The sequence below is a fragment of the Niabella ginsenosidivorans genome, from assembly GCF_001654455.1.
Classification (GTDB): Bacteria; Bacteroidota; Bacteroidia; order Chitinophagales; family Chitinophagaceae; genus Niabella; species Niabella ginsenosidivorans.
On sequence record NZ_CP015772.1, the window covers coordinates 4,613,418 to 4,671,088 of the forward strand.

The following is a 57,671-nucleotide window of genomic DNA, read 5'->3' on the forward strand; positions in this document are numbered from 1 at the left end:
GCGGTCAGCGAATAGCGGGCAACACCAATGCGGATCGATTCACCACCATTGGAACCCAGCCGCTGCCTGCCTTTAAAATAATTGGAATCGATGCTGTGATCATTCTCCCGGCTGCGTTCATCATTGAGTTCTGCAATTAAAGTAGGCCCTGCATTCAGTTTATCAACAAAAGTATTATGATCCACACGGTTGTGCCTGCCCCAAAGACAGACCCAAACGTCTTCAGAAAGCCTTGCAGGCTGGCTGTAGTTTTCAATAACGCACTGCGTAACGCGGCAGTGGTTGGCCAGCTTATTTTCATCAAGACAAAACTCAATGACAGCCCTGCGTGGCGTATGCCCATTGCTGAAATGCAGGCCGCTGATAACAATATACTGCCCGGCAAGCCGGATGTATGAGCTTCCCGTAAGCACGGCCCCGCCCGGGTGTTGCGGCCTGATAACAATGGGATGCTCCTGTGTGCCGTTTGCTTCAATTTTTATAGCAGCATCCTGCCACTGTTTATCTGCAAGCAGGATCGTATCACCTGGTTTACACGCTTTCAGCGCCGTATTCAGTTCGCTGACATTGGCAACCGGTATGGAGCGCGCATGAAGCTGCGCTACAAATCCCGAAAAAACGATCCAAAAAAAATATTTCATATCTGCCTATTTCTGCACATAAATATCAAAAGTAACCGTAGAGCTTCCTGCAGACAACACAAATGATTTGGCCCGTAGCAAACAATTACGGAAAGTTCCATCTTCTTTGGGAATACGTACCCATAATAAATAAGCCCCGTCAGGATTTAGCTCTCCTGTGTTTGTACTGATCTTAGCGGTGTTACCGCCGGGAACACTGATGCCATTAAAAAAGTCATCTTCAGCCAGGTCAGGAATATTGTTTGCATTAAATCTCGCATAAATAGCGTCAACTGCATCGGAAGAACCCGGCACCAATATTTTGACTTTAACCGCCTTTAATAAAAGAGGATCTGCTATTGCCCATTCCGTACCGTTGCATTTATAATTTTTGGCGATGTTTTTTGCGTTACCCGGACTATAAAGCGAAAGCACATTATCCTTACTGCCATAAAGCAGCAAATCCATATCAGCATCGCTCAGCGCTTCTCCGGATGGCAGTTCACAACTGCCTAACAGTGTACCTGTTGCTGCCACAAACGCATTATTGGTTGCAAAGCCCTGCGCGTTCATGGTTACGTCCTTGTAAACAGTATAGGGTAATACAGGAATTGTAATAACCGCTTCGGCCGCGAGGTCATAATTATCGACCACCTGTACTTTCAGATTGGCAGCTTTATCCCTGTAAGTATAGTTATAGTCTACATCATATGATGTGGCATTCTTCAGATTGGTGATGCTATCCACTTTTGTAAAGCTGCCGGTAGCATCATCATAAATATAAATGGTTTGAATACCGTTTTGCGACAGTGCTTTGCCCGTAACATGAATTTGCCCGTCATTACCAGGCAACAGGCTTGCAGGAAAATTTTGCAGTTCCGGTAAAGGCGGCGTGAACGGGGTTATTTTAATGGAGTCCTGGTGATAGGAATTATCCCGGTGCTTTATCATCAGCTTAAGCCCTGTGGCTGCCGACATATCTATTTTTGAGAAAACAGCCGGTGATACACCCATAGCCACATCGTTTTCACTGCCGTCCGGCGGAAAAAAAACAGTTACCACCGAATCGGTGCTATTGCTGCGCACCAGGTATACATATACCTGGTTTACGCCTGCCGGGGACGCTATCTGCGCCGTAATGCTGTCCTGCGGCGAAAATTTTTTGGTGGCAGTATTGTACTGATACGCCACAGCCGTAACCTTATCAGCGCTTTCCCTGTCAGTTATATTTTGGTTATAGTCCTTTTTGCAGGCAGGCAGGAACATACAAAAAAAGAGTGTTGCTACAACCAGGAAGGAACAGAACATTTTCATTTTGAAAAGATTTTAGGTTAATACCCGGTATTTTGTTCAATCGGGATTTCATTATTGGTGTCTATTTCCCTTTGGGGTATCGGCAGCAGTAATTTATCCTTTGTAACATTGCCCTGTAAGGTTTCCAATGGTATTTTCGGGCTGATCCTGGAATAAAACACATCGTACTCCTCTGCAAAATGGTCTTTGATCATTTGCACCGCATCGCCCAGGCGCTGCATATCAAAGAAGCGCTGGTTCTCAAAGGCAAATTCCAGTCTCCTTTCATTCAGCAGGGCTTTGGTAAAGCCGGATGCGCTGTTGATAGCGCTGTCCCCGCCTGAAGGATATTTGTAAAATCCGGCAGAAAAATCGCCGGTGCCTGTATAATCTATAGCTCCGGCACGCTGCCTTACCTGGTTGATGATTCCAACAGCAACACCTGACGGCCCGTCAAAGCCAACCGCCTCCGCTTTCATTAAAAGCACATCGGAAAACCGGATCACGGGGAAATCGTTTTCCGCGTCATAGCTTACCGCAACCGTGGAAAGGAATTTTTTTACATACGGTTTTGTAGTGTTGTAAACTGCTACAGTAACATCTTTACGGGCATCTGATCCTGACGATGTGGAAGTTTTAAATGCCGCCTGGATGGAAGTAGTGGGAAAATTGTACCCTTTACCGTCACCGGCCACAATAGCGCTGCCACTACCGGTAGGCGCAAAAAGATTGGCAAAAGGGGACCCCAGGTTAAAGCCACCTGCTTTGTATCTTACGGCAAAAATAATTTCCCGGTTCATTTCATTGGATACAGAGAACACATCTGCATAAGACGGCAGGAGCCCATACCCGCTGTTTGTAATGATATCATCAAGCAACATGAGCGCATCGGCTTTTCTTCCTAATGTAAGATACACCTTTGCCAGCAGCGCTTTTGCCGACCATATGTTTACACGGCCCAGGTCCGTTGCCGCTATCTGGCTGTAACTGATCCGGGGCAAAATACTTTGGGCGGTATTCAGATCGGCCATAATAAAATTATAGATATCTGTGGCGCTGCTACGCCCTACCTTCTTGGACGTTTGGGGATCCTCCGGTTCGGAGATCAGGAAAACACCACCAAATAACCGTACCAGGTTAAAATAATGATAAGCCCGCACTATTAAGGCTTCACCGGCCAGTTGCTTTTTCTGATCATCATTTAACTGTGCGGTGGCCGTTCCAAAATTATCCTGGCCATTACTGAATGTAACACCAAGGCTTCCTAAAACATAGTTAACAGCCCGTATATTCTTATAGGCAGCCAGCCAGTAATCATAAACATCGCTGTGCGTGGCATTTAAGGTAAACATATCCAGGTCGTTCAGCTCTATATTGTCAACGCTGGAAGTGTTGGGCACACCCTGTAAAGAATTATCGCTTCTCAGGTCGGTAAACATCCACTCGTTATACAAAGGCCCCTGCATTCCATTATAGCAGCCTGCAAGCGCTGTATTTACCTCGTTATAATTTTTATAGAATGCTCCTGCACCTACATTGGATATGGGATCAATATCTATTATTTTATTACAGGAAAAAATAAATATTGAAAAAATGACGGATAGGGTTGTATATAAAAGCTTTTTCATCCGTGTATTTTTTTTATTGTTTTTTAATCGTATGCATTACGGTTTGTGTCCCTGTTTCAAAATCTGTTCAGAAGCTCAGGTCAATACCAAACGTATAAGTGCGCATAATGGGGAACGCGCCACGTTGGTAACCGCTGATCAGCGGCGAATTATACAAACCGCTGGTTACTCTTGCCTCCGGGTTGATGCCCCTGTAACCTTTGCCCATTATATAGAAAAGATTATCGCCGGACGCATATATTCTTAAGCCGTTTAAGCCGATATGCTTTAAGGTTTTGCTTTGAAACTTGTAGCCGATGATCAGGTTTCTTAAGGAGGCATAAGAAGCACTTTCCAAAACATAATCTGTCAGCATCCAGTTTTCCCCGTTGGTAAAATAAGGTGTTTTGCCATCGCCGGGATACATAGCGCTTACCCAGCGCTGATCAGTATTGACCAGCTTATTGAACTTTTTAGTTTCATTATAATACAGGTCGCCATTTATCAGCTTCCCACCCTGTGAGCCCTGTATCAGCATGCTGAAATCAAAATTTTTATAGGTAATGGTGTTGTTAAAACCCCATGTAAAATCAGGGAACGGATTGCCTAACGGTACGCGGTCGTTGGCATCGATCGCATTATCACCATTTATATCTACGTACTTTAAACCGCCGGCCTGAAAATACTTTGATAAGGTACTGGTAAGCCCGGCAGCCTTTGCATCAGCAATTTCCTTATCTGAAAGCCAGACCCCGTTTGTCTTATAACCAAAAAACTGGATAGCAGGCTGGCCTACAATGGCAGCATACACTTCGTTACGCTCCCCATAATTATACTGGTAAGGCTCACCACCTAATGCAAGCAATGTATTTTTATTTCGGGTGAAGTTGACGGAAGTGCTCCATGTTATATTTTTCGTTTGCACCGGCACACCGCCTAATTCAATTTCCACCCCTTTATTACGCAGCTTACCAATATTATTAATATACTGGTTAGAGCCGGTAAAGGACATGGTAGCCTGGTTGTACAGCAATCTGTCTGTAACCCTGTTATACCAGTCTAAAATTAACGTGAGGCGATTGCTGAACATACCCAGGTCGAGACCTGTGTTAAACTCGAACGTGCGCTCCCAGGTGATCAGCGGGTTGGCCAGTGTATTGGAGTTGGGCGATAAACCCAGTATTACAGACCCGGTACCGGTACCAAAAGCATAATTAGCCGGATACAGCAGATCCATATAAGAGAAACTCGGTATCCGGTTATTTCCTGTAGCGCCATAGCTGGCCCTTATCTTTAAATTATTGACGCTTTTAACAGCTTTGAAAAAAGGCTCCTGGCTAATGGCCCAGCCACCGGATATGGAAGGGAAATACCCCCATTTATGTCCGGGTGCAAAATAAGAGCTGCCGTCTGTCCGGAAACTTGCCGCAACCAGGTATTTGCTTTTATAATCATAGGTAACGCGGCCCAGGTAAGACAACAATCCTATTTTATCCTTTAAGGTATAGGTAAGCGCCGGATCGATCTGGCCAGCCTGGTTCATGGTTTTAAAATCTTCTGTAGGAAAATTACGCCCTACCATATTTGACGTATCCTTCCAGGTCTGCTGTGCCGTAAAACCCACTAACGCCGTAATATTATGATTGCCGAACCGTTTATTATAGTTTAAAGTATTTTCCCAAAGCACATCCTTGTAATTCCTGTCATTAAAAATGGCGTAATTCAGATCCCCGTCCTTTTCTGCATTGCTTTGCACAAATGTCCGGTCGTTCTGCTGCATATAATACCCTGACAGTGCAGTTTTAAAGACCAGCCGGGGAATGATCTCATAAGACAGATCCACACCGCCTAACATACGGTAGGATTCCACATATCTTTTTTCCCTGTCAGCAATAGAAAGCGGTGTATTATTGGATGTGGACCAGGGTATAACCGGGCCATTGCTGGACCACAGTGTACCATCCGGCATCCTGCCGGAATAGGGAAGTCCGTTAAAATGCCGGGCCTGGGCATAATCCCCGGGTAAAATATCGGCCCATTGGGGATTCTGTTGTACAAACTGCGCTGTATAATTGGTATGGTATAACGGAACAAATGAGTAGGTCCGGAAGTAGTCTGTATAATTAACAGTAGGCCGGTTTGTTTTAATATAGCTGGGGTTAAAATTGAAGCTCAGTTTTACTTTCTTGCTCAGATTTGCGTCCAGCCTGGCCTTCATGGTTCCCCGGGTGTTATCGCTGAATTTCATAACACCCACATCTTTCTGATATCCTGCGCTCAGGTAATACTTTACTTCTTTTTTACCACCCGATACGCTGAACTCTGCATTGGATATATTTGAGTTTTGCAGGCCCAGCTCCTGCCAGTTGGTGGGCGCACCGGTGATCTGGTTTTCCAGGATATAGGCGGCCTGCTCCTGGTCTGATATCAGGTTCCGCCTGTTTGCAGCAACTGTTGTATCATTGGCCCGCATAGCTGCTTCGCGATACAGTTTCTCAGCATACTCGCTAAAGGTCATAATAGGGTTCAGCTTATAGGGCTTCCTGGTACCGTAATACACTTTAAAATTATACCTGGGGCGGTCTGCTGCCCCGCTTTTGGTGGTAATAATAATTACGCCGTTGGCCGCACGCGACCCGTAAATGGCCGCTGCTGCCGCATCCTTTAAAACCTCTACAGAAGCCACATCCTGCGGATTCACAAAGGACAATCCATCCGGCACCGGGTAGCCGTCTACCACTACCAATGGGGATGAATTGGCACTGATGGAGCTGAAGCCCCGTATGCGCACCACAGGATCGGCGCCTACTTCTGAAGTCACATTCTGAATGGTAACGCCGGCTATTTTACCAATAAGTGCATTATCCAGCCGTGAGGTTGGGATCTCATCCAGGTTTTTATTAACCAGCTTGCTGACCGCACCGGTAATGGCAGACCGGGATTGTGTACCATAACCAATGACCACCACTTCATCCAGGTTGTTCATCTTTTGGGTAAGGGTCACCTTCACCGTGCCCGCTTCAGTAATGCCCCGGGCAAACGGCAGATACCCTATATGGTCAAATTGAAGGATTTTGCCCTTTTCCACAGTAATGCTAAAGGCACCGGTGGAATCAGTAACTGTTCCGCCTTTTGCATCTTTTATGGTTACGGAAACACCGCCCAGGGGTTCTCCTGAAGTGCTTGTTACAACGCCCTTCACTTTTACTTTGGTTTGCGCATAGCCTGAAGCAGGCAGCCATACCATAAGGGCAAAGACAAGTATATAAATAAGGCAAGATTTCAGTTTCATAATATATGTATTAGGATAAACCAGGAAATCGCAATCGCTTTTTATAAATTTGGTTTACCAAAAATTGGTTTACCAAATTTATTGACACTAAAGTTCCCGGCCAAATTTTTTTAGGCAGGTTGTGTTCACTTCAATCTCAGCAAAACGCCGGCAGCTGATCGTTTATAAAGCGGAGCCGGCTACCATCAGGAAAAGCTAACGCCCCCGTTTATGTCAATATTGGCGCCGGTAATAAAGCTGGCCTCATCAGAAGCAAGGTAAGCCACCAGGTCCGCTACTTCTTCTGCTTTTCCTTCCCGTTTTAAAGGAGTGCCATTGGCCACATTTGCCCTTACCTCGGGTTTGGTAAACGTATCATGAAAGGTAGTAGCGATCATGCCGGGCGCTACTGCATTCACTCTTACATTCTTAGGGCCGAATTCTTTTGCCAGTGCCCGGGTATAGGTCATTAAAGCTCCTTTGGAGGTGGCATAGGCGCTGGCACCCGGCCCGCCCCCATCGCGCCCTGCAAGCGAGGTAAAATTGATGATTGCTGCACCCGGTGGCATATACGGTGTTACCGCTTTCACACAAAGGAACACCGATTTCAGGTTCAGGTCCATCACCTGATCCCAAAAGGCCTCATCCATTTCGGCAGTTGTTTTCCGGGCAACCAACCCGCCGGCAACGTTCACCAGTATATGTATAGCATCTCCAAAAGCGTTCCTGGCAGCGCTGACCATATTGGCCACATCAGCCGCTTTGGTCATATCTCCACTTACAATAATGCCTTCCCCACCGGCTTCTTTTATTTGTTGCAACGTTGCTTCCCCGTTCTCTTTGCTGCCATAATAATTTACCACCACCTTTGCGCCTTCCTTTGCCAGCTTTACAGATACGGCACGGCCAATGTCCCTGGAACCACCGGTAACGATGGCTACTTTGTTTTTAAATCTCATACTTCTATTGTTTTAATTTATCCGGATTTGATGAAATAAATCTTATGGTGATCCATGAAAGCGGTACCAAAACTGCAGCCAGCACAAAAAAAGAAGTATAGCCCGTTTTGGTGATCACCGGCACTGCCCATGTGGTCATCAGCGTTCCGATAACGGCCGCTGTGCCCCCCATGCCGGCAACGGTTCCCACATTCTTACCATTGAAATAATCGCTGGGTAGTGTCTGAATATTATTGATCAGGAACTGGAATCCAAAGAGCGTGCACCCGATCAGCACCATTGCAAACATGGGCATGCTTTTTAACTGATCTAAAAAATAAACAATAGCAACCAGCGACAACAGCATGATCAGGCAGCCCAGCCCTATTGCATTTTTACGGGCCTTATGCGCTTCCACTCCTTTTTTGATCTGCCAGGAAGAATGGAAGCCGCCCAGCAAACCGCCAATGGCCGCAAATAAATAGGGCACCCATGCAAATGCGCCTATTTGCTGAATGTCGAACAGGAATTGCTCTTTCAAAAAAGTGGGCAGCCAGGTTACAAACAACCACCATACCGGGTCAATAAAAAAGCGGGCGCCGATAATGCCCCAGGTGTTCTTTATTGCCAGCAGCTCTTTCCATGTCAACACCTTTTCTTCCCTGCCTTCAGCAATATTCTTTTTTGTTTCATCAGAAAAAATATATTCTTTTTCTGATGCGGTTATATTCGGATGCGTGGCCGGCGTCGATTTATTGATCAGCAGCCAGGGCAGCAGCCAGAGAATGCCCAGTATGCCGATCAGCACGAAGGTCATTTTCCAGCCGAACGCAACATAGACCAGTGCGATAATAGGCGCGGAAATAACCGATCCCAGAGAAGCGCCGGCGCCAAAGATGCCCTGGGCAATGGCGCGTTCCTTTGCAGGAAACCATTCCGCATTGCTTTTGGTGGCCCCGGGCCAGTTGCCCGCCTCAAAAAAGCCCAGGAAAAAACGGAATACATTAAAGGACAGCAAACCGCGGGCAAATGCATGCAGCGCAATAGACAGGCTCCAGCCTACTATTGACAAGCCCATTCCCAGTCTGGTGCCGATATTATCCATGATCTTGCCCATAAAGGTCTGGCCAATGGCATAGGCGATCATGAAGAAGGTGGTAATTAAGGCCAGGGCATTTTTGCTATCGGCCGCTGCAATACCAAAATCATGATAGATATAAGGCCATAAAATATTAATAGCGCTCCGGTCAATATAATTGATGATCGTTGCAAGTGCGATCAACCCGATAATGTACCAGCGCAATCCTCTTATCTTCATGATCATTTTATTTGTGTTAGCGGAATATTGCTTACCCCCTTACCCGCATGCTGCGCAGTATTATCTGCATAAACAACAGTGCCGGTTACTTCCCCGTTACTGCTTTTCAGTCTTACATTAATGGCATAGCCCGGGGCATTTACTTCAGATATATTATTCTTAAATACATTATTATTGCCCCAGCCGGCGTAAGCGCAGTTTACCTGGTAGCCATCCAGGAAGTTGGGAGCAGACGGGTTGATGCCCTTATTATTTTCAATGCGGTAATTATTGCCTTTGATATCCATCCAGCTATCCGCACTGTTCTCGCCGCTTATGCCTGCTGCATTAAAAGTATTGCCATCAATCAGTCCGCCCGTTGTTCCCTCCTTCACATCAATACACTCAGCGGTTACGTTGGGACCAATGGTATTATTCAATACTTTATTATCATCGCAATGATCCGGTTTACCGGCTGTATATTTTTCCCAGTTATTTTTAGCGCTGCCGATATAAATGCCTTCTCCATAACCGGGCCGGTTCAGCCCTGTGTTATTGATCGTTGAATTTTGAATGATATTGTGACTGCTGAACGTTCTGAAATGCACTCCCTCCTCACCTGTCTGCGTTACCAAAATACCATCTATGATATTGTTATCAGCGCCATCTGTCATAAGCCCTTTCAACCCGTTTTTTAAAGTAAAGCCCCTCAAATGCCAGTAGCTTGCTTTTAATTGCAATACATACCCCGTGGTTATATCACCTGCATCCAGCACCGCATTCCTGCTACCGGTTAACACGATGGGATTTTTTTCGCTGCCCGGGTTTTCAATAACAAATTTTCCGGAATAAACAGCATCTTTTAAAACAATGGAATCGCCCGGTTTTGCAGCAGACAGCGCCGCTTTTAACTCAGCAGCGGTAGCAACAGTGATCACACGTACGTTTTCAGACGGAAGCACTGCTGCCATTTTATTTTTAGCGCTGCATGCAGTGCATAATATAATGAGTAAAGCGGCAATAGATCCTTTCATCTGTTCATTTTTTATTTGCAGCTTCGCTGCGATCTTTATTTGTCAGATGGAACGCCTCATCATCATTCCTGTTTAATAATCTTTTATAGGGGCGTTTCATATACCGAGCTCTTTTAAAAAATGAATGATCTCTTTATTGACCCTCCTGTTTTCCTCAGCGCTGAACTTGCCATGCAAGCCGCCGGGAACGGTGATGAATTGACTTTTAACACCTGCTTCATCCAGCTTTTTCTTTAGATCCACCGATTGCTGATAGGGAACCGTGGGGTCGGCATCGCCATGCACCATAAAAACAGGCGGGCTTGTTTTGTTTACCAGGTATAAGGGCGAAACGGACCGGATAAAATTTTCATCATTTGCTCTATTCCCCAGCCACAGACCTACCGATTTGCTTTTCCAGGCCTTTACATCGGTAATGCCATATTTATCAATGATCGCTGCAACCTTTACCGGATTTGCTGTGGAACAGTTCGTATCAAACCCGTGCTCATTGCCCAGTAAACCGGCTACCAGGGCCAGGTGGCCGCCGGCAGAGCTACCCATAATGACGATTTTGTTTATATCAATATTTAATTCTGTTGCATGATTGACCAGGTAAATAACGGCACAGCGCGCATCTTCTACAGCAGCAGGAGCTGTTGCCTGCCCGCTCAGCCGGTACTCTATATTGGCAACTGCATAGCCGTTTTTGAAGAAGGTACTGAATCCGGTCTGTGATTCCTTGGTGCCATGATTCCAGCCGCCGCCATGTATATTAATAATAACAGGGGTAACCCCTTTTTCTTTTGGAGGTAAATAAAGATCCATTTTGCCCTCCCAGCTGCCTGCCTTTGTATAAATGACATTTAGCTGTTCGGAATATCCCGGGGGGTAGACTACTTTCTTTACTGCTGCCGTATCCTGCGCTATTGAAGCAATGACCGGCAGGATGCAATAAAGGAATAACAGTACCTGTTTCATGCTTAACAATTATTTTAAAAAATCTTCCCTGTGCGGACTAAACACGTCTATTAACAGGCCGGCTTCTTTACAAACGCAACCGTGTACGATATGCGGTGGTACATAATAGCCATCGCCCTTTTTAATCGTTTTCTTTTCATCACCAATGGTCAGTTCAAAAACACCGCTTTCCACATAGGTAACCTGTGTATGAGGGTGCTGGTGCAGCGCTCCAACGGCCCCTGCTTCAAACTTTGCTTTGACCAGCATGATCTGATCATCATAACCATATACCTGCCTTTGCACGCCGTTGCCCAGATCCTCCCAGGTTATTGCATCTTCAATTTGAAAAAGATCGCTTTGTAACATTATTTCAGATTTATAAAATTATTTTTATCATTATAGTTGATCGTTACCCGGTATTCCTTCTTTCCGTTAACCCAAAACACAATGGTCTTTTTCCCTTCAGAGTTGTTTATAAGCGTTACACCCGATATGGCCGGAACCGCTCCCGTTACCGTTTCGTAAACCGGATCGGTAACCCCATGTGTTTCTGTAATGCTGACCAGGGTAGCATTGCCGCTGCTTTTACGGGAAAGCATGAAAGCCCTGCTTGTGGTAAGGTTCATTGCCGGGTCATTAGCCCCTGTGGTCACAAAGTTTACCGTCAGCGGATTTTCAGAAGTAAAATGAGTGGTATAAAAACGGTTCTTATTTAAAAAGGTTATAGAACCGGCCTCCTTATTGAGCGCAGCGGCAGCATTCAGCCATATATGCTGATAGCCGAACTTGTCGCCCATCGGTTTCAGTTCACCGGCAAACGCTTTGAACTGAAAAGAAGCATCCACCAGCTGGCCATTGTACCAGAACGGCAGATCGTATTGATGCTCCCCGTTCGATAATGCGGTAAAAACATCCAGCAGCAATGGCTTTTTTAATTCAGGGATCGTTATCAGCGCCGTTACCCGGTTCAGTACCACGCCTTCATACGCATTTTTTTCTTCAGCGCTCATCACCTGCAACCCGGGTTTCGCATTAAAATAAACCAGATCAGGATGCGTGGCCTGCGCCTGTTCCAGGCTGCCTTTAAAATCGGATACCCTGTCTACCACCAATGTGTTATGTGCCACCGTTTGCTTGGCCCATGAATTATTTTCAGGCAGGTATCCACCACCCCCTTTTGATTCTATATTTAAAAAACGTGCAGCGCCATAGTCGCTAAAGACTTCAGTACCGTTATCGTAATACAACAGGTTCAACCGGTCAAAATGACCATGTCCCATGCCCTGGGTGGTCGCTTTCAGCACCACGCATTGCTGGTCTGTATTTGGGCCGTCCCGTAAAATGCCAAGTCCGCCAGCCTTTCCGTCAGCACCATCGCTCAGCCATTCAGAAACATATTTAAACGGCGTTGCTTTTTTTTCATAGACTGCTTTTGCCACCTTTAAGCCTGCATCAGAAACAATGACCCGTCCCTGCTGTTGAGCAACATCCAGCAGGTCATTACTGTTATTAATATCACTATAGGCAATATCAACCCCGTACACCAGCTCCCAGGTTTCAGAAGTTTTATCTTTAATGGCATCATTCAGAGGGAAAATGGCGCCGTTTGTATAGGTGCATTGCAGCATGCTGTTGATGGCTTTTGCAAGCAGCTTATTCCGGTACTCAAAAACATGCAGCCGGGGCTGATGGTTCTGTATGGCTTTTGCAAAGATCAAAAACGGGAAAAGCGCATAGCGCTGGTAGTAGGGACCCTCTGCATAATAGCCATCCGGGGAAAACAGCTGATCCAGTTGCGCCCAGTAACCGCTTTTACCATCCAGCTTTGATCCTTTTAAGGCCATCTGCACATATTCAGGTTTGTTCAGTACATATCCGGTAAGGCCTACAGCAGCCAGGCACCAGGTTCCATGGTTATGAATGCTGTTAAATATATATGCACAATGCCCCGTAAAAAATTGCAGTATGGGAAGGAATAAATGCGCTTCGATCTCCTCCCGGTCTTTTGGATCAATAGCATCATACACCAGATCATACCCCTGTATGGTATAAACCTGCCATACAAAATCATTCAGGCTCTGCCAGAAAATCCTGCCGCTTTCCTTATTATTTTTACGTGCGGGGTGCAGTGGCCAGCTTTCATACTTCGCAGCGTACTGCAACAGCAGCTCTTTTACATAATCAGCATACTTTTTATTGCCCGTTAACTGATACACAATACCGCAGTTCAGGATGCCGGTATAATTTTTTTTATGCTGCTCGTGCGTAACGCCACCGCCCCCATCTTTTGGCACAGGTACGGTGACGGGCTGGGCTATTGCTGCATCTGCTGCTGCTTTTATTTCCCGGTAAGACCTTTTGAGCAACGGATACCGGTTAACTCCTGCTCTAAGAGCCGGCACCTGTTCCCCAGTGATCATGATGCCGGGATGTTTTTGCCCGGACACCGCTAAAGAAAAAAGCAGGCAGGCGAAAAAGTATATAATTTTCAAATGGCGCATTCGTTATAAAATAAGTACCGGATCAAAAAGAGTTACTGTTTTTTGGCAATAAGTTTTTTGGCCTCGAAGCCAGCTTTACTTATTTGCCAGATATCGTTCAGATGCTCTGCCATTGCTTTTTCGGCGGCTGCTACATTCCTGTCTTCAATAGCCTTTACTATTTTTTTGTGCTCCGGCACCGATGTTTTGCTCCTGTTCTTGCCGCATACGTTGTTCTCTACAATATTTTTTATAAGATCGGGGATCAGGATGAGGATCATGGATTCAATGGCCGGGTTCTTGGTGGCTTTGGCAATCTTTATATGAAGTACCATATCCTCCTCTACCGCACTGCCGCTGCGTTTTACCTTGTTCTCAAAATCAGCTGCCGCCTTCTTTATTTCCCGCAGGTCTGCATCCGTATGTCTTTCGGCTGCCAGTTTTGCGGAGGCCAGTTCCAGATAATAGCGTGCCTCGATCAAAGCATTAAAATCGTCTTTATTAAAATTGATGATATCCGTAATAATATTGTCCAGGATATTGATGCCCAGTCCGGCCACATAGGTACCGCTTTGCGGGCTTGTTTTCAGCAGGCCATAGAACTCCAGCTTTAAAATGGCTTCCCGTATATAGCTGCGCCCCACGCCAAACTGCTCTGCCAGTACGCGCTCTGCGGGCAGGCGGTCGCCCGGCTTTAGCTGGCCACCGATGATCAGCTGTTTTAACTGGCCGATAATCTTATCCACCGGCGACTCGATCTGTATTGCTTTAATATTGTTTAATATTGTAGTGTCCATATAAATATTGGTTTACCAAAAATTGGTTTACCAAATTTAGGAAGAATTCAATCAATCTCAAAAAGATTTTTGTGATTTTTAAAAAACAAAGGCACACAAGTAAATAGCCCGCTTTTTATCTGTTGAAAACATTCTGACCATTCTTTAAAGTAATTTACCCTGCCATCCGTCTTAAATTACTGATGCAGGAGCAAAAACTGTCAATATTGGCGGAGGAAAAGGATCAAAATATCATCCAGGCCGTAAAAGACTACGGTAACCGGCTTTTTGGATTTATTCGCAAAAATGTGAATACAGATGCAGATGCCGAAGATATTTTGCAGGATGTGTGGTATCAGTATGCCAATGTAAGCGCTACCCAAACCATTGAACAGGTGAGTGGCTGGCTGTTTAAAGTTGCCCGCAATAAAATCACCGACAAATACCGGAAAAAAAAAGCAGACCTGATTGATGATTACCAGTACGAAAATGAAGACGGGGAGGTACAGTTCAGGGAACTGCTCTTTACGCTGGATAACGACCCTGAGCTGGCGGATATAAAGAAGTTGTTCTGGGAAGAGTTGTTTGGCGCCCTGGATGAACTGCCGGAAAACCAGCGACAGGTATTTGTGCTGAATGAGCTGGAAGACATGACCCTGCAGGAAATTGCCGATCAATACGGAGAGAATATTAAAACGATCATCAGCCGGAAACGTTATGCCGTTCAGCATTTGCGCAACCGCCTGCAATATTTATATGATGAGCTCATTAATTATTAAATTACATTATTATGAATTATAAAAGAAGAAGGCCCCCGGCATTTGTTTTTATCTTTATTGCCGCTATTGCGCTCCTTGCAATCGGGGGGCTGGTGATGCTGCTCTGGAATGCTATACTGCCGGATCTGCTCAACACAAAAAGGATCAGTTACTGGCAGGCTGTTGGCCTGCTGGTGCTCACTAAAATTTTGCTGAGCCCGTTTCGCCCGGGAGGAGGCCCCAAAAAACATTTCGGACCGGGAGAGCGGCTGCGTGAAAAATTTAAACAAATGACCCCGGAAGAACGGCAGCAGTTCCGGAAACAATGGAGAGAACGATTCCGGAATGACTGGAGAAATCATTGCACACCGGGAAATGAAGCCGGTAATGAATAAATGCACTCTTACTAAACTACATAAAAAATGAATTATGAACACAAGCGGATACACCCGGCCAAAGTATAATGTACCGATCAATATCGAGGAAAGAGACGATTGTTACCGGTTAACCGTTTATGCAACCGGCTTTCCAAAGGATCGGATTACAACAGTGGTTACTAATGATGTCCTTACGATAAGAGGGGAGCGCGATTATGCTGAGGAGGCGCATATAGAATTTATCAAGCAGGAATTTCCTGTTAAATCCTTTGAGCGCTCCTTACACTTAAACGGTATGATAGAAACAGATTGCATTTCCAGCCGGTTTGAAGAAGGTGTATTAACGGTTTTTTTACCAAAGAAACAGGAAACAACCCTGCGGCACATCAGGAAGCAGCTTGATATTGCCATTCTGGGTTAAAGATCCCGCAGTTTAAAGAGAATCAACCATTGCCTCTTAAAACCACTTATCATTCCCCCTATTTACAGCCTTGGTAATCACTGGCCTTTTACTTTTGAAGTTCTTTTTCTTATCCTGCTAAGGCTTTCAGGCTCTATGCCCAGCAAGGAGGCGATGTACTTTAAAGGCACCCTTCTCATTATTTCCGGGTCATTCTGCAACAGTTCCAGGTAACGTATTTCAGGCGATTTTAAACGGCGCTGCGTGGTCATCTGAACCTCGTTAATAAAAAGCGCTTCAGCCATTTTTCTTCCAAGCCGTTCAAAAATCTTTGCTTTATTATAGCTCTCCTGCATTTTATCAAAATGCATCCGGAACAGCGTTGTGTCTTCCAGTGCTTCAATACAGACCATGGAAGGTTGTCTTGTAAGAAAAGCCGCGTATTCTGAGACCCACATGTTTTCCCGGAATACCCGGAAGGTCTGCTCTTTACCATCTGTTTCCCCGTAATAGCGCACCAGCCCTTTATCAATATAGTACACATAATTTACCGGCTCGCCTATACGAACGATCTTCTCATACTTTTTGAAGGTTCTTATTTCCATCAATGAAAGAAAATAGGCCAGTTCCTCCTCAGTAAAAGACAGAATGCTCCTCAGGTTCCTGATCAGGTTGTCAAACATATGGTCTGTTTTTTTACAAAACGATTATTATCAATTATCTGTCTTGCAAATATTGTTCCTTATTATTTTCTTTTGAAAGATGTTCCCATTGCGTACCGTATTCCACCAAGAAGATGTTTCAGGAATAAGGGATCTGTATAGGATTCATCCGTATGCCCCAGGGCCGTATAAAATACCCGGCCGCCTTCAAAATTATGATACCAGGCCATAGGATGGAAATGACCGTTCTTACCCCCTTCATAGCTGGCTTCATCAATAGTAATCAGTACATGCAGTTCCTTATTAATCTCTTTAAAATTGTACCATTCATCTTTTCGGGTCCATTTTTCAGGCAGGTGCTGCGTACTGCTGTGCTTTCTGTCTACCACATCCAGCACAGCCGTTTGTTGTTTGGGATGATCCAGGAACCAGGCTCCCATCATCCTGTTATACCACGGCCATTCATACTCTGCATCCGTAGCAGCATGAATGCCAACAATACCGCCCCCGTTATGTACATAATCCTGCAAGGCCTTTTGCTGATCACTATTGAACAGGGTGCCGGTGGTGCTCAGAAAAATAATAGCCGCATATTTTTCCAGGTTGGTTTTATTAAAGGCCGCAGCATCCCTGGTGCTGTCCACATCAAACCCGTTCTCTGATCCCAGTTTATAAATGGCCGGCAGGCCCTTTGCTATCGATTCATGATAAAATCCGGCTGTTTTATAAAAAACCAGCACCCGGGGAGCCGCAGCCCATATCTCCGAAGCCAGCAGTAAAACGCCTAATAACAACCCTGTTCTTTTCATATCCGGTTCTTTAATCGTTTATTCAATGGCCTAAAGATAAGTTGCCTTTCCTAAACTCTGCACGGTTGTCCACAATTGTTAGCAATTGTTAATATGGCTTCCACAGATAATTCAGGCGATAATCGTTAATTTTGCGTTTTATAACTAACTATATTTAATATTTTTTCAATATGAAAGAGATTGTGTTCTCACTACCTCAGGAAGCCTTTGGAACTGCCACCGCAGCCGTTTTGCTCGGAGATTTTAATAACTGGGACATTGATAAGGCTATCGCCCTAAAAAAAGACAAAGACGGTTTTTGGAAAGCCTCTGTAAAGTTAAAACCCGGGCATACTTATGAATACCGTTTTCTGTTAAATGACGGTCGCTGGGTGAACGACTGGGCCGCCAAAGGCTATGTGCACAAGCATCATTTTGGCATTGATAATTCAGTAATTACTGTAGAAGAAGATGTGATCGTAACAGCTCCGGAAGCCGATACAAAGGTAAAAGCTGAAACAGCAGGCAAAACCAAAAAGGCCCCTGCAAAAAAGACCAAAAAAGCGGTAACGATTATAAAGAACGATCTTACAAAAATTGAAGGCATAGGGCCCGCAATTGCCAAATTACTGGAGCAGCAGGGGATCCAGTCCTTTAAAGATCTTTCAAAAGCAACCGGTAAAAAGTTAAAAGAGATTCTGAGCGCAGCAGGCAGCAAATTTGCCCTACACGATCCTAAAAGCTGGCCCAGGCAGGCAAAACTGGCTGCCGCTGAAAAATGGGATGAGCTGAAAGCGTTGCAGGATGAGCTTTTAGGCGGAAAATAAGGAATAAGAAACATTAAATAAGAAATGAGGAAGGAGCTCTTCATATTGAAAGACTTTTCTGTTCCTTATTTGTTATTCCTTATTGCTGATTTATTAACCGCTTTCTCACAAGAAACAGGCAGATCACCATACATACCAGGAACAGCATGCCCACCAGTTGGTGCAGGATGCTTAATATGAATTTATTTTCATTCAGGTAATTCATTAAAGCAAGAATGCCCAGCGTTACCTGTACCAATACAAAGAACACAGGTACAAAGCGCATCTTATACAATGCCGTTGTTTTGGGCAGTTTTGTTAAACGGAGCGTGTAACCAATTATTAAGAGGGTGATCAAATAGGCCAGGCCCCGGTGAATGAACTGGATGGTGATCAGGTTATGAGTAATATCGCTAAGGAAACCGCCTTCATTCAACATCGATGACACGGGGATCATGCTTCCGTTGATCGTAGGCCAGGTTATAGAAGCCTTACCGGCATGCGTACCCGCCATAAAGGCGCCATAGGTCAGTTGCAACGTAATGACCACCAGCAACAGGATATTAAAATTCCTGAGGCCGGTATTGTATGCAATCCGGTTATCCGGCACGGTCAGTTTTAAGGCAAACCAGACCACATAGCACAATAACAGCAACGCGGCCAGGAAGTGAATCGCTAAACGGATATGACTTACATATACCAGGTCTGTGCCTACCCCGCTCTTTACCATGATCCAGCCGATAGCCCCCTGCAGCCCGCCCAGCAAAAACAAAATGATCATGGGCCAGAGCATACTGCGGTCAATTTTCTTTTTCAGGATAAAATAAATAAACGGAATAATAAACACGATGCCCATCAGCCGTGCCCAGTCGCGGTGCAGCCATTCCCAGAAATAAATGGATTTAAAATCCTGCAAGGTAAAATAGTTGTGTATGTATTTATACTGGGCGATCTCTTTATATTTATTAAATGCCTCCTCCCAGGCGTGCTGGTTCATGGGGGGCAATGCTCCCAGAATGGGCTGCCATTCTGTAATAGAAAGCCCCGAACCGGTTAAGCGGGTAATTCCTCCTAACAAAACCTGTATAATGATCATACCGGCCCCAATAAACAGCCAGATGGCCACCGGTTTATTCCTTTGTAACTGCATAACGCGCAAAAGTATTAAATTATATGGTTTGGGCAGAAAATGAGTGGTCAGTTATCAGAATCGAGCAACCAGCATTGAGATGAGATATCGACTATGGGCTATGGACCATCGACCCGGAGTTATTAGTTTTCAATGATCAGCATCCAGAATCAAAATCCATGAACTATGAACCATAGGCCATGAACCAAAATTCAAATAACAATCGTTTATCTTTGCAAAAATTTTTTAAAGATGTTACAATTACAGGTATTGCGGCAGGATCCGGAGGCGGTTAAGAAAAAACTGGCAGTAAAGCATTTTAAGGATCTTGCGTTAGTAGATCAGATCATAGCGCTTGACGATGAACGTAAAAAAGCACAATTGGCCTTTGATACCCTCCAATCCACTGTAAACAGCGCATCCAAAGAAATAGGCCAGCTAATGGCCAAAGGCAATAAAGAAGCTGCTGAAGCAAAAAAAGCTGCAGTAGCTGAAGCAAAAGAAAAGCTCCAGCCGATCAGCGAGCAACTGGCCAATGCAGAAAAGCTGTTGCAGGAGCAGTTGGTATTATTACCCAACCTTCCTTCTGATCAGGTACCGGCCGGAAACAGCGCTGCTGAGAATGAAGTAGTGCGTGAAGGAGGTGATCAACCGGTGTTACCGGAAAACGCCGTTCCTCATTGGGACCTGATAAAAACGTTTGACCTGGTGGATTTTGAGACCGGCGCAAAGATTACCGGCAGCGGCTTTCCTTTATACAAAGGGCAGGGCGCCCGGCTGCAACGTGCATTGGTACAATACTTTCTCAATTTTAACCTGGATGCAGGTTATACAGAATACCTGCCGCCGTTTATGGTAAATGAAGCCTCTGCATTTGGAACGGGGCAATTACCAGATAAAGAGGGGCAAATGTATTATATGCCCGCCGATAATTATTATATGATCCCGACTTCTGAAGTACCGGTAACCAATATTTACCGGGACACAATGCTGAAACAGGAACAGTTTCCTGTAAAAATGACAGCATACTCCCCCTGCTTCCGCAGGGAAGCGGGCAGCTTTGGCAAGGATGTTCGTGGCCTGAACCGGGTGCATCAATTTGAAAAAGTGGAAATTGTCCAGATCACCCACCCGGAGAAAAGCTATGAAGCGCTGAACGAGATGGTGGCGCATGTTGAGAAACTATTGCAAAGCCTGGAATTGCCTTACCGCATTTTACGCCTTTGCGGCGGCGACATGTCCTTCACTTCTGCACTGACGTATGATTTTGAAATATACAGCGCTGCCCAGGAACGCTGGCTGGAAGTAAGCTCCGTATCCAATTTTGAAGCCTACCAGACCAACCGGTTGAGGATCCGTTTTAAGGACGAGAACGGCAAAACTCAACTGGCGCACTCCTTAAACGGCAGCTCCCTGGCCCTGCCCCGTATTTTTGCCGGCATTCTTGAAAACAATCAGCAGGACGATTTCATAAGGCTGCCGGAAGTGCTGGTGCCCTATTTTGGCAAAGCGGCTATTTCAAAATAGCCGTTTTACAAGCTGGCTGTTTACAATACCGCGCATACAGTGCGGCCGCCGGTTTTATAATTTTCCTCCGGATTTTTCCAAAAAACTTTACATTAGGTTTTTGAAACTCATATCCTGATGTATAAAGCTTTTACATGCGCCGTTTGTCTTTTTTATTCCGTTGCGGGTACAGCACAGAATTATGACCCCAATAAAACCTTTGCCCCCGGCTTTTACAGCCATAACGGCAATGAGTTTCGCTCTGCCGATGGCGCACCCGGGTCAAAGTATTGGCAAAACCAGGCTAACTATGCAATAGAAGCAACATTTGATACCACAACCAATGTGCTCAGCGGCAATGAAATAATTGAATACAGTAACAATAGTCCGGATAACCTGGAATACCTTTGGCTGGAGCTGGATCAGAATGCAGATAAGGAAGATGCCCGCGCCCAATCGCTGGCAAAGCCCGGCCAGGAAGCTGCACCTGATAAGGGTTTCCGGCTTTCCCGCGTAGTAGTGGAAAACAGCGGCCAGGTGCAGGAGGCCGATTATGTGGTGCAGGATACCCGCATGCAGATCCGGCTGGGAAATCCGTTGACCGCAGGAAAATCGCTAAGGCTGAAGATTGGTTTTTCATTTAAGCTGTTATCCTCCTCCGCAGGCGACCGGGCAGGAATTCTGCAAACAAAAAACGGGAAGATCTACGAATTCGGCTACTGGTTTCCGCGCATGTGCGTATACGATGATCTGAACGGCTGGAATACCCTGCCCTTTATTGGCGGAGGGGAATTTTATTTTGAATATGGCACTATTGATTACAAGATCACTGTACCGGCCGGCATGCTGGCGGTAGGCTCCGGGCAATTATTAAACGGGCAGGAGGTATTGAGCGACAGAGTGCTGGCTAACCTTTCAAAAGCCCGCCGGTCAGACAAAACGGTTATGATCCATCCGGCAGAGGCGGTAACACGGTCTTCAGTAACCAAAAAGACCAGCGGAACCGTAACCTGGCATTTTGCCATGAATAATACGCGTGATGCAGCTTTTGCCCTTTCCAGGGCTTTTATCTGGGATGGCGCAAAAATAAACCTCCCTTCCGGCAAAACAGCTTTTGCACAGTCCGTTTACCCGGAAGAAAGCATCCGGGATAAAAGCGAATGGCACCGTGCCACTGAATATGTAAAAGCCTCTGTTGAAGATTTTTCAAAAAGATGGTTTGAATATCCTTACCCCGAAGCCACCAACGTGGCCGGGCCCATAGGCGGTATGGAATTCCCGGCACTGGCATTTGATTATTATAAAGAAGGCGGCAAAGGATTATGGGCGCTGGTTTCCCATGAAATTGGTCATACCTGGTATCCCATGATTGTAGGTTCTGATGAACGCCGTTATCCGTTTATGGATGAGGGTTTTAACACCTTCATTGATATTTATGCACAGGAATATTTTAATAACGGTGAGTTCGCTCCCAAGCGCGATGGAGAGTATGCGCCCAAAGGCGGTAACCCGGCCGATGAGATCATACCGGTCATAAAAGCCACTAAGGGCGGCCCCACACTTTTAACTGCACCGGATGCTATGGATTATAAATATGTGCATCCGCTGGCTTATTTTAAAACCGCTTTTGGACTGGTACTGTTGCGGGAGGTCATTTTGGGCCAGGACCGTTTTGACTATGCCTTTCGTACCTATACAAAAAACTGGGCATTTAAACATCCATCCCCTGTGGATTTTTTCAGGTCGATGGAAAATGCCGCCGGAGAGGATCTGAGCTGGTTCTGGCGGGAATGGTTTTATAACAACTGGGAGCTGGATCAGGCAGTGGCCGGGGTAAAATATGTGGAGGGAGATCCCCAAAAGGGTGCGCTCATCACTATTGAAAACAAAGAACAAATGGTACTACCGTTGCCAATGGAAATAACCGAAACCAACGGGCATACGCAAACAATACAGGTACCCGTAGAAATATGGCAGCAAGGTGCTCAGCGAACCATCCGGGTCAGGACCACATCCCCGGTTACTTCTGTCATTATTGATCCCCGGCACCAGCTGCCGGACAGCCACCGCGAAAATAATGTATGGAAGAAATAATATCGTCAAAAAATAAAAGGAACCAGGCGCCAGGTATGTTTCATATACGCAATATACTGTTGCCCGAAATGTTTCATCAGTAGTTTTTCTTCAATCCGGATACGGTTATAAAACGCCAGCCCTACCGCTGTAATGACCACTACAAGGGCTACTCCGTTGTTCAGCGAAATCCCAAACCCCATAAAAGACAGTAAGGAAGCCGCATAGGCTGGGTGCCGGATATATTTATAAAAACCATCCGTTTTTAATGCATGATTTTGCCTTATGGTAACATTTGTGGTAAAAAATCTTCCTAAAGATGCAATAACCCAAAAACGCAGCAGCATGCCCAGGAGCAGTAATCCCAAGCCTACATATGCAGGCGTATTGGTTGCAGAAAGAGGCGCTGCAACATGTGACGAGATATACACGGCAGCCATAATAGCTGCTATAATCACTATCCAGATGACCGCTAAGGAATATTTATCCTCATTTTGCTGATCTGCGGAACGGGCCCGGTATACCCTGCTGATAATAACTTCCGAAAGACCCCAGAGTATATAAATAATCTTCATGCGTTTTATTTTCCCCGGCACGCGCCACGGTGAAGAGACCCAAAAGCTCTTTGATTGTCATACCGCCTCAAATAAAAAGGATTTCTTTAAAATGACAAAAAACGACTGTCATAGTGAGGCACTCATAAAAGCGTTGCCTTTATGCTTATTGAAACAACAATTTTTTAATCGTCATCCCGGGCTTCTCCCGCAATAGCGGGAGAAGCCCGGGATCCCTACAGCACTTATCATTAACAGTCTCACCTACATCACCTGCAACCGGGCATTTATCTTAAAAAACGTTGCGGCTTCGTTTTTCAGTATCCCGTTGATAACTATAGGGGCTGCTTCCGGCTGCTGATAATCAACAGCGGCCTCCAGCACAGGCGTTTTTGCAGGGTCTACCATCGACAGGAATTTACACTGCGCTGCTTCATTCAGGAGCAGTGTTTTGCCGGTTGCTTTTTCCGTTAACTCCTTTATGATCTGTATCATGCAAACCCCGGGCAACACCGGCTGGCCCGGAAAATGCCCTTCAAATATCTTATGGCCTGTATTCAGCATTATGGTGGCGCTTATCTTGCCTGCCTGCTCCTCAAACCGGCTAATGGTATACAATCTGTCATTCAGCATCATCATCAATTTTTTTCAGGTCAATCGTAAAATTAAAATTACGGTGACGAATGGTTATAAATTCCGGTATACCCTCTTTTAACTCGCCGCGTGTGGCCTCCAGCACTTTCTTCCGGGTATTGCCCCGCTCCATTCTTAATAAGCGGCTGCATTGCGCATCCGTTATATAATAAAAAACATCCTCCCCCTCAGTAAAAGCATAATAGGTTTCATTATCCTTTTTAAAGACCTTTGCTGCACCTGTGTTCAGGCGATTCATTAAAATAAGCTCAAAATCCTTCCTTAAGGTTCTTTTTACGGCTTCCTTATCCATTTTTGAAATAATGGAATGCACGGTAAAGCTGCCGCGCCCATCAAATTCAAAATCAAAAAAAGTATACCCTGCCTCGTTGGTAAAAACAATACGGGTAGCGCTATCCGGCATTTGCTTAATAAGCAATATACCGCTTAAATGGTGGCCTGTTACATCTGCCGATGTCTGGTACAGCGCACGCCGGATAGCAGGCTTGAATTGGTCAATACAGTGCACATCACCACCTGTTTCCTGCAATTGCCTATAGGCAACAGGGGCACAGCTGCCCAGTAAAAAAAATAAACTAATGAATGGTAAACAATGCATCCGGTAACCCTGTGTTTATTTTCTGGTTGGAATAATTGATGATGGTATTATCTCCCCTCGGATCCGTCATCTGCACCTGGTTCACCACAAAGCTGCCCTTGCTCATGACCACTTTTACCTGTTTAAAAAGCGTTTTCATTTCCTTTGTAACCGGCGTCATATCTGCCATATAGCTATTGCTGCTCTCCAGCAGCTTTACAGAAAAATCGGGATTATCAAAAACAGTCCCTTTAATGCAATCCATCATTAAGTGGTTCACCTGCTGAAACAGTTTACCGGAGCCGGCAGCCATTTTACTGGTCTTTTGCCCATCCTTAATGCTCATCTTATTTCCGTTAAGGATCATCAGATACTGGTAAGGGCTTGTATATTCCATTCTTACCTGGTTGTTTTTCCGGAAATAGAACTTTCCTTTTGAAGTTATTTTTTCTGCAAGCATGCTCAGGCTTTTTACCTGTGTAAAATCGCTGGAAATGCTGTTTATTTTTTGGGAAGCCGCTGCAAACTGGCTTTTCACCGCCGTAACATTGGCCACCGGTTTGTATTGGGCGGTAACGGAAGCAGAAATTCCGGTCAGTAGAAAAATAAAAAATAGTTTACGCATAGGGATGCAAATTTATCAATTTATCAAGGGGCACAATGGTATACCCCTGCTCTTTAACATATTGTAAAAACCGGGGCAGCATATGAACAGTGTTATGCATCGTATCGTGAAACAAAAAGACAGCGCCCGGCTTTAATTCCCGTTGTACTTTCTGTAAAAGCTGTGCTTCATCCTTTATCATGGTATCCAGTGAGCGCACATTCCAGCCGATGGCCGTATAACCCATTGCCTGTACTGCCTTCCGTACATTTGGGTTGGTAACACCATAAGGCGGACGGAACCATTTCATATACTTTCCTGTTAAACGATGCACCAGGTCCTGCATTTGTTGCATTTCAGCCTGCATTTTTTTTGCGGTATGCATATCGAACCAGAAATCATGATAATAGGAATGGTTTCCCACAATATGCCCTTCTGCAATGATCTGCTGCAACAGGGCTTCACGCTCCGCAACCCGGTAACCGATACAGAAAAATGTTGCAGGTACATGGTGTGCCTTTAAAACAGCCAGCACCTCCGGCGTGTATTTTTCTAAGGGACCGTCGTCAAAACTGATGGCTATTTCTTTTTTATCAGCGGTTCCGTTACATACCACCGGCATATAAAACTGTGAGCCAATATAGAAACTTCCGTAAAATAACAGCAGGGTGTAGGAAACCAGCAGGATAAAATACCCGTACCAGGGCCATCCCTGCTGCAGCTGAAAACCGGTAAACGCTGCAAGCAACACAACAAAAACTGCAGTAGTATTTCTGAAATTTAACATGCAGACAATAAATAAAGCGATGGGTATTGCAGCTTGTAATTATTGTAGATCAGAATGCGGCGGGGAGCTAAAGCTGTTGATTTCCCGGGCACTTTTCCGCTGTTCAGTATCTTTGAAGCCAGCCAGAGCGCAAATGAAGATGAGGTAGGATATTCCCCGCAATACTGCTTATAGGTAATACAATTTTTACCTGCAAAAAGGGCACCAGCCAGCTTATTATAGTGTTCATCCGCCTGCTCATCACCGTTATTGCCCAGTATCACCAGGTCGATATCGCTGATAGAAACATTATTTCCTTCCAGGAACCGCTTAATAAGAACCACACTTTCCGTCTCCGGTTTATAAAACGTTTGTATTGCATCCAGTTTTGCCCAGGAGTTTTCTTTACTTTTTGTGAGCAGGAAAAAAGCAGCGCCCTCACCTGCCATGGTTCCTTTTGTGCCGCTGTTGATGAGCGTTTCCGTATTTCCATCTTTTTTATAAAGGCCAAATCGCTTTAAAATGGCATGGCTTTTTTCAGTTATTTCATCTACCCCACCTACCAGCACTTTTTCTGCGTCATCATCCTGAATAAGGCTGATGGCGTCCAGCAAAGCCGTTTCAAAGGAAGAGCCCCGATGCACATACGTATTATTATAGTTATGGCATTGCAGCATCAGCGCTATCTGCGCTCCAACCGTGTTATGGGTAGACTGTATAAAGGCCGTTGGAGACAGCAGTTCTTCTTTAAACTCTACCATCCGTGTAAGAAACTGTTCTGTATCTGCCAGGCAGCCATAAGCAGTTCCGCTGATAATGGCATCCGGCATGGCTACTCCGGAAGTCTGTACGCATTCCATAGCCGCTGCTGCGCCCATTTTTATGATACGGCTCATCCGGCGTATGAGTTTTTGATCAATGTATTTTGTATAGTCCGGTTCCTTACATATCAATTGCGCTCCGCTGTATTGTTCAGGATTTTCAATCAAAAGTTCAAAAGATAATTGCGGGGAAACAGCATATGCGGAACGGATAAAAATGCTGTTACAGGCTCCTTCCGGAAAGGAGCTTTGAAATTCGTTCATATTGAGTATTGCTTCACTCATCAAATGCTGTCAGGTCAGTTCTTATCCGGGTCTTGTTTATATATTAAAGCTTTACTAAATACCAGCGAGCTGCAATTGCCGCCAAATCCAAAGGAATTAGACAGTACATGCCGGATTTCCTTTTTTTCAGGTGCTGTTGCTACCGTGAAAGGCAGGTCTTTCATAGGCGTTTGTAACCGCAGATTGGGAAACACCAGGTCTTCCCTTATAGCCAGTGTGGCATACACTGCTTCAATAGCGCCGCTTGCACCCAGCGTATGCCCAGTAAATGATTTGGTAGAGCTCATGGCGGGATAAGGCTCTTTAAATAAGGATGCGATTGCCGCCCCTTCAGCACTGTCATTATTGCTGGTGCCGGTTCCGTGCAGATTGATATAATCGATCGCGGAAGGCTCTAATCCTGCTTTTTTCAATGCCCCTTTCATTGCCAGTAAATTCCCTTTTCCTTCCGGGGATGAGGCTGTTTGGTGATGCGCATCATTGGCATTGGCCCAACCGCTAATGGTGCAAACGGGCTTTTCTTTCAGCTTGGCCGCCACTTTATCCGATACCAGAACCAGATAGGCTGCGCCCTCACCCAAATTTAACCCGTGCCGGTTCTCATCAAAAGGCTGGCAATATTCCTGGTCCAGGATCATCAGCGTATTGAACCCGTTTAGTGTAAACCGCGTCAGGGCGTCGGTTCCCCCGGCTACCACCACATCCAGCTTGCCCTGCCGGATCATCCGTGCGCCCAGGAAAATACTGTTGGCAGATGAAGAACAAGCCGTACTGATCGTAGTTACAAAATCTTTTATGCCCAGGGCGTCTGCCACCACTTCTGTTACCGCACCGCACTCATGGTTGACCACCATTTTCAAATTGCCGCTGCCCGTATCCTGCAGAAAATCCGGGAAAAAATCTTCGGTCTTATCCATACCCCCTACAGAATTGGCTGAAATAAATCCTGTACGCCAGTTAGAAAGATCAATGGCTGCATCTGCTATTGCTTCCCTTGCAGCTACAGCGCTCAGCAAAGCCGTACGGCTGATACAGGGTGGCAGTTGTGCCAGCTGTGCCAGCTCTTCATCAGAAAGTTTCACTTCAGCAACGGGTAATGTATTTTTATGGATCGATTGTAACCGCTGCATGGCCTGTATGCCTGCCGTACCTGACTTCAGCGCCTCAAGGTTTTCCGCCACATTGTTGCCAATGGATGAAATAACACCTGTACCTGCTATATAAACCGGATGATTCATTATCTTTTAAACAAACCTTTCAGTCTTCAGCCTGACTATGAACCATGAACTATTGATCATGGACTATCAGCTATTTACCTGGTGATCTAAAATATAATCGGCCATCGTGCTTACAGACCGGAATACATCCTGGCCCTCTTCTGCATTTTTTAATTTTATATTGTATTCCTGCTGTAAAAGAACGATCAGCTCCAATGCATCAATTGAGTCCAGCCCTAATCCTTCTACAAACAAAGGATCATGGTCCCCGATGTCCTCCGGCTTTTTATCATTCAGCTTCAGTTGTTTGATAATCTGCTCTTTCAGCCGGTGCATCAGCTCTTGCTTATTTTCCATAATTCTTATTATAAATAGATTTCAAATTTTCAGCCGTAAAGGTACTACCCGTTTCTGAAGTATCCGACTCCACTAAAAACAAACAGGCATCTAATTGATCGTCAAATACATCTAACCATCCACACATACAGGTCTTTAATAAATTACGGGTCATCAGGTCGGTCACATACCAGTGCAGCCACTCTGCGTCAAATGCTTCTGATACAAAAAAGGCATTTTCCCCTTTGAACTGATAACGGATGCTTAGCTCTCCAATAACAATATTGGGCAGGGTATAAACAAATAAAGCTGGGCTCGGATATTCCTGTGAAGCCTCCCAATACTGCGCGTCTGCTTCAATGCTGGCATTGCGGTTGCTGAGCACAATGCCCGCTTCATCCGGCTGGCGCGCCGCAGGATCAAAACTGTCCTTTAGTAAAACAGCCGCCGCCACAGTGCCCATTTTACTCAATGTATCCATTTTATAAAACCGTGGGTAATTAACCGCAAGCCGCTCATAGGCTTCATTTAAAAAAAGCACGCCCTTTTCAGCTGATCTGAAAATAACCACATCATCTTTTATGATCCTCCCGTTGCGCAGAAGGATTGCGGCCTTTATATAGATACCCGTTTTTTTCAAAATCTGTCCTTAGCTTTTATCCTTAAAGCCGTTATTAATATATTCAATGCTATCCCGGAGCCGGATCGTTTTGGCCAGTTTTCTCAAAGCCGTATCATGCTCTTTTACATACGGATTATCGGTGTCCCAAACATAGCCCGCCAGAACAGAACAGATCATTTTCTTAATTTCCGGGTTTTGATCGTTTGCAAAGAAAATAGTATGCAATGTGGTATCATACCAACCCATTACATAGCTTCTGAAGGTGTTCACTCCCTGCATCATCACCTCGGTATATTCTTTTTCCCAATTGATTGTTTCGCCCTTTAACTGGCGTACCACCAGTTTGCCCGCTATCTGGCTGGAAACCGTTGCCAGCGTTACGCCCGATGAAAATACCGGGTCCAGGAACTCCGTTACGTTGCCGGTAAGCACAAAGCCATTCCCGAAAAATTTTTCTGTGGTAGCAGACCAGGACTGTAATAACTTTGGCTCCCATATAAAGGCAACTCCTTTCATCCGTTCAGCAATATAAGGCTCATCTGCAATCAGCCCCCGCATTATTTCTTCCGGTGTACCGGAATATTTTTCAAAAAATGCGGGGTCACCCACAAAACCTACGGAGGTGATACCCGTTGCAAAAGGAATGACCCACACCCAAACATCAGGTTTATGAACAATAACGGTGATACGATCCGGCTCATCATCCATCTGCCGGTTCACATCATTTATATGCACAAAAACGGCCTTACGTGGCGGAAGGTTGGATGGCTTATCCAGGCCAAACAGGCGCGGGATCACTCTTCCATACCCACTTCCGTCGATAATGAATTTTGCTTCAAGCTGTTTTTCATTTCCATCAGCATCTGTAATAGTAGTAACGGATGATCCATCCTCGTTAAATTTTATGGCGGTAACAGTGGTTTCATAATCAACCGGAACACCTTGTGCCGCCAACCCGTCGGCCAGGGCCTTGTCAAAATCTGCACGGGTTACCTGATAAGCATGGTCCCAGCCATCCGTAAACTGGTCGGAAAAGGAATAATCGCAAATCACCCCGTCCCGTACAAACTTTGCCCCTGTTTTTCTCTGGAAGCCCATCTGCAGCACACTTTCCAGCAGCCCGGCTTCTTCCAGCGCTTCCATACAACGTGGCAGCAGGCTTTCACCGATTACAAAACGTGGAAATTTCATTTTTTCTACAACCCGTACTTTATAGCCCGCTTTGTTTACAATAGCACCAGCTACAGTTCCGGCCGGACCAGCCCCTATTACCAACACATCTGTTTTTTCAGTTTGCATTTTTTGAAAATTTAGTTATTTGTTTTAAACCCGATACGAACCCGCCCCCGCTGCTCTTTTTCCCCTTTATCTTTCGTCAGCAAATAATTTAAAGCCTCATATACGTCTTTAAACTGTTTATTGTATTTACGCTTTATTTTCTTTAATTTGTCTGTTAAGTCTTTATGTGATAACGCATATTGCCGGAGTACTACAAACGCCCGCATGATGGCAATGTTCACTTCAGTCGCGACATTACTTTTTAAAACTTCAGAAAACATTGCAACTCTCTGTTCGGTAAAAGCCATTGGCCTAGCACCGCCGAATTTGCTTTTAGACGGTATCACATTTTGTGATACCATCTTTTTCATTTCTATTTCTGTAAGTTCAAACATAAAATCAGCAGGGAACCGCCCTATATTTCTTTTTACAGCTTGTTTAAGAACATGTGTTTCTACGTCATACAGCGCAGCTAAATCAAAGTTCAGCATTACTCTCTGAGATCTTATCTCATAAATCCTGTTTTGTACATTTTGTATTTCCATGGCAGCAATGTTTTATGCTATAAAATTAGCTTTTCTTTTTGCATTTCAGCAGCGTATGGCTCAGGCCAATGCCATCAATCTGCTCAACAATCTCAAAACCCGCTTCCTCAACACATTTCTTAAACACCCGCGAATCATACATCTGGCTGTTGCCATTAGCAATCGCCGTAAAATAAATGGACAACTGCTGCAAACAGAAAGCTGCTGTTTCAAATCGCTGAATATCCCAGAATGCTTCCAGGATAAAGATCCAGCCGTTTTCATCAATACAGTTATGACAGCGTTTTAAAATGGAAACAATTTCTTCCTCTGAGAAACAGTCCAGGAACTGGCTCATCCAAACCGCATCAAAACCTGTTGGGAACGGTATGGATTCATCCAGTATATTGGCCGGGTAAAAATCCACCTTGTCACTCAGGCCCAGCTCTTCTATCCGTTGCTTTGCCATGGCGGCCTGGCCAGGCAGATCCATGATCGTTACATGAATGTCATCTCCATAAGTGGCAGATGCGGAAGCCCATTTTCCGGTATTGCCTCCGATATCCAGCAGTTTTTTAATATTCTCCGCATAGACCTGTTTAATGACCTCAGGAAAAGCGATGTCTGAGAAAAAATGGTCATAACCAAACCAGCTCTTTTGAATATGAGGCGGCAGCTGCGAAAGGCCTTCATAAACAGTAGACCAGTTGCCCAGCTCGCGCAGTCCTGCAGGTTTTCCTGTTTCAATAGCCTCTTCCAGATGAAAGATGCCTTTGTAGCACACATCATGAACAAAGTTCATATTCACATTTGTAAGCGGATCATGCAAAATAAAATACCCGATCTTTGTTAAAGCAAATTTTTCATCTTCCGTATATTTTACCAGATGCATACCCAGCCCGGCTTCCAGCAGCACACGTACCGCATATTCGGAAAGCCCTACTTTTGCACAAATATCCTTTAACGCCATTCCTTCACTGCGGGCTTCCTCTACTGCGCTCAGAATACCCTTGTCCCTTAATATACGCGCTACCTGAAAAACAATAGGTCCGTGCGCAATGATCTGTGCCATGTGCTTTGCGTTCTGCGCTGAATAATGTTCTTGTTTGTAAAAGTCAAGCATTTATTTCTTCTTTAATTCTTATTAACCGGGGCGTCTGAACGGTAGTTGTCTTTATCCTTTTGTAATACAACCGCGGCGTTGCATCCTCCAAATCCTGATGTTGATTTTACACAGGTACTGAGAGGTCGTTTCACCAGCTCAGTGCAAACTGTTAAAGGCATCACTGTTCCCGGTTTTTCAAACCCCATAGTGGGAATGATTGTATTATTGAGTAAGGATTCAATGCAAATTACAGCTTCCAGCAAACCTGCCGCACCCAGTGTATGCCCGTAATACCCCTTCAGGCTGTTTACAGGGGCCGATTGTAACCCCGCCAAATGAATGGCCCTGCTTTCCATATCATCATTATAAACCGTTGCCGTGCCATGTGCAGAAACAAAGTCAATAGCATCCGCAGTAATTCCGGCTTCATTTATTGCCTGGTCTATTGCCATAGAAAGTTCCGCTCCCGTTCTGGACGGACCTGAAATATGATTGGCATCATTGCTTACGCCGCCACCGCCAATAATAACAGCATTTCCGGACGCCGGTGACCTTACAGACAGCACAACGGTTGCTGCGGCCTCGCCCAGGTTAATTCCTTTACGGTCGGCATCAAAAGGTTTGCACAGTTCGTCACTTACAGCATGGAAAGACTGAAATCCGGACAAGATAAACCGGGTGATCACATCAGCGCCTGCAACAACAATGGTTTTATATTTGCCGGCATCTAATAACCGCTTGGCAGTGATCATGGCCAGGGTTCCGGAAATACAGGCATGACAAACAATAACCGGCTTGTTTCTGAAACCAAAATAGCCAGCCAGCTTTTCTGCTGAAGCAGTTAATCCGGCCGCTTCCTTTACTGTTCCGGTTGTTCCGCCTGTTTCCAGCTTACTGACATTGCCCTTTGTGGAAGAAAGGATCAGGGCTGTATCTGCAGCTCCAACATCAATACCCGCTATCTTTACAGCATCTTCAATGGATGCTTTCAGCAGGTATTCAAAAGGCGTGAACTGCTGATCAATATTTTCAAAAAAGTTTTCAGGGAACAATGCCGCGCAAAACGGCACATCGCTTTTTATATTGTTCGGGTATATTTTAACAGCAGAAAGCCCTTTACAAAGGGCATCAAAATTTTCCCTGGCAGTTGGCCCAAGAGGAGAAAAAATATTCTGCGATAAAACATGCGCCTTTGCCATTATGCCTCCAGGTGTTTTTTCTTCCACGCCTCAAAAAAAGGCGGATTATTTAAAAGCAGGGTCTGGTGCTCTTTTTCCAGGAACACCTGTGTAGTGCTGCCTGTAGCTACCAGCTGCCTTGTTTTTCCGTGATATAACTTATAATTAAAAATGATCTTTGCTGCTTCACAGGGCTGATAAATGGTTTCCACAAGCACTGTGTCTCCAAACTTCAGCGACTGTTTGTAATTGCACTCTGTATGCACTATGGGCACTACAACACCTTCAGCAAAAAAATCGAGATACCCTAATCCATATTCCTTTCCAAAGGATTCCCGTCCATCTTCAAAATACCGGATATAATGGCCGTGCCAAACAATGCCCAAAGGGTCTGCCTCATTAAACCGGATTAAAACTTCTGTTGTATTTTTAAGCTGCTCCTTCATTATTCCGATTTCCAGGAATTGTACTTTTTGTTCCTGATCTGCTCGATCACATTTTTGATACCAGTGGCCCAATAGTTGCGAAAGCTAAAACCCATGCCCACTTTGCCGGTTATTTTATCCGTCAGCAATACTTTTTTTGACCGGATATCAAACCAGGTTACCCAAACAGCAATAGCTTTATCGGGCTTGCTCATCCCGCCCACTATAAATAAAAGCCCGATACCCTCTTTATTGCCGGCATTGAACCCCTTTATAAGGGTAGTAATATCTGATTCAGAAAGTCTGTTAAAATCTTCCGGGTTGGAGGAAAGCAGCTTATCAGGGTCTGCCTTTTCGTTACGCTCATTTACAAAGGTCAGATCCGTTTTCAGGTCACTTCTCCTAACGGCCCCGGCTACATCATACTTGCCGGATTCATTGATCAGGAGGTCATTTATACCGGCAAACTGGCGGCTCACAATATCCTGCGCGTTGGCCTTTGAATCGCCGATAAGTACAGTTTTTGTAAAATCGATCCCATAAAAATAAACCGGAATATCCTTGTTACTGATTCTTTCTTTAATGGTTTGTGCTTTTGCAGTAAAAACGAATGCAACGGCTGCAATAAGAAATAAAATTTTGGTTGTGATCTTTTTCATGATTTTTTATTATTTAAAAGGCTTATTCTGCAATAAATATCCGCATTTCACAGGAGGCAATGATGGTATCTGCAACAGCAACTGTACCATTAACAATTGTGGCATTAAAAATCTGGTTTTTTACAGAAATGGTTGTATTTAATACTTCGCCCACTGCCGGCAAGCGGTCTATTCTTAATTGCTGAACGGCCCCAATAAAACCTATGGGTACCGGTCTGTTTTCCTGGCTACAAATATAACCGATACGTGCCGCCGCCGTCTGTGCAATATTTTCTATGAGGCCCGGCTCTTTAAAAACTCCTTCCGATATAAACAGGTGATCGTCCGGTATTTGAAACCGGGTGGAGGCCCCATCTGCATCACAATGTTCCAGTGTTTGCACCATAACAAAGGGAGGCCTTTGGGGAATATAGGGTAAAATATCTGTTGCTATACTCATCGTCAATAAAAAGACAGGCGCCTGTTAAGCGCCAACGCGCTAAAATTACAGAAACTTTAGCTTGCAACGGGTGGTTTTTGTTTAGGAAGGGTTAATTCTTTTGTCCTTCTCCCAAAATGGGTAGTAATTATACCATTGATCAGGATATTGCTGCACTTTCAGGGTCACCTGCTCTATAAAATCGGCCAGTATGGCCTCAGGGTTGTCTTTTTGAGGGCGATCTTTGTAAATGGCTCCGGGAGTTGCAAAAAAATGATAATGAGTGGCGCTTTCCTTTAAAGCAAAAACAAAGGACACCGGCACTGCCAGCTTTGCTGCAATGGTAAACGGGCCGGCAGGAAATGCTGCCGGGGCGCCTAAAAAATCAGCAGATAACGTTTTATTCCCGGGCAGGAACCGGTCGGAGTGCATACAAACCAGCTCATTGTTGTTCAACGCTTCCATGATCTCGTAAATATGAGAAATGGCATCTTTTATAATAATAATGTGGGCATTCCGTTCACCGGTTACACTGTTGAGGTATTCTTTTATTTGCTGCTGCTCCCCATCATACATTACAATATGGATCTTTGTGTTCAGCCGCTTTAGTAAATGACCGGCAATTTCCCAGTTGCCGATGTGCGCGCTCAGCAATAGCCCCCCTTTACCACCGGCTACCATTTCCTTTAAATACGCTTCACCGTCAAAGTTAAAAGTGAATTTATTTTTGATGCCGGCCATCAATACAATGCGGTCGATCAGCGCCTGGCCAAACCAGTAATAATTACAGTAGCGCAGGCGGATGGCTTTAAGACCCGAAAAATGCAGCCGTTGCCTGAGGTAATAGCGGATGGCCCTGTTGGCCCGGGCACTAAAGAGGAAATAATAAAAAGCCACGAAGCGCAGCAGCAGGTAGGCCGGCCCTGTTCCACCCATTTTTAACAACATGATGAAAATGCGGTAACCTGTGGTATTGGCTTTGGAGCTTCCGTCCCAGTCTGACATTGCAATTGATTCCATTTAAGAACATTCAAATATAGGAAGCCGCTACATTTGCGGGCGTGGTAACAAGGCTGGGGTTTGTGCTACAGCCGGCTCAATAATAAAAAAATAAAAATAAGGGGCTAAGCAGCTTCTTTTTTCCGGATCTGTGCCTGAATATAGTTATAAAAATCGCTGAAGGTTACCAGTGGCGCAAAATCGCCGGGCTGTACCTTAAAATGAAAGTTGTTTTCTAGGGCTACCACCAGGTCAATATAATCCAGGCTGTCTAAATCCAATACTTCCTTTAAATCAGCCTCGGGCTTAATTAAGTCAGGATTGGCCTCAAACTCTTCTACCAGAAATTCATTGGTAGTACTTATTATTTTTTCCATACTTAGCATTAGATCAAATTACCACTTTTTAACGATGAGAGTGGAGTTGGTGCCCCCAAACCCAAAAGAATTGGACAAAAATACATCTATATTTTTATTAGTAGTAGTTTTTACAATATTTAACGCTGCAGAATCGGCATCCGGTTGCTCAAAATTAATATTAGGGGCTATAAAATGATGCTGCATCATTAAACAGGAATACACAATCTCACTGGCGCCCGCCATCCAGCACTCATGACCGGTCATTGATTTTGTGGAGCTTACAGGTGTATGACATTGCCCAAACACTTCGGTGAGCGCCTTTGCCTCACTGGCATCCCCCGCAGGGGTACTGGTAGCATGGGCATTGATATAATCAATGGCGGATGGCTCCAGGCCAGCATCATTTAATGCCATTTTCAGCGATTTTGCGGGGCCCGCAACAGTAGGATTAGAAATATGCTCCCCGTTGGAGGAAAACCCGTACCCGATCACCTCCCCAATAATGGGCACCCCCCGCTTTTGGGCAGATTCCAGGCTTTCCAGGATCACCGTTGCTGCGCCACCGCTGGGAATGAGCCCGTCCCGGTCTTTATCAAACGGCCTGGATGCTTTTTCCGGTGCGTCTTCCCTTACGGAAAAAGCGCCCAGCGCATCAAAAGTGCCCATGGATAAATGGTTGATCTCCTGTGCTCCCCCGGCTACCACGCAATGTTGCAAGCCCATTTTTATTAAAATATAGGCCAGCCCGATGGCATGAGACCCGCTGGCACAGGCGGCGCTTACGGTAAGATTGATACCTTTCAGCTTAAAAATAGTGGCGAGGTTCATGGTTACCGTAGAGTTCAGCGTCTGAAATACGGCTGCGGAACCTACCAGCATGGTATCTTTTTTTTCCCGGATAAGATCGGTTGATTCGACCACCGCTTTGGCCGAGCTGTCGTTCCCATAGAGAATGCCAGGTTCCAGCCGGGCAATATCCGCCTCTGTAAGTTTGGCCTCTTTCAGTGCTTCTATAGTGGCCATATAGGCATATTCCCCCTCTTCCGGCAGCATAATACGCGATCTTCTGTCTAATAATCCTTTCAGCGAAGGCCGTTCCACAAAACCGGTGAGGGCGGAGCGGTAGCCAAAATCCTTTCGCACCGGATCAAAAATGATCCCGGATCTACCTTCATATAACGCATTTTTTACTTCCTCCAGGTTTTTACCGATGCAGGAGTAAATGCCCAGGCCTGTTATCACCACTCTGTTCATTGCTGCAAATTTAACGGGAAAACGGGTTTATATGGCGGCACAAAAAAAAGCGAATGCATAACATTTTTTCAGTTAGTGAGACACGATCCGATGATCCAGACCAGGGCATCGTGGCCTATACTTGCCTTGCCGGCAGACAGATCTGCACGCGCCATTCCAATCACAAAAATGTTATGCACCTCAAAAAAGGAGCCGCTCCGGTTAACAGAGCGGCTCCTTTTTCACCAAAAGATACCTTATTTTACTGTAAATGTTGCCACATAATCACCCCACAGCAAGGAAACTTTACCGTTTTCCCCAACCAGATACGTAAGCGTTTCTGTAAATTTAGCGGCCTTGGCGGCTTTTACTGTTACCCTTAATGCATCATCTGCCTCAGCATATTCTGTGCCCCACTGATCCCATTTCTTGCTGAAAATAAATGTCCAGTCGCCATTATTGGTTAACACGTGCAGCCCGTATTTGCCTGCAGGGAGCGGTTTTCCCTCTATAGTAACATCTTTGTCAATCTCAAACAGGGTTGTTTTATTGGCCCCGGCACGCCATACCTGCCCGTCTTTGGGCTCCAGGTCTTTGCCAATAGTACGCCCTTTCACTGAAGGCTGGCTGTAATCAATGGTAATTGTTACACCCGATGCTGTTTTTTTGGTAACTGATGCAGGTGGGCTGGCTGGTTTTTTTGCTGCATCCTGGGCAGATGCTCCCATAACAAAAGCAATAGCAATAAAAATAAATAAAAACTTTTTCATATGTAACTTTTTTATAAAAAGCGCAAAATGCTTGCCAAGAACTACCTTGTACGCCATAATTGCAAAACTAAATTTCCGGAAGCCGGTAAACCGGTTATTAAGAAGCTGTGCTGCCGGGATGCTTATAACCACCACAGGGGAATATGGCGAAGCTTCGGGTTAAAGGCAGCATCCGAAAAAAGAAAAACCGGTTCTGGCAAACAGAACCCCATTGCCCTGTCTATGATCCGTGAACGCGTAGCGCTGATCAATCAAACTACAAATAAAAAACTGGCCAGGCCTTTTTATGCGCATGATTATTATTGTTTTTGGCGCTTATGAACTCCCTTCGGTCGGTTTTCAGTCTTTTGTGGCCACAAAATATTGAAAAGAAAACAGATAAGTTGAAGGTCTGTCATTGTATCAATAACTCCACAGCTCAATAAAAACAACAATAACAATTATTGCACGAGCCCTGGTTAATAAGAGGAAAAATTTGTGTGTATAGCGTAGCTACCGGAGGGGCACCACAAATAAAAAATTAAAGGATGATGATACTTTTTTAAAATCTAACTGATAAGAGCCGGTACAGAAAAAATTTCCGGATCATTACTTTATGCAGCTTTTGTTAAAAACAAGCTCAGCATCTTTAATCCTCTTTTAACTTTTAGTAATATAATTCCCGTTAAACTTTTTCCTTTGAAAGGATTCCAATAAACAGATCCTGATTTTTAACCATTAAAAAATCATTTTATGAAAACTTCTTTTAAATCCTTCCTTTTCGCATTACTCACCGCCCTGTTTATAACAACGCTGGGATCCTGCACTGTAAGAGCTTATTCAACAGGAAGGCACCGGGTTTGGGTACCAGGCCACTGGGTAACCGGTTATTATGGCCACAGCCATTGGGTGAGAGGGCATTATGAATACAGGTAGTTGGGTACAGAGACCGGTTTGCTAATAAAATCGGCCCGGTGGGTATGGATCCACTCCTGCTGCGTTTTTGCGCCGCTTTGATTTGCGCATTCGCATAGCTGATCATTATGATCAGCAGCTCCGCCGGGAGCGCCACATCCCTGCAGCAGGTGATAAACAGCAAAACACAGCTGTCAGGCAGCTTATATTTCTCATAGCATTACTTAACTGGTGATTTATAAATAAAGCTACCTGTAATAAGTAATATCACCCAAACTTTTTTCCGGTATTGCTATTTTAGTTTTTCCAACTCTTCCTTTACAAAGGCCATTAACCCTTTAATATGAGCCGGTGAAAAATCAAATTTCAGGCCTGCGGTTTCAAACAACTGAGGCAGGGTACGGGTGCCGCCCAGGCGTAATGCATCCATATAGTGCATCAGTGCCTGTTCCTTATCTTTTTTATACTGCTGCCAGAGGCCAATGGCGCCCAGTTGTGCAATGCCATATTCTATATAATAGAACGGCACTTCAAATACATGCAGTTGCCGCTGCCAGCTATAATCCCGGTAATGCTCCAGCCCGCTTGTATTAAGCGTTTCCGGCGTAAATTCCTGTAAAATGGATTGCCAGGTTACCAGCCGTTCTGCATGGCTGTGTCCCGGGTTTTCGTAGATCCAGTGCTGGAATTTATCAATCGTGGCAATCCAGGGGAAAATGGTGAGCACCCGCTCCAGTTGTTGCTGATGGGCCCGTTTCAGTTCTTCGGGGGTTTTAAAAAATTCGGTCCAGTATTCCATACTGAACAATTCCATGCTCATACTGGCCACTTCTGCAATTTCTGTAGGATATTCTTTAAATGCAGTTAACCGCAGCGGATGCGCCAGAAAGGAATGAATCGCATGCCCTCCTTCATGTACCATGGTAGTTACATCATCCATAGTGCCCGCAGCATTCATAAAAATAAAAGGAGCCCCGGTTTCGGCCAGCGGGCAGTTATATCCTCCGGGAGCTTTGCCCTTGCGGCTTTCCAGGTCCAGCCGCCCCATTTCATTCATTTTTTTCAGGCAGTCTCCAAAAAACGGCTTCAGATCAGTAAAACAACGAATGGCTTTTTCAACCAGCTCATTTCCGGTTTTAAAAGGATGAAGTGGCTCTATACCTGCCGGCTGCGCATCAACATCCCAGGGCCTTAGTGTGTCCAATCCGAGTTTTGCTTTTTTTTGCCGGTAGATCTCATCTACTAACGGCAACACGTGTTGTTTTACAGCCTCGTGAAATTGAAAACAGTCCTCTTTTGTATAGTCAAAACGGCCCAGCTCAGCAAAACGATAATCCCTGTAATTTTTATACCCTGCATTCAGAGCTACCTGATGTCTTTTTTTTAACAAAGTATCAAATAAGTCGTTCAACGCATCTTTATCCTGCAAACGTCGCTCATTGATTTTCCGGTACACTTCTTCACGCAGCGCCCTGTCCGGATTTTCTAAAAACTTTGCGGCCTGCTGCAACGTAAACTCCTGCCCGTTTACGGTTACTGTCATTTTTCCTGCAATCATTCCAAATTGCTGGGCTGCTACAGCCAGTTCGGCCTGGAGGGGTATGTTTTCCTTACGAAACAGGTCGATATTCTTTTTCACATTACGCAGATAGGTAAAAAATTCTGGCGCAGTGAGCTCTTTTGAAAGCGGGCTTTCGATCAGCTTACGGTTCAGCAAATCAGCATAGGGCTGCATTTTGGGCTGGATCTCTGTCATAAAAAAGTTAAAGGATTCAGCTAAAGCCGTGTCTGTTGTATCTCTTGTCATATTGATCTGGCGCCAGCAGGCTTCCTCACTAACTACCGCCTCCAGTTCACTGATATCCCTGAGCCATTGATCCAGGTCCTCTTTTGTGGAAAGAGTTCTGCCTGTAAGCGCTTCAAAATAAGGCTCCAGTGTGGTCCAGTCTGTTATTCTAAACTCTTTTGGCAGAAATTGCCGTTCCTGCGGTTGAATATTTGCGTCCAAATTCATATTTGTTTTATTTTTCATTAGTTACTGATTGTCAGCCCTATTGTACTTCCTGATGTTGTTTACAACAGTGGCAATATAATTATAAAAAATAAATCGCTATAAAAAGGAGGCGCTTAAAAAGGGAAATACTCTATTGTGGTTTAAACAATTATTGAGCTGCATCTGTCTGATACTGAACACAAAACCTATCAAACGCCTGTTAAGGTACTGCCGGGAGCCCAAACAAAAAGAGGCCGCCCGCAAAAGTAAGGGGCGGCCTCTTTATTCAACATCCTTACTGTTATTCTGCTTTTCCGCCTTCAGAAGCGGTTGTCTTTTTAGGAGCTGCTTTCTTTACTGCTGTTTTTTTAGCCGGAGCTTTTTCTTTTTTCTCCGCTTTCTCTTCTGCTGCTCCTGTCTTTTCGGCCTTGCTTTTTGCAGCCGGTTTCTTTGCAGGCTCCGTTTTGGCCTCCTTTACTTCTTCTTCAACCGGTTCATCTTCCGTTTCCGGCTGACTGGTCAGCTTGATCTCAACATTATTTTTTTGTAAAATATCAAACCACTTTACCATTTTTTTCATATCAGATGTGTATACCCTCTCAAAATCCATATCCGGATATACTTTCTCAAAATAAGCTTTGATGGCCTTATCATCTTTTGTATCAGGAAGCGCAGTTCCGGCTGCCTTCATGGCATTAAAAACATCAACAAGATTTACATTATCTCTTACTGTATAAATTTCAATGCTTTCCAGGTGTGAAAACTGATGAATGCGCGAAGAAGCAAATTTGGTGGTTTTGTCAATTAAAGACCGCACAATAGCACCATCGTTTTTACTGCTTATTAATTCAAACAAGCCGGGCAATCCACTAACTGCAACTAATTTATTATACTCCATGTTCAATTTTTAAAAGGTGCAAGATAAATGACTTTTCTTAAAATGCCTCAAAAAGGCTTTTTAGCAGCAAATAGGCTTGTTGTACCGGGATATTACAAAAAAATAATATTATTAAAAATACTTTATAATCCGCAGCACTTTTTTTTCCGAAAGTTTGCGACTGATTCAGCGTCTAACACACAAACCCTACTTATGAAGCAAATTGTACTTTTACTGGCACTTGTGCTGGCGGGATTTTTATCGCATGCTCAATCAATCCGTGGTACCCTTATGGACCCGGTTGAAGGAGTTACTGTGGGCGGGGCTACGGTAGTGCTGGAGAATGCAGCTGATTCCAGCGTGAAAGCTTCTACCATATCTGATAAAGAAGGAAAATTCGCATTTACCAACCTTTCTTTAGGGGCTTATACCTTAAAAGCCACCTCTATTGGTTTTGAGCAACTGGAAAACAGGGTTGTTTTAGCTGATTCAATGCCCGATCTGGACTTAGGGGATGTTTACATTCCCAAAAAGACCACTACGCTTGCCGGTGTGGTGGTAGTGGCAACAGCCCCACCCGTAACCCAAAAGGGAGATACTACCCAGTTCAGCGCCAGCCAGTACAAAACAAATCCTGACGCTACTGTTGAAGACCTGATCAAAAAAATGCCGGGTATTTCAGTTGACAGGAACGGGAATATTACAGGACATGGAGAACAGGTGAAAAAAGTAACGGTTGATGGAAAAGATTTCTTTGGAGATGATGCCACTGCTGCTATTAAGAACCTGCCTGCAGATGTGGTAGATAAGATCCAGCTATATGACCGGATGAGCGACCAGGCGCAACTGACGGGGTTTGATGACGGCAATTCAGTAAAAGCGATAAATATTGTTACCCGGAACGGGATGAAAGAGGCCCAGTTCGGAAAGATCTTTGGCGGCCTGGGTACCAGAAATACCTATAATGCCGGAGGCAATATGAATATTTTTGACGGGGACAGGCGGATATCCGTAATTGGTAATTTCAATAATATCAATGCAAAAAATTTCAGCGACCAGGATGTACTGGGCGTTTTAGGCGGCGGCCGGGGGCCCGGCGGTGGCGGCAGAGGAGGCGGAGGTGGAGGCATTAACTTAAACCAGCCCTCCGGAATTAATAAGGTAAATACATTCGGGATAAATTATAACGACAAATGGGGTAAAAAAGTAAATTTCAGCGCCAGCTATTTCTTTAATAATGCCAATAATGTTACCGAATCCAACAGTATAAAACAAACGCCTTTGGGTACAGATACAACCTGGTATACCTATAATAACAGCAACTCCTCATCCAATAATAATAACCACCGGATCAATATGCGCATGGAATACCAGATCGATTCCAGCAACAGCCTGTATATAATCCCGTCCATCGGTATCCAGAATTATAATGGAAGCAACTATGATCTTACCCGATCGCTGTACAATACAGGCGATTCTGTAAATTACCAGGATGCGCACAGTACCTCGCACAGGGATGGCTATAATATCGGGAACAACCTGATGTTCCGGCACTCCTTTGGAAAAAGAGGAAGAACAATATCTGCCTCCTTGCAAACAACTTATACCGAAAATAAGGGGTACAGTTATAATAACCAGTACACCATCGATTACCTCGCAGACTCTATCACCAATGCGAACCGGTATATTGACAATCCTACCAAAGGATCCAATATAAGCGGCAGGCTTTCCTATACCGAACCCGTTGGCCAGAAAGGTATGCTGGAATTTAATTACACTACCGGCGTGCAGAAAAATGAGGCGGATCAAAAAACCTATGACTATGACGGCTCTGCCTATACTGATTTTAACCCGGGTTTATCCAATACATTTAAAAACAGGATCATTACCAACAACGGCGGCGTAAATTACCGGTTGGGCAGGGGAAGGGATAACCAGCTTTCCTTAGGCGTAAATGTGCAACATTCAAAGCTGGTAAGCGACCGCGTTTATCCCGTTACGGGTTCTATGGGCCAGTCCTTCACTTCCGTTTTGCCCAATTTACGCTGGATGAAGAAAATCGGCAGGTACAGCAACATCCGGTTATTTTACAGGGCAAATACCGATTTCCCCTCAATAAACCAGCTCCAGGATATTGTGGATAGCACCAATAAACTATATATCAGCTCCGGTAACCCCAACCTGAAACAATCCTATACCAATTTCGGTGCGCTCAGGTATATGTATACCAATACCCGAACCAGCAAAAGCTTTATTGCCAATATCCGGTTTCAGAGCGCAGATAACTATATCGTCCAGTCTACCGTTCTGGAAAATGGCATCACGTATAGCAAACCCATCAACCTGAACGGATACAAGAACCTGAGCTCTTTTTTCGTATACTCAATGCCACTAAAGTTCATTAAAACCAACCTGAACCTTAATGCCGGCTATAATTATGCAACAACACCGGGTTCCTTTAATAACCATACAGGAAAAACGGTCACCAATAATTACAGCGGTGGCATTGCCCTAACAAGCAATATCAGTGAATATGTTGATTTTAACCTGTCTTACAACCTGAACTATTATGATTCCAGGAGCGACCTGAACAGCAAAATGTCGAATGCAAAAACCAATTATATTAACCAGACCCCGGCATTGCAGCTGAATTTATTATCAAAAAATGGCTGGTTTATTGAAACAGACGTCACTTCACAGATCTATAGCGGACTTTCCCAGGGCTACAACCAGCAATTCTGGCTATGGAATGCCGGAGCGGGTAAAAAATTCCTGAAAAACCATGCTGCAGAGCTGCGGTTATCAGCCTTTGATATTTTAAAGCAAAATCAAAGTATTTCCAGAACCATTGGCACAGCTGATAACTCCATTACGGATGCCAACACCCGTGTATTGCAGCAATATTTTATGCTTACATTTACTTATAAGCTAAAAAATATTGGCAAGCCAAAGGCTTCATATAATGAAGAAAGAAGGCACTGGCGGGGTGGACCTCCCGGAGAGGGTAGAATGCCGGGTGGTGGCGGACCTCCCGGCGGCGGACCAATGTTTTAATGCCTGCTCTCCCATTTTTTTAGTAATATCGTACCCACAATAACTGGTGTTACATTGCTTAACGAAGATCAATTGGTACGTGCATTAAAGGAGGGCAGCGAAACTGCATTTAAGCATGTTGTGGATACCTACCAGAATATGGTCTACAATACCTGTTTATCTATTGTAAAAAGTGAGGAAGATGCAGAAGACATTGCCCAAGAAGTATTTGTGCAGGTGTACCAGTCTATTGCATCTTTTAAAGGAGAATCCAAACTTTCTACCTGGATTTACCGCATTGCTACTACCAAATCACTGGACTTTGAGCGGAAAAAAAAACGCAAGAAGCGTTTTGGTTTTGTACGGAGTATTTTCGGGGAAGAAAGCGAAGTAGTCATCAATCCTCCCGATTTTCATCACCCGGGTGTGGTGCTGGACAAAAAGGAAAATGCAGCCCTTCTGTTTCAGGCAATAGATCAACTACCTGATAATCAGAGAACTGCTTTTTTGTTGAATAAAGTAGAAGGACTCAGTTATCAGGAAGTAGCCGAAGTTTTGCAAACATCTGTTTCCTCTATTGAATCCTTGCTGCACCGGGCAAAGAACAATCTTAGGAAACTTCTGGAAAAAGATTATAAGCCGGAATCTTAAAAGAATTTCAGAAAAAAAACGTCAAATGAATAAATGATGATTTATTTTAGATGGCACGTGTGATCAGACAATTGAAAAACAAGGTTTACACATGGAACGTAATAACAATATAGAGCATATACTAAGCAGCCTTGATGGTATTCGCAGGGCGGAAGCCCGGCCTTTCATGTATACCCGTGTGATGGCACGCCTGAAAAATGAAGAATCTAATTTATGGGCAAAAGTAGGCTCATTTATTGCAAAGCCTGTTATAGCAGCCTGCTGTCTTATTGCTGTTATTGGCACCAACGTCTATTTTATCATCAATACCCCTGACAGCAAACAGGAAGAGCCGGCCATTACGTCCAGTTCTACAGCTGAAATACTTCAGAATGAAAACTTTATCCTGGCTTCCAATTCCAGTTACGATTTAAACAGATAAAAAGGAATGAACAGCAGTACGCGGAACAGAACGCTGATTTTTATAATTCTTTTACTACTGGTTACAAATATTGCGTTGCTCGCGTATACCTGTGCTTTTTCAAAAAGGCATCCGGGCGAAAAGATGAAGGATGGCTTTACCAATGCCCTGAAAAATGAGGTAGGGTTTTCAGATAACCAGATACAGCAGTTTACAGCATTAAAAGAAAAACACTGGGCCGAAGCCAGGGCCGATATGGACCGTATCCGCAATATAAGACAGGAGCTGTTTGATCTTACAAAAACCGCAAATGTTCCGGACAGCCTGGTTATGCAATATGCAGATTCCATTGCCGCTTTACAGAAAAGCGTTGAGATCAATACCTTCCATCATTTTAAAGCAGCCCGTCAGATCTGCACTCCCGAACAGCAGCCAAAATACGATTCCCTGATGAAAAAGATCATTAAACAGGGACGCCCCGGACGCCCGGGTGGCCCTCCTCCTAAATAAAATCAGTATCTTGCAACGTTCTTACCTGCTAAACACCTCTTATAACAGATCGTTTAAGTATTTATTATAATTTAGTAACATGAGAGTCCGATTAATGCTGATAATGAGCCTGTTTGTTATTTTGAGCAGCTTCATAAGTGCGCATGGGCAAAAAAGCGTCAGTGAAAAGGTCAGCAATGCCCTGGCAAAGTTTGATGCTGTCATTAAACCCGATAAAGCAAAACGGAGCAGTATTGAAACCATTTTTACCGATTTTTATACCGCCCATGAAAAATTGCGCAGCAATATACAGGGCGCTGCATCTGATAACCGTCAACCCCTGCAACAGGATTATCAAAGTATCCGTAAACAAAATGAAAGCCTTTTTGCGGATCGCGACAATCGTTTAAAAAAGGTTCTGAGCACAGAGGAGTTTAAAAAATGGAAGGATGAAATAGAGCCATCCCTGCGAAAAAAATGACCGCAGTTCCTACTCAACAGCAAATACATATAACTCGTCTGTGTATGGAAGTTTTGGATGCTCCTGTATAATAGCCAGTTGCCGACCGTTGCCGGACCAGGCTGCTGCATACACTTCTTTTTGAGGCAGCGGGAGCCGGGTTTGGGAAAAATCACTGATCCTCAGCACAAAACATGAAAGGCTGCTGTCTACATATGCCATAAATTTCCCGTCGGGGCTCAGGTACGCCTTTGTAAAGTCAAAATTAACCGGTTTTTTAGATACCGTTCTGCCATTCTCAAACTGCACGATATAACTGGTATCTTCCGTCATCAGATGTTGATCATCCAGGTAAATTACTTTTTTCCCCGGCAGTAAAGCAAATTTATAATCAAGGTTATTAAATTGCCTGATCCCGAAGTCCTGTAATGTATCTTTACCACGCATCAGCAAATGAGCATACTCACCTGCAATACCAGATGCCGAGTCCTGCGGACTGTACAGTATATAGGAATAATCCTTCCCCGTTCCGTATACACCGCCGATCAGATCGTACAACCGGTACCGGATTTTGGCCCCTCTGAGCAGTTCCTCTTTTTTTGTTAAAAGGTTCAGCCGGTGCAGGGCGATACCTCCTGCAAAAGGCCCGTTTACTGCATCACCGGTTTTATACAGAATATGTACAGAATCGGTAAACACCGGATCCAGCAGAAAGTCTTTTGCCAGGGGAGCGGCTGCTACCATGGCTTTCTTACCTTTAATATTCAGCACTTTTAGATCATTGCTCCTTAACGCATCTGCCGTAATTTTTGCTCCTGCTATGGCGTTTACCTGGTGCGCGTATACCAGGCGATTGCCATTAGGAGAAAAATGCGGCGACCAGCCGTAGTCGATTAACAGCAAATGCCGGTTATCTAGGTTCAGCAAGGATACAACGGGGTCTCCGTAACGACCGGAATCCCGGTTCTTATTCAGCAGGCTCTCAGTAGCCCTGTCTTCTTTAAAACCGGTTTTCAGGGTGGCCGAATCAGCCGGGTTGATCCGCTTTACAAAAGCAAGTTCATCTCCTTCAGGGCTTAACACCACACTTTGAATAATATGGCTGTTCTGAAACCAATTTAATTGCAATTGTACCCTGGGCTGCTGAGCCCGGGACCACAGGGTAAGGAAAACAAGAAAAACAGAAAAGGCGAACTTCATTCACAAAAGCATTTAACAACCTACAGGTATATGCGGGTTAAGTTAAGCTTTTTATTGCCGGAACCTGTTTTTTTCAACCGGGTTTTTATTGAAAAAAAGGGGATTCTCCAGTATTTTAACAATTGTTTGCAGCACCCCGTTATTATTGTTATCCAGCTCAGTAATAAAAGAAGCCGCGTTCAGAATGCCTGGATGAGCATTTTTCATAGCAAAGCTGTACTTTGCGGTTTGCATCATTTCAAGATCATTCATATAATCACCAAAAACCATTGTTTCATTAAATCCAATGCCCAGGCGCTGCTGCAGCAACCGGACGGCGGTTCCTTTGTTTGCGTCACAGGCGGTAAAGTCAAGCCACCGCTCTCCCGCAACTGCTACTTTATACTCGTTTTCAAATTTTTTAAAATGAGGATAGCTGTTTGTTTCCGCATTTTGCAGATCGCATAAGGAAACTTTCAGCACCGGTTCTGAAACCCTGGTAAGATCATCAACCATCTGGTAAGACTGGTAATATTGAAGCGCCTGTTCTAAAAGTGCTTCATTATGATCTTCCATATACGCTTTTCCCATCCCGCAAAGCACGGGGTAAACATCTGCCAGACCGCGGGAAGCTTTAACAAGCGTAGCTACGATTTGCGGATCCAGCATTTTGATCAAAAGCGCCTCTTCATTATAGCTAACATAGCTGCCGTTATCTGACAGAAAATAGGTATGCTTCTTTATGGGCTGAAAAAGCCGCGTCAGATTATGATGTGGCCGGCCACTGGCTATGCAAAATACAATCCCAAGTTCCCTCAATGTTTTTTCAAACTCCCAGAAGTCGGGAGGCAGCTCTTTATTATCATTCAATAACGATCCATCTAAATCTGTCACAATCAATTTTATCATAAATAACTACACGGGTTCTATTATAAAAGGCCAAAAATATCAAACCCACAGCAAATCACTTAAAAACAGCGAAGATTTGACCTGGATCAATTTTTTAACCCTGCAAAATGATGGGTTTATCGAAAAATGCGGATGGTTCATCTAAAAAGCATTCAAGGGCCTGCTACTTAATAATAACATTGTGCCTCAAAGATCATGTCAGTACCAATAAACCATAGATTGCAACATCGAATTTTTGAAGTAGATGGATTGAAAGGATTAGCCATTTTTGCCATCCTCATCTATCATTTTGTTACGCAATTTAACCTGCAGGTAGTTCCAGACGTATCGGCCCCTGCTCTTTTAAAGTCGGATGCATGGGTTGCCAAAATTTCATCGTCTTTATTGTTTGGTAAAATTTATCCAGTTTTTTCCCTGCTTTTTGGGTTTACTTTCTTTTTACAAACAAAAAGGCAAAAAGAAAAGGGTACTTATACTACGCAAAAAGCAATCCGAAGAGCCTGTCTGCTTTTTGCATTCGGCGCTTTAAACAGTTTATTTTTTCCTGATGGGGATATACTGGTTATGTATGCAATTATGGGGTTATTACTGATCCCTTTAAGCCGGTTAAGCACCCGTGCACTGGCTATAATTGCCGTTATATTATTTTTACAGCCTTTCCAGTTGTACTACATTTTCAAAACTGCTGCAGATCCTCATTATGTATTTCCCCCTGTTTATTCAGATGTTCTGAAGAAGGAAATTATTACCACCTTACAGGAAGGGTCACTGGGGAAAATCTTACTTACCAATATCACCAAAGGCCCGCTGGCAAGCATGGTATGGTCTTTTGAAAGCGGAAGGCTTACACAAATGCCGGGAATGTTCCTTTGCGGCGTTATTGCAGGCAGAATGTCCGTCTTTGATACCACGAAATACAATAAAAAATTCTGGTTAAGTGTATTGTTCTTCTCTTTTTTATTGTTTTTTATTATCTATACGCAAAAACACTACTTTATAACGCGGGATTCAACAGAAGCGTTCAAAAACTGTGTTTCCCTTACCTTTTCCCTTTGGCTTAATTTATTCTTTTCATTCGGCCTGGTTGCTTTATTTATTATACTCTTTAATACTACGTTCCAAAAAACGCTTTTTCCTTTTACTTATCTGGGAAAGATGAGTTTAACCAATTATATAGTACAGTCCATTATTGGATCCCTATTCTTTTTCCCATTCGGGCTCAACCTTGCCAGTAAAATAGGTGTTACCGGCAGTTTTTTATTAAGTATTCCTATTGGGTTATTCCTGATCATCTTTTCAAAATGCTGGCTGCAGAAGCATGCTCATGGGCCGCTTGAATACATATGGTCAAAGCTCAGCGCTATTCAAAACATAAAACTCAATTACACACATAAAAATTAACGTCAATTATGAAAAAAGTCCTACTACTTCTTCTTACCATTGCTCTTGCAAAAATATCCTACAACCAGGATGTTGTTTATACGGTAAACAACTGGAACAGCACCCAGATAACTCAGTATACGGGGATTAACCCTTCTACCGGCACCTATACCGGCAGCACTACCAAATTCGGCGACGTTTCATCATCCGCTATGGGTATGAACACCGCCGGGTACCTTTATTATATTCCTGTAAGCACCAATACAGGCGACTTTGAAGTATATTCCACGGCAACCCCATCTGCCGGAAATCCCTATCCATCTGCTACAGAAGTACTTTCCGCGGATATGAATGGTTCATCTGACGAAGAGATTTACTTCAGAAGGCTTGGCATAAGAGCAGACGGATGGGCCTACATGGTTTTATCAGGGGCCACCGGAAACATCTACATGGCACGTTTCAAGACCTATCCTGACGGATCAGCCAGTGATTTTGAAAACCTGGGAACGATTACTCTGGACGATGGCAGCGCAGGCAGCGAATTTAACAATGGGGATCTTGTTTTTGATGAAACCGGTAATATGTTCATAATGGTGAACCAGGACACTGGTGGCGGTACAACAAAACTTTATATGATCACTCCTGCCGCTCTTAATGCAGCAACAGGCCCTGCTTCTGTTACACAGGCAGCCTTTAAGTGGAACGTAAAAGATGCGGATGGCGACAATTTTGGCCAGGCAGTTACAGGCCTTGCCATGTCTTCAACAGGAGGTTTCTATCTTTCCGCACAGGGCGGGGCAGGAAGCTCGGACGCAGGCCTGTTCTATCTTGATCCAACTACAGCTAATGCCACTACTAAAGAGGTAAACGTAACAAAGCTCATTTCTACAGAACCGGGCATGGCCGATGTTGCTACTAATTATTATGCTTCTACCATTCTGCCGGTTAGCTTTGGTTCCATAAGCGCAAGCATCACAGGCAATCAGTTACAGGTAAACTGGACAACAGAAACAGAAACCAACAATGACCATTTTGAAATATGGGTTTCTCAGGATGGGAAAACATTTGCAAAGGCAGGAGAAGTTGCCTCCAAAGCCTCTAACGGAACTTCAACGCAAAGCATTGCTTATTCCTATAGCACACCGGCTGGCAAAGCAGTTTCTTTACTGGGGCTTTCCATCTTTGCATTAGGCCTGATGACCCTGTTCTTTACCAAAAAGAACAAAGCGCTGCTGGTGTTCATTGCCTTTGCCGGGCTGGGGGTTACTTCCTGCAGTAAACATTCAGAACAAATAGACACAACCGGCAACGGTAAATTGTTTGTGAAAATTATTCAGGTAGACAAAGATGGCAAACAATCTTCCTCTAAAGTAGTTACAGCTTACAAGGCTGACTAGAATAAAGCAAAATTATAGCCAAAAGGGCCGCTCCTGTTATTGGGCGGCTTCTTTGTTTTTATCAGACCTGTGTATCCTGCAATGACTGTCATTATTTCACATGCTGAGCGCATCCTTTTTTAATAACAGAGAACATATAAAGAGCATGTATCAAAGGTTTTTGAAGACTCCGGGAATCGCGCAGTTTATACTGTATTCCATCACCCTATCAAATAAAAAAAGAGGCTGTCTGTAAAACAACCTCTTTAAATTAACTATTGCACTTGCAGCTTACCAACCCAATATCCATGCAAACATCAGCGGCGCTACAATAGTGGCATCACTTTCTACAATAAATTTAGGTGTATCAATATCCAATTTTCCCCAGGTGATCTTTTCATTGGGAACCGCGCCGGAGTAAGAGCCGTAGGACGTAGTGCTGTCGCTGATCTGGCAAAAATAGCTCCAGAACGGGACATCGTGCCATTCCAGGTCCTGATACATCATCGGTACTACGCAAATAGGAAAATCACCAGCAATGCCTCCGGCAATCTGGAAAAAGCCAACGCCTTTCCCGCCACTGTTGTTCCGGTACCAATCAGCCAGCCAGGTCATATATTCAATACCGCTTTTAACCGTATTTGCCTTTAACTCACCTTTGATTACATAGCTTGCAAAAATGTTACCGGTAGTGCTGTCTTCCCAGCCCGGCACTACAATCGGGATGTTTTTTTGCGCCGCGGCAACAATCCAGCTGTTTTTCGGGTCTATTTCATAATACTGTTCCAGGTCCCCGCTCAGCACCGTTTTATATAAGAATTCATGCGGAAAATAACGCGCTCCCTTTGCTTCAGCCTCTTTCCATTGCCGGTACAAATGTTGCTGCAAACGACGGAACGCTTCTTCTTCAGGAATACAGGTATCCGTAACCCGGTTATAATGATTTTCCAGCAAATCCCATTCTTCTTTAGGGGTCAGGTCCCGGTAATTGGGAACACGTTTGTAGTGTGAGTGCGCCACAAGGTTCATTACGTCCTCTTCCAGGTTGGCTCCTGTGCAGGAAATGATCTGCACTTTATCCTGACGGATCATTTCGGCCAGGGAAATGCCCAGCTCGGCTGTACTCATTGCCCCTGCCAGCGTAATCATCATTTTGCCACCGGCATTCATGTGGGCCTCATACGCTTTTGCAGCATCAATCAATGCAGCAGCGTTAAAATGTCTGTAGTGATGCTCAATAAACTGAGAAACAGGTCCTTTACTCATATCTTTTTGAATTTATCCGTTTCCGCCAGTCGGCGGAACACAGTGCGAGTGGCAAAAATACAGCAATCGGGCGCAAATCACCTTTCAATCAGGGAAAGCTTTATAAAATAATGACCTCCCGGATAAAAATACATCCTTCTTCCCAACCGGCTTTGTCTGATATCCGGAGCACGCCCGGCTAATAATGATTCCTCCCCAGTGGTTGGAGGAGGCATTGAGGATGCAGTAAAAAATGTACCTTTACCGGCTAAATTGTAAGATACTGTGGCAGATAAGATCCTTTTATTACCCGATAATATTGCTAACCAGATTGCCGCTGGTGAAGTGATTCAGCGCCCTGCCAGTGCCGTAAAGGAATTACTGGAAAATGCGGTGGATGCGGGCGCAACCTCTATACAGTTAATTGTAGTGGATGCAGGAAAGACTCTGCTGCAGGTAGTGGATAATGGCAGCGGGATGAGTGAAACAGATGCCCGTATGAGCTTTGAACGGCACGCTACTTCCAAGATCAGGAATATTGATGATCTTTTTCATATCCGCACCATGGGTTTCCGGGGAGAAGCATTGGCTTCCATTGCGGCTGTAGCCCAGGTAGAGCTCAAAACAAAAAGAACGGGAGATGAAACAGGAACTTTTATCGAAATAGCTAACAGCTCCGTTATCAGGCAGGAGCCCATCGCGGTGGCTGAAGGTACCAGCATTGCCATGAAAAACCTGTTCTTCAACGTTCCTGCCCGGCGCAATTTCCTGAAAAGTAATGCTGCTGAAATGCGCCATATTGTGGAGGAATTTACCCGGGTGGCCATGGCTTACCCGCATATCAAGTTCACGCTTACAAGCAATGGTCAGCAATTACTGCACCTGGAATCCGGGAGCTTAAAACAGCGTGTAATACAGCTGCTCGGCAACCCGTACAACACAAAGATGGTATCCGTTACAGACAATACGGATTATATGAATATTCATGGCTTTACAGGAAAGCCCGAAACGGCTAAAAAAACGAGGGGTGACCAATATTTTTTTGTAAACAACCGTTTCATTAAAAGCGCTTACCTGAACCATGCCGTAATGAGTGCCTACCAGCAGCTGATCCCTGCCGACAGCTTCCCTATGTATGTACTGTTCATTGATCTTGATCCTGAGCAGGTAGATGTAAACGTGCACCCTACCAAACAGGAAATAAAATTTGAAGATGAGAAGATCGTATACGCTTTTGTGCAGGCAGCTATAAAGCATGCCCTGGCCCAGTTCAGCATTACGCCAACCCTGGACTTTGACCTGGACGCTTCTATTCAGAAGTTACCTTCCATTAACCAGCCTTTTACGACAGAACAAAAGGAGCATGTTTCCGGGGGTATCTTATACCAGGGATTTACGCAAAAGAACCAGGCGCATTTTATTGAAAAGCCTTCTTCACAGGAATTAAAAAGCTGGAAAGCCTTTTATGAGCCTGTTAAACAGGAAGAAGCGCTGTTTGATTATGAGAAAAAAGCGCGTCAGCAGCATTTTGCCATACAGTCCAAAAAAAATCAGTTTGAAATAGACGATACTACCGAACTGGCGCAGGTGCTGAACACTTATATTATACTACCTGCTGAAAACCGTTTTTTACTGATCCACCAGCAGGCCGCCCATGAACGGGTATTGTACCAGCAGATGAAACAGGCTACCACCGGGGTACCGGTCACTATTCAAAAAAGCCTGTTCCCCGTTACTTTAGAACTGACACCTGCGGATGCGGTGCTGCTGAATGAACTGTTACCGGATCTTTTGCTGCTGGGCTACCAGATTGAACCCTTTGGTAAAAACAGTTTTGTAGTACAGGGCACCCCTGCCGACCTGGAAGATACGGATGAAAAACACCTGATTGATTTTACACTGGAACAGTACAAACATTTTAACAGTGATATCCGGGTTTCCAACCGGGAGAAGCTGATCCGTTCACTGGCAAGGCAACGCTCTGTAAAAAAGGATACCCGTTTAACAGAGCGCGAAATGCGGCAACTGGTTACCGATCTTTTTCAATGCGAACCCTTCAATACAGCGCCCGATGGCAGTCCTACTTACCTGGAATTTAAGCAGGACCAGATTGAGAAGATGTTTGGGCGGTAGTCTTCTTGCCCAATTGCATACGGAAAATGTATCCGATAGTGTTGAAAATCGCCCATTAAAGGATTAACCATAAAAATAATTTCCACTGTTTCACTATTTCTATTGGTCAATAACATCAACAGTGACAATTTCCTTTTAGAAATCCTTATTTATAAGTTGTCGCTAATTACAGGAACTCCAAATTGTAAACATCGTCTGTTGAGAGACACCACAGGCATCTGTATAAGTTACTTTTATTACTGCCCCGCCACCACTTATATCAACCCATGTACTCAGAGAAATAGGGCTGTTAATATATACAGTTGTATTAGGGTCTTTATACCCAACCGGCCACTGCCAATTTCCTGTACCAGCAAATGATATTGCTGCTATCTTTTTTTCATTACACCTTTTTGACAAAAAAAGTCCTCCGTATATTCCGGAGGACTGCAATCACTATTTAAAGCCAGTATTCTAGTAGCCGCCATTCTGAGTCAGAATACCAGGAGCCCTGTCCAGTTCTTGTTGTGGAATAGGGAAAATGGTATCACGTGCATTAAAATTAATTGTGGCTGATGCCGCAACATATTGCTTTTCAAAAGTCATATAACTTTCCAGCACAGTTTTGGCAGTACCCCAGCGCACTAAATCAAAGAAGCGCTGCCCTTCCAATGCCAGCTCCAGTCTTCTTTCAAACCGAACAGCATTACGTGCATAATCAGCATTGGGAAATGAGGGATAAGTTTTCACATTATATCTCGCTACCGCCTTATTGTTAACTCGCAGGCCAGGAAGATTTGCAGCGCGCTTACGAACTGCATTTACCCAATCCAATGCATCCTTGAGGTTACCTGTTTCAATGGCACATTCTGCTGCCATCAGGTAAACATCTGCCAGACGTATAATATTTACATCCAGTGCGGTTATATATTCTCCACCTGAAACTGTGTTACCAGCGAATTCGGCTTTATCGATTTGCTGTTTTTTTGAAACAAACGGTCCGCCAAATGCGGGGTCCCGTATCCAGGCATCTCCAGGAAAAATTCCCCAATCCCTGTAAGGTACTCCTCTTCTTCCTACTGTATAATCTACCCGTGGATCAAAAGCTATCGTTGTATCTACCTTATAGTTGGTCTTTGCAGAATCTCCTTTCTTATCAACCAGGCCCTGATCTGATTTATAAGTGTTATTCCTATAGGAGCCATCGAGGTAAGGCAATCCGTCAGCATTTACTTTGAACGCATTCACTAAATCAACAGAAGGCTGATAAAACCCGCAACAGCTAACCGGGGCTGTTCCATAGCCACCTGCAAGCATATCGCCCACATTTGCGTTATCCCCGCTACCATCCGGATTGATGATGTTTTCGTCTACAAAAAGCCCTTCGGGGCCGCCTTCTCCGGCTATGGAAAAGTTGTTTCTGAAATCCATAGTGGTTAAATCCGGTTTATGAGCTATCACATCCTTAAATAAGGTTAAAGCCTCAGCATATTTTTTTTGATATAAATATACTTTACCCAGGTAAGCCTCTGCAGCCAGTTTATCAACCCGTCCTCGGTCTCCCAATGGTTTTGTATAATCCAGTGCCTGTACTGCAAATTGCAGGTCAGCTTCAATCTTCGGATAAAGATTTTCTCCATTTTTTACCTTAGTGGCATCTGTTGTACTAATGGTTTCATCAATATAGGGTACATTTCCAAATACTCTTCTTAAATAAAAATAGTAATGCGCCCGCAACATCCTGGCTTCGGCCTCAATTTGTTTGGCCCGGTCATCACTAAATTTATCGGAGGAGCTTCCTTCCTGCACTGCTTTCAGTAAATTGATTGTAGCATTGCAACGCAAAACTCCTTCAAAATAGTTGGTCCACATTGCCGGCAACTGATCATTAGCGCTATTGGGTTTATGAAGCTCAATGTCATTCATGGTACTTTGGTCCGTGTTAGAGCTTCCTTTATGCGCATTGTCTCCTGCTACTTCGCCAAACAACCACTGACTGGGCGCAGAGGAATAATTACCCCATGTTCCGCTTATGTTTCCATTCATCAAACCATAAGCACCTATAAGAGCAGCTTCCACCCCTTTTGTGGTTAGTAACTGGTCCTGGGAAATGGTGGCCTGGGGCTTTGTTTCCAAAAAGCTTTTTCCGCAGGACGCTACCGTTAAACCCAAAACAAATAGTATATATATTTTCTTCATAACTAATTTAATTTATTTGTTACAACAATTTAGAAAGTAACGTTTAGGCCCAATAAAAACTGACGGGAAGCAGGATATGTACCCAAGTCAACGCCGGGTGCTGTGAACGTACTTGAAAATTGGGTAATTTCTGGATCCAGACCGGAATATTTTGTAATTGTAAACAGGTTCGTTCCGCTAATATAAACCCGTAAAGCGCTGATCTTATCTTTTAAATTCCCGTTCATTTTAAAGTTGTACCCTATCTGTAAATTTTTCATCCTGAAATAGCTGCCTGGTTGAATATAATAACTATTCGCTGCCAGTTCATACGCTGAAGGGTTCCTGTAAGGA

Annotated in this window: 57 protein-coding genes (2 of these 57 cut by a window edge); 16 read left to right on the forward strand and 41 right to left on the reverse strand. The window is 44.4% G+C overall.

What is annotated here, in order from left to right; genetic code table 11:
• The 11 genes from A8C56_RS19495 to A8C56_RS19545 form a co-directional block, all read right to left on the reverse strand.
• On the reverse strand, nucleotides 1-641 hold the 5' portion of the coding sequence (locus A8C56_RS19495) for a chondroitinase-B domain-containing protein (protein ID WP_067759792.1). It extends 1,693 nt beyond the left edge of the window; 641 of the gene's 2,334 nt are visible here — the first part of the coding sequence; the start codon lies at nucleotides 639-641; its stop codon lies off the left edge, out of view.
• Nucleotides 642-647: 6 nt separating this feature from the next.
• Complete coding sequence (locus A8C56_RS19500; RefSeq protein ID WP_157098039.1) at nucleotides 648-1,934, reverse strand: hypothetical protein; 1,287 nt, start codon at nucleotides 1,932-1,934, stop codon at nucleotides 648-650.
• Nucleotides 1,935-1,951: 17 nt separating this feature from the next.
• Nucleotides 1,952-3,541 (reverse strand): RagB/SusD family nutrient uptake outer membrane protein, encoded by a 1,590-nt coding sequence (locus tag A8C56_RS19505; protein ID WP_067759797.1) that lies wholly within the window; start codon nucleotides 3,539-3,541, stop codon nucleotides 1,952-1,954.
• Between the two features lie 67 nt (nucleotides 3,542-3,608).
• Nucleotides 3,609-6,812, reverse strand: a complete 3,204-nt coding sequence (locus A8C56_RS19510) for a SusC/RagA family TonB-linked outer membrane protein (protein WP_067759800.1) — start codon at nucleotides 6,810-6,812, stop codon at nucleotides 3,609-3,611.
• Nucleotides 6,813-6,997: 185 nt separating this feature from the next.
• Nucleotides 6,998-7,750 (reverse strand): SDR family NAD(P)-dependent oxidoreductase, encoded by a 753-nt coding sequence (locus tag A8C56_RS19515; protein WP_067759802.1) that lies wholly within the window; start codon nucleotides 7,748-7,750, stop codon nucleotides 6,998-7,000.
• A gap of 4 nt (nucleotides 7,751-7,754) precedes the next feature.
• Nucleotides 7,755-9,047, reverse strand: coding sequence for an MFS transporter (locus A8C56_RS19520; RefSeq protein ID WP_067762292.1), 1,293 nt, complete (start codon nucleotides 9,045-9,047; stop codon nucleotides 7,755-7,757).
• 2 nt (nucleotides 9,048-9,049) lie between these two features.
• A complete protein-coding gene (locus A8C56_RS19525; RefSeq protein WP_067759805.1) occupies nucleotides 9,050-10,060 on the reverse strand; it encodes a chondroitinase-B domain-containing protein in 1,011 nt (336 codons plus the stop codon).
• A gap of 96 nt (nucleotides 10,061-10,156) precedes the next feature.
• Nucleotides 10,157-11,020, reverse strand: coding sequence for an alpha/beta hydrolase (locus tag A8C56_RS19530; protein WP_067759807.1), 864 nt, complete (start codon nucleotides 11,018-11,020; stop codon nucleotides 10,157-10,159).
• A gap of 9 nt (nucleotides 11,021-11,029) precedes the next feature.
• Nucleotides 11,030-11,368 (reverse strand): cupin domain-containing protein, encoded by a 339-nt coding sequence (locus A8C56_RS19535; RefSeq protein WP_067759809.1) that lies wholly within the window; start codon nucleotides 11,366-11,368, stop codon nucleotides 11,030-11,032.
• Complete coding sequence (locus A8C56_RS19540) at nucleotides 11,368-13,422, reverse strand: heparinase II/III domain-containing protein (RefSeq protein ID WP_218917206.1); 2,055 nt, start codon at nucleotides 13,420-13,422, stop codon at nucleotides 11,368-11,370. Before A8C56_RS19540 ends, A8C56_RS19535 begins: the two co-directional genes overlap by 1 nt.
• A 113-nt stretch (nucleotides 13,423-13,535) precedes the next feature.
• Entirely contained in the window at nucleotides 13,536-14,279 is a 744-nt protein-coding gene (locus A8C56_RS19545; RefSeq protein WP_067759814.1) for a FadR/GntR family transcriptional regulator, read from the reverse strand.
• A 182-nt stretch (nucleotides 14,280-14,461) separates the two neighbouring features.
• Between A8C56_RS19545 and A8C56_RS19550 the strand changes: the two genes are divergently transcribed.
• The 3 genes from A8C56_RS19550 to A8C56_RS19560 are packed head-to-tail and all read left to right on the forward strand — an operon-like array spanning nucleotide 14,462 to nucleotide 15,814.
• Nucleotides 14,462-15,037, forward strand: coding sequence for an RNA polymerase sigma factor (locus tag A8C56_RS19550; RefSeq protein WP_067759817.1), 576 nt, complete (start codon nucleotides 14,462-14,464; stop codon nucleotides 15,035-15,037).
• A gap of 11 nt (nucleotides 15,038-15,048) precedes the next feature.
• Complete coding sequence (locus A8C56_RS19555) at nucleotides 15,049-15,411, forward strand: hypothetical protein (RefSeq protein WP_067759820.1); 363 nt, start codon at nucleotides 15,049-15,051, stop codon at nucleotides 15,409-15,411.
• Nucleotides 15,412-15,445: 34 nt separating this feature from the next.
• On the forward strand, nucleotides 15,446-15,814 hold the full coding sequence (locus tag A8C56_RS19560; RefSeq protein WP_067759822.1) for an Hsp20/alpha crystallin family protein: 369 nt from the start codon (nucleotides 15,446-15,448) through the stop codon (nucleotides 15,812-15,814).
• A 77-nt stretch (nucleotides 15,815-15,891) separates the two neighbouring features.
• Here A8C56_RS19560 and A8C56_RS19565 read toward each other — a convergent pair whose 3' ends face one another.
• Together A8C56_RS19565 and A8C56_RS19570 are read right to left on the reverse strand one after the other, a co-directional pair.
• Entirely contained in the window at nucleotides 15,892-16,476 is a 585-nt protein-coding gene (locus tag A8C56_RS19565) for a Crp/Fnr family transcriptional regulator (RefSeq protein ID WP_067759824.1), read from the reverse strand.
• A 62-nt stretch (nucleotides 16,477-16,538) separates the two neighbouring features.
• A complete protein-coding gene (locus tag A8C56_RS19570; protein ID WP_067759827.1) occupies nucleotides 16,539-17,264 on the reverse strand; it encodes a ThuA domain-containing protein in 726 nt (241 codons plus the stop codon).
• 170 nt (nucleotides 17,265-17,434) lie between these two features.
• On the opposite strand from A8C56_RS19570, the gene A8C56_RS19575 reads away from it, so the two are divergent.
• On the forward strand, nucleotides 17,435-18,070 hold the full coding sequence (locus A8C56_RS19575) for a helix-hairpin-helix domain-containing protein (RefSeq protein WP_067759830.1): 636 nt from the start codon (nucleotides 17,435-17,437) through the stop codon (nucleotides 18,068-18,070).
• A gap of 79 nt (nucleotides 18,071-18,149) precedes the next feature.
• Here A8C56_RS19575 and A8C56_RS19580 read toward each other — a convergent pair whose 3' ends face one another.
• The gene (locus A8C56_RS19580; RefSeq protein WP_067759833.1) at nucleotides 18,150-19,199 is read right to left on the reverse strand and encodes a COX15/CtaA family protein; all 1,050 of its coding nucleotides are present in this window, start codon (nucleotides 19,197-19,199) and stop codon (nucleotides 18,150-18,152) included.
• A gap of 231 nt (nucleotides 19,200-19,430) precedes the next feature.
• Between A8C56_RS19580 and serS the strand changes: the two genes are divergently transcribed.
• A complete protein-coding gene (serS, locus tag A8C56_RS19585; protein WP_067759836.1) occupies nucleotides 19,431-20,705 on the forward strand; it encodes a serine--tRNA ligase in 1,275 nt (424 codons plus the stop codon).
• A gap of 117 nt (nucleotides 20,706-20,822) precedes the next feature.
• Complete coding sequence (locus A8C56_RS19590) at nucleotides 20,823-22,778, forward strand: M1 family metallopeptidase (RefSeq protein ID WP_067759839.1); 1,956 nt, start codon at nucleotides 20,823-20,825, stop codon at nucleotides 22,776-22,778.
• A 5-nt stretch (nucleotides 22,779-22,783) separates the two neighbouring features.
• Here the strand turns inward: A8C56_RS19590 and A8C56_RS19595 are convergent, their stop codons facing one another.
• From A8C56_RS19595 to A8C56_RS19695, 20 genes are all read right to left on the reverse strand, one after another.
• Nucleotides 22,784-23,332 carry a methyltransferase family protein gene (locus A8C56_RS19595; RefSeq protein WP_084490293.1) on the reverse strand — a complete coding sequence of 183 codons (549 nt, stop codon included), beginning with the start codon at nucleotides 23,330-23,332 and terminating at the stop codon, nucleotides 22,784-22,786.
• A 243-nt stretch (nucleotides 23,333-23,575) separates the two neighbouring features.
• The gene (locus A8C56_RS19605) at nucleotides 23,576-23,950 is read right to left on the reverse strand and encodes a hotdog family protein (protein WP_245645594.1); all 375 of its coding nucleotides are present in this window, start codon (nucleotides 23,948-23,950) and stop codon (nucleotides 23,576-23,578) included.
• The gene (locus A8C56_RS19610; RefSeq protein WP_067759843.1) at nucleotides 23,934-24,563 is read right to left on the reverse strand and encodes a hypothetical protein; all 630 of its coding nucleotides are present in this window, start codon (nucleotides 24,561-24,563) and stop codon (nucleotides 23,934-23,936) included. The genes A8C56_RS19605 and A8C56_RS19610 overlap by 17 nt, the downstream gene beginning before the upstream one ends.
• A complete protein-coding gene (locus tag A8C56_RS19615) occupies nucleotides 24,541-25,167 on the reverse strand; it encodes a LolA family protein (protein ID WP_067759846.1) in 627 nt (208 codons plus the stop codon). Before A8C56_RS19615 ends, A8C56_RS19610 begins: the two co-directional genes overlap by 23 nt.
• Nucleotides 25,160-25,933 (reverse strand): polysaccharide deacetylase family protein, encoded by a 774-nt coding sequence (locus A8C56_RS19620; RefSeq protein WP_084490294.1) that lies wholly within the window; start codon nucleotides 25,931-25,933, stop codon nucleotides 25,160-25,162. The genes A8C56_RS19615 and A8C56_RS19620 overlap by 8 nt, the downstream gene beginning before the upstream one ends.
• Complete coding sequence (locus tag A8C56_RS19625) at nucleotides 25,927-27,018, reverse strand: beta-ketoacyl synthase N-terminal-like domain-containing protein (protein ID WP_245645596.1); 1,092 nt, start codon at nucleotides 27,016-27,018, stop codon at nucleotides 25,927-25,929. Before A8C56_RS19625 ends, A8C56_RS19620 begins: the two co-directional genes overlap by 7 nt.
• A 14-nt stretch (nucleotides 27,019-27,032) precedes the next feature.
• A complete protein-coding gene (locus A8C56_RS19630; protein ID WP_067759849.1) occupies nucleotides 27,033-28,256 on the reverse strand; it encodes a beta-ketoacyl-[acyl-carrier-protein] synthase family protein in 1,224 nt (407 codons plus the stop codon).
• Between the two features lie 66 nt (nucleotides 28,257-28,322).
• Complete coding sequence (locus A8C56_RS19635; protein ID WP_067759853.1) at nucleotides 28,323-28,592, reverse strand: phosphopantetheine-binding protein; 270 nt, start codon at nucleotides 28,590-28,592, stop codon at nucleotides 28,323-28,325.
• Nucleotides 28,582-29,211 (reverse strand): hypothetical protein, encoded by a 630-nt coding sequence (locus tag A8C56_RS19640; RefSeq protein WP_084490295.1) that lies wholly within the window; start codon nucleotides 29,209-29,211, stop codon nucleotides 28,582-28,584. Before A8C56_RS19640 ends, A8C56_RS19635 begins: the two co-directional genes overlap by 11 nt.
• A gap of 9 nt (nucleotides 29,212-29,220) precedes the next feature.
• Nucleotides 29,221-30,492, reverse strand: a complete 1,272-nt coding sequence (locus A8C56_RS19645) for an NAD(P)/FAD-dependent oxidoreductase (protein ID WP_067759856.1) — start codon at nucleotides 30,490-30,492, stop codon at nucleotides 29,221-29,223.
• A gap of 11 nt (nucleotides 30,493-30,503) precedes the next feature.
• Nucleotides 30,504-31,016 (reverse strand): ORF6N domain-containing protein, encoded by a 513-nt coding sequence (locus A8C56_RS19650; RefSeq protein WP_067759859.1) that lies wholly within the window; start codon nucleotides 31,014-31,016, stop codon nucleotides 30,504-30,506.
• A gap of 25 nt (nucleotides 31,017-31,041) precedes the next feature.
• A complete protein-coding gene (locus A8C56_RS19655) occupies nucleotides 31,042-32,118 on the reverse strand; it encodes a methyltransferase (RefSeq protein WP_067759862.1) in 1,077 nt (358 codons plus the stop codon).
• An 11-nt stretch (nucleotides 32,119-32,129) separates the two neighbouring features.
• A complete protein-coding gene (locus A8C56_RS19660) occupies nucleotides 32,130-33,299 on the reverse strand; it encodes a beta-ketoacyl-[acyl-carrier-protein] synthase family protein (RefSeq protein WP_067759865.1) in 1,170 nt (389 codons plus the stop codon).
• Nucleotides 33,299-33,724, reverse strand: a complete 426-nt coding sequence (locus A8C56_RS19665; RefSeq protein ID WP_067759868.1) for an acyl-CoA thioesterase — start codon at nucleotides 33,722-33,724, stop codon at nucleotides 33,299-33,301. Before A8C56_RS19665 ends, A8C56_RS19660 begins: the two co-directional genes overlap by 1 nt.
• Entirely contained in the window at nucleotides 33,724-34,362 is a 639-nt protein-coding gene (locus A8C56_RS19670; RefSeq protein ID WP_067759870.1) for a hypothetical protein, read from the reverse strand. Before A8C56_RS19670 ends, A8C56_RS19665 begins: the two co-directional genes overlap by 1 nt.
• Nucleotides 34,363-34,384: 22 nt before the next feature.
• On the reverse strand, nucleotides 34,385-34,801 hold the full coding sequence (locus A8C56_RS19675; RefSeq protein WP_067759872.1) for a 3-hydroxyacyl-ACP dehydratase: 417 nt from the start codon (nucleotides 34,799-34,801) through the stop codon (nucleotides 34,385-34,387).
• A gap of 81 nt (nucleotides 34,802-34,882) precedes the next feature.
• Nucleotides 34,883-35,800 (reverse strand): LpxL/LpxP family acyltransferase, encoded by a 918-nt coding sequence (locus A8C56_RS19680; RefSeq protein WP_245645598.1) that lies wholly within the window; start codon nucleotides 35,798-35,800, stop codon nucleotides 34,883-34,885.
• Nucleotides 35,801-35,904: 104 nt separating this feature from the next.
• Nucleotides 35,905-36,156: a phosphopantetheine-binding protein gene (locus A8C56_RS19685; RefSeq protein ID WP_084490296.1), complete on the reverse strand. Its 252-nt coding sequence runs from the start codon at nucleotides 36,154-36,156 to the stop codon at nucleotides 35,905-35,907.
• A gap of 18 nt (nucleotides 36,157-36,174) precedes the next feature.
• Nucleotides 36,175-37,392: a beta-ketoacyl-[acyl-carrier-protein] synthase family protein gene (locus A8C56_RS19690; protein WP_067759877.1), complete on the reverse strand. Its 1,218-nt coding sequence runs from the start codon at nucleotides 37,390-37,392 to the stop codon at nucleotides 36,175-36,177.
• A gap of 236 nt (nucleotides 37,393-37,628) precedes the next feature.
• Complete coding sequence (locus A8C56_RS19695) at nucleotides 37,629-38,141, reverse strand: DUF2911 domain-containing protein (RefSeq protein WP_067762306.1); 513 nt, start codon at nucleotides 38,139-38,141, stop codon at nucleotides 37,629-37,631.
• Nucleotides 38,142-38,168: 27 nt separating this feature from the next.
• Between A8C56_RS19695 and A8C56_RS19700 the strand changes: the two genes are divergently transcribed.
• Both A8C56_RS19700 and A8C56_RS23980 read left to right on the forward strand, forming a co-directional pair.
• On the forward strand, nucleotides 38,169-38,462 hold the full coding sequence (locus tag A8C56_RS19700; RefSeq protein WP_067759880.1) for a hypothetical protein: 294 nt from the start codon (nucleotides 38,169-38,171) through the stop codon (nucleotides 38,460-38,462).
• Nucleotides 38,463-38,873: 411 nt separating this feature from the next.
• Nucleotides 38,874-39,056, forward strand: coding sequence for a hypothetical protein (locus A8C56_RS23980; RefSeq protein WP_071609350.1), 183 nt, complete (start codon nucleotides 38,874-38,876; stop codon nucleotides 39,054-39,056).
• Between the two features lie 271 nt (nucleotides 39,057-39,327).
• Here the strand turns inward: A8C56_RS23980 and A8C56_RS19710 are convergent, their stop codons facing one another.
• Entirely contained in the window at nucleotides 39,328-41,049 is a 1,722-nt protein-coding gene (locus tag A8C56_RS19710) for a M3 family oligoendopeptidase (RefSeq protein ID WP_067762308.1), read from the reverse strand.
• A 280-nt stretch (nucleotides 41,050-41,329) separates the two neighbouring features.
• Complete coding sequence (locus A8C56_RS19715) at nucleotides 41,330-41,926, reverse strand: DUF5606 family protein (RefSeq protein ID WP_067759885.1); 597 nt, start codon at nucleotides 41,924-41,926, stop codon at nucleotides 41,330-41,332.
• Between the two features lie 192 nt (nucleotides 41,927-42,118).
• Here A8C56_RS19715 and A8C56_RS19720 point away from each other — a divergent pair, with 192 nt between their 5' ends.
• The 5 genes from A8C56_RS19720 to A8C56_RS19740 all read left to right on the forward strand — a co-directional run bounded on the left by A8C56_RS19720 (nucleotide 42,119) and on the right by A8C56_RS19740 (nucleotide 46,959).
• On the forward strand, nucleotides 42,119-44,959 hold the full coding sequence (locus A8C56_RS19720) for a TonB-dependent receptor (protein WP_071609378.1): 2,841 nt from the start codon (nucleotides 42,119-42,121) through the stop codon (nucleotides 44,957-44,959).
• A 54-nt stretch (nucleotides 44,960-45,013) separates the two neighbouring features.
• The gene (locus A8C56_RS19725) at nucleotides 45,014-45,589 is read left to right on the forward strand and encodes an RNA polymerase sigma factor (protein WP_067759887.1); all 576 of its coding nucleotides are present in this window, start codon (nucleotides 45,014-45,016) and stop codon (nucleotides 45,587-45,589) included.
• 91 nt (nucleotides 45,590-45,680) lie between these two features.
• Complete coding sequence (locus tag A8C56_RS19730) at nucleotides 45,681-46,010, forward strand: hypothetical protein (protein WP_067759890.1); 330 nt, start codon at nucleotides 45,681-45,683, stop codon at nucleotides 46,008-46,010.
• 6 nt (nucleotides 46,011-46,016) lie between these two features.
• Nucleotides 46,017-46,499: a Spy/CpxP family protein refolding chaperone gene (locus tag A8C56_RS19735; protein ID WP_067759892.1), complete on the forward strand. Its 483-nt coding sequence runs from the start codon at nucleotides 46,017-46,019 to the stop codon at nucleotides 46,497-46,499.
• A 79-nt stretch (nucleotides 46,500-46,578) separates the two neighbouring features.
• Nucleotides 46,579-46,959, forward strand: a complete 381-nt coding sequence (locus A8C56_RS19740; RefSeq protein WP_067759895.1) for a hypothetical protein — start codon at nucleotides 46,579-46,581, stop codon at nucleotides 46,957-46,959.
• Nucleotides 46,960-46,968: 9 nt separating this feature from the next.
• Here the strand turns inward: A8C56_RS19740 and A8C56_RS19745 are convergent, their stop codons facing one another.
• Nucleotides 46,969-48,138, reverse strand: coding sequence for a TolB-like translocation protein (locus A8C56_RS19745; protein WP_067759897.1), 1,170 nt, complete (start codon nucleotides 48,136-48,138; stop codon nucleotides 46,969-46,971).
• A 51-nt stretch (nucleotides 48,139-48,189) separates the two neighbouring features.
• Entirely contained in the window at nucleotides 48,190-49,011 is an 822-nt protein-coding gene (locus A8C56_RS19750; protein ID WP_245645600.1) for an HAD family hydrolase, read from the reverse strand.
• A gap of 234 nt (nucleotides 49,012-49,245) precedes the next feature.
• Here A8C56_RS19750 and A8C56_RS19755 point away from each other — a divergent pair, with 234 nt between their 5' ends.
• A complete protein-coding gene (locus A8C56_RS19755; protein WP_067759902.1) occupies nucleotides 49,246-50,427 on the forward strand; it encodes a DUF418 domain-containing protein in 1,182 nt (393 codons plus the stop codon).
• An 8-nt stretch (nucleotides 50,428-50,435) separates the two neighbouring features.
• Entirely contained in the window at nucleotides 50,436-51,803 is a 1,368-nt protein-coding gene (locus A8C56_RS19760; RefSeq protein ID WP_067759905.1) for an SdiA-regulated/phytase-like domain-containing protein, read from the forward strand.
• A gap of 270 nt (nucleotides 51,804-52,073) precedes the next feature.
• On the opposite strand, the gene A8C56_RS19765 is transcribed toward A8C56_RS19760, so the two are convergent.
• Nucleotides 52,074-53,048, reverse strand: coding sequence for a deoxyhypusine synthase family protein (locus A8C56_RS19765; protein WP_067759908.1), 975 nt, complete (start codon nucleotides 53,046-53,048; stop codon nucleotides 52,074-52,076).
• A 264-nt stretch (nucleotides 53,049-53,312) separates the two neighbouring features.
• On the opposite strand from A8C56_RS19765, the gene mutL reads away from it, so the two are divergent.
• The gene (gene mutL / locus A8C56_RS19770; RefSeq protein WP_067759911.1) at nucleotides 53,313-55,160 is read left to right on the forward strand and encodes a DNA mismatch repair endonuclease MutL; all 1,848 of its coding nucleotides are present in this window, start codon (nucleotides 53,313-53,315) and stop codon (nucleotides 55,158-55,160) included.
• A gap of 453 nt (nucleotides 55,161-55,613) precedes the next feature.
• On the opposite strand, the gene A8C56_RS19775 is transcribed toward mutL, so the two are convergent.
• Both A8C56_RS19775 and A8C56_RS19780 read right to left on the reverse strand, forming a co-directional pair.
• Nucleotides 55,614-57,338: a RagB/SusD family nutrient uptake outer membrane protein gene (locus A8C56_RS19775; RefSeq protein WP_067759914.1), complete on the reverse strand. Its 1,725-nt coding sequence runs from the start codon at nucleotides 57,336-57,338 to the stop codon at nucleotides 55,614-55,616.
• A 29-nt stretch (nucleotides 57,339-57,367) separates the two neighbouring features.
• A protein-coding gene (locus A8C56_RS19780) for a SusC/RagA family TonB-linked outer membrane protein (protein ID WP_067759916.1) crosses the window boundary here: on the reverse strand, nucleotides 57,368-57,671 show its 3' end. It continues 2,942 nt past the right edge of the window; only the last 304 of its 3,246 coding nucleotides appear in the window; the start codon falls outside the window, past its right edge — the gene reads right to left on this strand; it ends in the stop codon at nucleotides 57,368-57,370.

Coding starts and splice junctions, on each gene's coding strand:
- A8C56_RS19500 (WP_157098039.1), bottom strand. CDS start 1,934: ATGAAAATGTTCTGTTCCTTCCTGGTTGTAGCAACACTCTTTTTTTGT.
- A8C56_RS19505 (WP_067759797.1), bottom strand. CDS start 3,541: ATGAAAAAGCTTTTATATACAACCCTATCCGTCATTTTTTCAATATTT.
- A8C56_RS19510 (WP_067759800.1), bottom strand. CDS start 6,812: ATGAAACTGAAATCTTGCCTTATTTATATACTTGTCTTTGCCCTTATG.
- A8C56_RS19515 (WP_067759802.1), bottom strand. CDS start 7,750: ATGAGATTTAAAAACAAAGTAGCCATCGTTACCGGTGGTTCCAGGGAC.
- A8C56_RS19520 (WP_067762292.1), bottom strand. CDS start 9,047: ATGAAGATAAGAGGATTGCGCTGGTACATTATCGGGTTGATCGCACTT.
- A8C56_RS19525 (WP_067759805.1), bottom strand. CDS start 10,060: ATGAAAGGATCTATTGCCGCTTTACTCATTATATTATGCACTGCATGC.
- A8C56_RS19530 (WP_067759807.1), bottom strand. CDS start 11,020: ATGAAACAGGTACTGTTATTCCTTTATTGCATCCTGCCGGTCATTGCT.
- A8C56_RS19535 (WP_067759809.1), bottom strand. CDS start 11,368: ATGTTACAAAGCGATCTTTTTCAAATTGAAGATGCAATAACCTGGGAG.
- A8C56_RS19540 (WP_218917206.1), bottom strand. CDS start 13,422: ATGATCACTGGGGAACAGGTGCCGGCTCTTAGAGCAGGAGTTAACCGG.
- A8C56_RS19545 (WP_067759814.1), bottom strand. CDS start 14,279: ATGGACACTACAATATTAAACAATATTAAAGCAATACAGATCGAGTCG.
- A8C56_RS19550 (WP_067759817.1), top strand. CDS start 14,462: ATGCAGGAGCAAAAACTGTCAATATTGGCGGAGGAAAAGGATCAAAAT.
- A8C56_RS19555 (WP_067759820.1), top strand. CDS start 15,049: ATGAATTATAAAAGAAGAAGGCCCCCGGCATTTGTTTTTATCTTTATT.
- A8C56_RS19560 (WP_067759822.1), top strand. CDS start 15,446: ATGAACACAAGCGGATACACCCGGCCAAAGTATAATGTACCGATCAAT.
- A8C56_RS19565 (WP_067759824.1), bottom strand. CDS start 16,476: ATGTTTGACAACCTGATCAGGAACCTGAGGAGCATTCTGTCTTTTACT.
- A8C56_RS19570 (WP_067759827.1), bottom strand. CDS start 17,264: ATGAAAAGAACAGGGTTGTTATTAGGCGTTTTACTGCTGGCTTCGGAG.
- A8C56_RS19575 (WP_067759830.1), top strand. CDS start 17,435: ATGAAAGAGATTGTGTTCTCACTACCTCAGGAAGCCTTTGGAACTGCC.
- A8C56_RS19580 (WP_067759833.1), bottom strand. CDS start 19,199: ATGCAGTTACAAAGGAATAAACCGGTGGCCATCTGGCTGTTTATTGGG.
- serS (WP_067759836.1), top strand. CDS start 19,431: ATGTTACAATTACAGGTATTGCGGCAGGATCCGGAGGCGGTTAAGAAA.
- A8C56_RS19590 (WP_067759839.1), top strand. CDS start 20,823: ATGTATAAAGCTTTTACATGCGCCGTTTGTCTTTTTTATTCCGTTGCG.
- A8C56_RS19595 (WP_084490293.1), bottom strand. CDS start 23,332: ATGAAGATTATTTATATACTCTGGGGTCTTTCGGAAGTTATTATCAGC.
- A8C56_RS19605 (WP_245645594.1), bottom strand. CDS start 23,950: ATGATGATGCTGAATGACAGATTGTATACCATTAGCCGGTTTGAGGAG.
- A8C56_RS19610 (WP_067759843.1), bottom strand. CDS start 24,563: ATGCATTGTTTACCATTCATTAGTTTATTTTTTTTACTGGGCAGCTGT.
- A8C56_RS19615 (WP_067759846.1), bottom strand. CDS start 25,167: ATGCGTAAACTATTTTTTATTTTTCTACTGACCGGAATTTCTGCTTCC.
- A8C56_RS19620 (WP_084490294.1), bottom strand. CDS start 25,933: ATGTTAAATTTCAGAAATACTACTGCAGTTTTTGTTGTGTTGCTTGCA.
- A8C56_RS19625 (WP_245645596.1), bottom strand. CDS start 27,018: ATGAGTGAAGCAATACTCAATATGAACGAATTTCAAAGCTCCTTTCCG.
- A8C56_RS19630 (WP_067759849.1), bottom strand. CDS start 28,256: ATGAATCATCCGGTTTATATAGCAGGTACAGGTGTTATTTCATCCATT.
- A8C56_RS19635 (WP_067759853.1), bottom strand. CDS start 28,592: ATGGAAAATAAGCAAGAGCTGATGCACCGGCTGAAAGAGCAGATTATC.
- A8C56_RS19645 (WP_067759856.1), bottom strand. CDS start 30,492: ATGCAAACTGAAAAAACAGATGTGTTGGTAATAGGGGCTGGTCCGGCC.
- A8C56_RS19650 (WP_067759859.1), bottom strand. CDS start 31,016: ATGGAAATACAAAATGTACAAAACAGGATTTATGAGATAAGATCTCAG.
- A8C56_RS19655 (WP_067759862.1), bottom strand. CDS start 32,118: ATGCTTGACTTTTACAAACAAGAACATTATTCAGCGCAGAACGCAAAG.
- A8C56_RS19660 (WP_067759865.1), bottom strand. CDS start 33,299: ATGGCAAAGGCGCATGTTTTATCGCAGAATATTTTTTCTCCTCTTGGG.
- A8C56_RS19665 (WP_067759868.1), bottom strand. CDS start 33,724: ATGAAGGAGCAGCTTAAAAATACAACAGAAGTTTTAATCCGGTTTAAT.
- A8C56_RS19670 (WP_067759870.1), bottom strand. CDS start 34,362: ATGAAAAAGATCACAACCAAAATTTTATTTCTTATTGCAGCCGTTGCA.
- A8C56_RS19675 (WP_067759872.1), bottom strand. CDS start 34,801: ATGAGTATAGCAACAGATATTTTACCCTATATTCCCCAAAGGCCTCCC.
- A8C56_RS19680 (WP_245645598.1), bottom strand. CDS start 35,800: ATGGAATCAATTGCAATGTCAGACTGGGACGGAAGCTCCAAAGCCAAT.
- A8C56_RS19685 (WP_084490296.1), bottom strand. CDS start 36,156: ATGGAAAAAATAATAAGTACTACCAATGAATTTCTGGTAGAAGAGTTT.
- A8C56_RS19690 (WP_067759877.1), bottom strand. CDS start 37,392: ATGAACAGAGTGGTGATAACAGGCCTGGGCATTTACTCCTGCATCGGT.
- A8C56_RS19695 (WP_067762306.1), bottom strand. CDS start 38,141: ATGAAAAAGTTTTTATTTATTTTTATTGCTATTGCTTTTGTTATGGGA.
- A8C56_RS19700 (WP_067759880.1), top strand. CDS start 38,169: ATGCTTGCCAAGAACTACCTTGTACGCCATAATTGCAAAACTAAATTT.
- A8C56_RS23980 (WP_071609350.1), top strand. CDS start 38,874: ATGAAAACTTCTTTTAAATCCTTCCTTTTCGCATTACTCACCGCCCTG.
- A8C56_RS19710 (WP_067762308.1), bottom strand. CDS start 41,049: ATGAATTTGGACGCAAATATTCAACCGCAGGAACGGCAATTTCTGCCA.
- A8C56_RS19715 (WP_067759885.1), bottom strand. CDS start 41,926: ATGGAGTATAATAAATTAGTTGCAGTTAGTGGATTGCCCGGCTTGTTT.
- A8C56_RS19720 (WP_071609378.1), top strand. CDS start 42,119: ATGAAGCAAATTGTACTTTTACTGGCACTTGTGCTGGCGGGATTTTTA.
- A8C56_RS19730 (WP_067759890.1), top strand. CDS start 45,681: ATGGAACGTAATAACAATATAGAGCATATACTAAGCAGCCTTGATGGT.
- A8C56_RS19735 (WP_067759892.1), top strand. CDS start 46,017: ATGAACAGCAGTACGCGGAACAGAACGCTGATTTTTATAATTCTTTTA.
- A8C56_RS19740 (WP_067759895.1), top strand. CDS start 46,579: ATGAGAGTCCGATTAATGCTGATAATGAGCCTGTTTGTTATTTTGAGC.
- A8C56_RS19745 (WP_067759897.1), bottom strand. CDS start 48,138: ATGAAGTTCGCCTTTTCTGTTTTTCTTGTTTTCCTTACCCTGTGGTCC.
- A8C56_RS19760 (WP_067759905.1), top strand. CDS start 50,436: ATGAAAAAAGTCCTACTACTTCTTCTTACCATTGCTCTTGCAAAAATA.
- A8C56_RS19765 (WP_067759908.1), bottom strand. CDS start 53,048: ATGAGTAAAGGACCTGTTTCTCAGTTTATTGAGCATCACTACAGACAT.
- A8C56_RS19775 (WP_067759914.1), bottom strand. CDS start 57,338: ATGAAGAAAATATATATACTATTTGTTTTGGGTTTAACGGTAGCGTCC.